The 56,973-nt window shown below is 65.7% G+C and carries 48 protein-coding genes, 2 other RNA genes and 1 pseudogene (2 of these 51 running past the window's edge); 24 read left to right on the top strand and 27 right to left on the bottom strand.

Features of this window, described 5'->3' with window-relative positions; translation table 11 throughout:
• From F7R02_RS01435 to F7R02_RS01410, 6 genes are all read right to left on the bottom strand, one after another.
• Window positions 1-477, bottom strand: the 5' portion of a protein-coding gene (locus F7R02_RS01435) for a hypothetical protein (protein WP_078591147.1). It extends 120 nt beyond the left edge of the window; only the first 477 of its 597 coding nucleotides appear in the window; it begins with the start codon at window positions 475-477; its stop codon lies off the left edge, out of view.
• A gap of 1 nt (window position 478) precedes the next feature.
• Window positions 479-2,299 carry a S8 family serine peptidase gene (locus F7R02_RS01430; protein WP_078591148.1) on the bottom strand — a complete coding sequence of 607 codons (1,821 nt, stop codon included), beginning with the start codon at window positions 2,297-2,299 and terminating at the stop codon, window positions 479-481.
• Between the two features lie 107 nt (window positions 2,300-2,406).
• Complete coding sequence (locus tag F7R02_RS01425; protein ID WP_078591149.1) at window positions 2,407-3,015, bottom strand: hypothetical protein; 609 nt, start codon at window positions 3,013-3,015, stop codon at window positions 2,407-2,409.
• 1 nt (window position 3,016) lies between these two features.
• Complete coding sequence (locus tag F7R02_RS01420) at window positions 3,017-4,795, bottom strand: S8 family peptidase (RefSeq protein WP_078591150.1); 1,779 nt, start codon at window positions 4,793-4,795, stop codon at window positions 3,017-3,019.
• A gap of 853 nt (window positions 4,796-5,648) precedes the next feature.
• Window positions 5,649-8,030, bottom strand: a complete 2,382-nt coding sequence (locus F7R02_RS01415; protein WP_078591151.1) for a TonB-dependent receptor — start codon at window positions 8,028-8,030, stop codon at window positions 5,649-5,651.
• A gap of 389 nt (window positions 8,031-8,419) precedes the next feature.
• Window positions 8,420-10,483, bottom strand: coding sequence for a TonB-dependent receptor (locus F7R02_RS01410; RefSeq protein ID WP_003487532.1), 2,064 nt, complete (start codon window positions 10,481-10,483; stop codon window positions 8,420-8,422).
• Between the two features lie 162 nt (window positions 10,484-10,645).
• On the opposite strand from F7R02_RS01410, the gene F7R02_RS01405 reads away from it, so the two are divergent.
• From F7R02_RS01405 to F7R02_RS01395, 3 genes are all read left to right on the top strand, one after another.
• Window positions 10,646-11,062 carry a MerC domain-containing protein gene (locus tag F7R02_RS01405; protein WP_003487534.1) on the top strand — a complete coding sequence of 139 codons (417 nt, stop codon included), beginning with the start codon at window positions 10,646-10,648 and terminating at the stop codon, window positions 11,060-11,062.
• Window positions 11,063-11,123: 61 nt separating this feature from the next.
• Window positions 11,124-11,198: non-coding RNA, sX9 sRNA (locus F7R02_RS01400), on the top strand.
• Window positions 11,199-11,505: 307 nt separating this feature from the next.
• On the top strand, window positions 11,506-11,688 hold the full coding sequence (locus F7R02_RS01395; RefSeq protein ID WP_003487537.1) for a 30S ribosomal protein THX: 183 nt from the start codon (window positions 11,506-11,508) through the stop codon (window positions 11,686-11,688).
• 88 nt (window positions 11,689-11,776) lie between these two features.
• Here F7R02_RS01395 and F7R02_RS01390 read toward each other — a convergent pair whose 3' ends face one another.
• From F7R02_RS01390 to F7R02_RS01370, 5 genes are all read right to left on the bottom strand, one after another.
• Window positions 11,777-12,862 carry a zinc-dependent alcohol dehydrogenase family protein gene (locus F7R02_RS01390; RefSeq protein WP_078591152.1) on the bottom strand — a complete coding sequence of 362 codons (1,086 nt, stop codon included), beginning with the start codon at window positions 12,860-12,862 and terminating at the stop codon, window positions 11,777-11,779.
• Window positions 12,863-12,934: 72 nt separating this feature from the next.
• Window positions 12,935-14,377, bottom strand: a complete 1,443-nt coding sequence (locus tag F7R02_RS01385) for a chloride channel protein (protein WP_139371094.1) — start codon at window positions 14,375-14,377, stop codon at window positions 12,935-12,937.
• Window positions 14,378-14,503: 126 nt separating this feature from the next.
• Window positions 14,504-15,802: an alkaline phosphatase family protein gene (locus F7R02_RS01380; RefSeq protein WP_078591153.1), complete on the bottom strand. Its 1,299-nt coding sequence runs from the start codon at window positions 15,800-15,802 to the stop codon at window positions 14,504-14,506.
• 36 nt (window positions 15,803-15,838) lie between these two features.
• Entirely contained in the window at window positions 15,839-16,384 is a 546-nt protein-coding gene (locus F7R02_RS01375; RefSeq protein ID WP_078591154.1) for a methylated-DNA--[protein]-cysteine S-methyltransferase, read from the bottom strand.
• A complete protein-coding gene (locus F7R02_RS01370; RefSeq protein WP_005912870.1) occupies window positions 16,381-17,844 on the bottom strand; it encodes an AlkA N-terminal domain-containing protein in 1,464 nt (487 codons plus the stop codon). Before F7R02_RS01370 ends, F7R02_RS01375 begins: the two co-directional genes overlap by 4 nt.
• A 147-nt stretch (window positions 17,845-17,991) precedes the next feature.
• Between F7R02_RS01370 and F7R02_RS01365 the strand changes: the two genes are divergently transcribed.
• The 4 genes from F7R02_RS01365 (at window position 17,992) to F7R02_RS01350 (ending at window position 20,902) form a co-directional block, all read left to right on the top strand.
• Entirely contained in the window at window positions 17,992-19,218 is a 1,227-nt protein-coding gene (locus F7R02_RS01365; RefSeq protein WP_078591155.1) for a COG3904 family protein, read from the top strand.
• Window positions 19,219-19,294: 76 nt separating this feature from the next.
• Window positions 19,295-19,549, top strand: a complete 255-nt coding sequence (locus tag F7R02_RS01360) for a hypothetical protein (protein ID WP_003487551.1) — start codon at window positions 19,295-19,297, stop codon at window positions 19,547-19,549.
• Between the two features lie 389 nt (window positions 19,550-19,938).
• Window positions 19,939-20,475, top strand: coding sequence for a DUF4019 domain-containing protein (locus F7R02_RS01355; protein ID WP_078591156.1), 537 nt, complete (start codon window positions 19,939-19,941; stop codon window positions 20,473-20,475).
• A 25-nt stretch (window positions 20,476-20,500) separates the two neighbouring features.
• Complete coding sequence (locus tag F7R02_RS01350) at window positions 20,501-20,902, top strand: MAPEG family protein (RefSeq protein WP_078591157.1); 402 nt, start codon at window positions 20,501-20,503, stop codon at window positions 20,900-20,902.
• 26 nt (window positions 20,903-20,928) lie between these two features.
• Here F7R02_RS01350 and F7R02_RS01345 read toward each other — a convergent pair whose 3' ends face one another.
• From F7R02_RS01345 to F7R02_RS01330, 4 genes are read right to left on the bottom strand one after another with little or no spacing between them, the layout of a single operon-like run.
• Entirely contained in the window at window positions 20,929-21,249 is a 321-nt protein-coding gene (locus tag F7R02_RS01345; RefSeq protein WP_016850297.1) for a hypothetical protein, read from the bottom strand.
• Complete coding sequence (locus F7R02_RS01340; protein WP_033484566.1) at window positions 21,246-21,488, bottom strand: RNA-binding S4 domain-containing protein; 243 nt, start codon at window positions 21,486-21,488, stop codon at window positions 21,246-21,248. Before F7R02_RS01340 ends, F7R02_RS01345 begins: the two co-directional genes overlap by 4 nt.
• Window positions 21,489-21,524: 36 nt before the next feature.
• Window positions 21,525-22,172, bottom strand: a complete 648-nt coding sequence (locus tag F7R02_RS01335) for a hypothetical protein (protein WP_078591198.1) — start codon at window positions 22,170-22,172, stop codon at window positions 21,525-21,527.
• 29 nt (window positions 22,173-22,201) lie between these two features.
• Entirely contained in the window at window positions 22,202-22,699 is a 498-nt protein-coding gene (locus tag F7R02_RS01330; protein WP_005912883.1) for an RNA polymerase sigma factor, read from the bottom strand.
• Between the two features lie 167 nt (window positions 22,700-22,866).
• Here F7R02_RS01330 and F7R02_RS01325 point away from each other — a divergent pair, with 167 nt between their 5' ends.
• The 4 genes from F7R02_RS01325 (at window position 22,867) to F7R02_RS01310 (ending at window position 29,602) form a co-directional block, all read left to right on the top strand.
• On the top strand, window positions 22,867-24,765 hold the full coding sequence (locus tag F7R02_RS01325; protein WP_078591158.1) for a DEAD/DEAH box helicase: 1,899 nt from the start codon (window positions 22,867-22,869) through the stop codon (window positions 24,763-24,765).
• 261 nt (window positions 24,766-25,026) lie between these two features.
• Window positions 25,027-27,432 (top strand): putative bifunctional diguanylate cyclase/phosphodiesterase, encoded by a 2,406-nt coding sequence (locus F7R02_RS01320; RefSeq protein WP_139371095.1) that lies wholly within the window; start codon window positions 25,027-25,029, stop codon window positions 27,430-27,432.
• Between the two features lie 112 nt (window positions 27,433-27,544).
• Entirely contained in the window at window positions 27,545-28,267 is a 723-nt protein-coding gene (locus F7R02_RS01315; RefSeq protein ID WP_003487569.1) for a pseudouridine synthase, read from the top strand.
• Window positions 28,268-28,474: 207 nt separating this feature from the next.
• Window positions 28,475-29,602 (top strand): GGDEF domain-containing protein, encoded by a 1,128-nt coding sequence (locus tag F7R02_RS01310; protein ID WP_078591159.1) that lies wholly within the window; start codon window positions 28,475-28,477, stop codon window positions 29,600-29,602.
• A 163-nt stretch (window positions 29,603-29,765) separates the two neighbouring features.
• On the opposite strand, the gene F7R02_RS01305 is transcribed toward F7R02_RS01310, so the two are convergent.
• Together F7R02_RS01305 and F7R02_RS01300 are read right to left on the bottom strand one after the other, a co-directional pair.
• Window positions 29,766-30,713: a DMT family transporter gene (locus F7R02_RS01305; RefSeq protein ID WP_078591160.1), complete on the bottom strand. Its 948-nt coding sequence runs from the start codon at window positions 30,711-30,713 to the stop codon at window positions 29,766-29,768.
• Between the two features lie 401 nt (window positions 30,714-31,114).
• A complete protein-coding gene (locus F7R02_RS01300) occupies window positions 31,115-31,948 on the bottom strand; it encodes a DUF72 domain-containing protein (protein ID WP_078591161.1) in 834 nt (277 codons plus the stop codon).
• Window positions 31,949-32,539: 591 nt separating this feature from the next.
• On the opposite strand from F7R02_RS01300, the gene rraA reads away from it, so the two are divergent.
• The 3 genes from rraA (at window position 32,540) to F7R02_RS01280 (ending at window position 36,069) form a co-directional block, all read left to right on the top strand.
• The gene (rraA, locus tag F7R02_RS01290) at window positions 32,540-33,040 is read left to right on the top strand and encodes a ribonuclease E activity regulator RraA (RefSeq protein WP_078591200.1); all 501 of its coding nucleotides are present in this window, start codon (window positions 32,540-32,542) and stop codon (window positions 33,038-33,040) included.
• A 22-nt stretch (window positions 33,041-33,062) separates the two neighbouring features.
• Window positions 33,063-34,658, top strand: a complete 1,596-nt coding sequence (locus tag F7R02_RS01285) for a serine hydrolase (protein WP_170912737.1) — start codon at window positions 33,063-33,065, stop codon at window positions 34,656-34,658.
• Window positions 34,659-34,803: 145 nt separating this feature from the next.
• Window positions 34,804-36,069 carry a cation:proton antiporter gene (locus F7R02_RS01280; protein WP_078591162.1) on the top strand — a complete coding sequence of 422 codons (1,266 nt, stop codon included), beginning with the start codon at window positions 34,804-34,806 and terminating at the stop codon, window positions 36,067-36,069.
• 64 nt (window positions 36,070-36,133) lie between these two features.
• Here the strand turns inward: F7R02_RS01280 and F7R02_RS01275 are convergent, their stop codons facing one another.
• Both F7R02_RS01275 and F7R02_RS01270 read right to left on the bottom strand, forming a co-directional pair.
• Complete coding sequence (locus F7R02_RS01275) at window positions 36,134-37,327, bottom strand: sensor histidine kinase (RefSeq protein ID WP_078591163.1); 1,194 nt, start codon at window positions 37,325-37,327, stop codon at window positions 36,134-36,136.
• Window positions 37,324-38,013: a response regulator gene (locus F7R02_RS01270; protein ID WP_005912893.1), complete on the bottom strand. Its 690-nt coding sequence runs from the start codon at window positions 38,011-38,013 to the stop codon at window positions 37,324-37,326. The genes F7R02_RS01275 and F7R02_RS01270 overlap by 4 nt, the downstream gene beginning before the upstream one ends.
• A gap of 105 nt (window positions 38,014-38,118) precedes the next feature.
• On the opposite strand from F7R02_RS01270, the gene F7R02_RS01265 reads away from it, so the two are divergent.
• From F7R02_RS01265 to F7R02_RS01250, 4 genes are read left to right on the top strand one after another with little or no spacing between them, the layout of a single operon-like run.
• Window positions 38,119-39,588 carry an efflux transporter outer membrane subunit gene (locus F7R02_RS01265; RefSeq protein ID WP_078591164.1) on the top strand — a complete coding sequence of 490 codons (1,470 nt, stop codon included), beginning with the start codon at window positions 38,119-38,121 and terminating at the stop codon, window positions 39,586-39,588.
• A 19-nt stretch (window positions 39,589-39,607) separates the two neighbouring features.
• Window positions 39,608-40,444 (top strand): MipA/OmpV family protein, encoded by an 837-nt coding sequence (locus F7R02_RS01260; RefSeq protein WP_078591165.1) that lies wholly within the window; start codon window positions 39,608-39,610, stop codon window positions 40,442-40,444.
• A gap of 22 nt (window positions 40,445-40,466) precedes the next feature.
• Window positions 40,467-41,573 carry an efflux RND transporter periplasmic adaptor subunit gene (locus tag F7R02_RS01255; RefSeq protein WP_078591166.1) on the top strand — a complete coding sequence of 369 codons (1,107 nt, stop codon included), beginning with the start codon at window positions 40,467-40,469 and terminating at the stop codon, window positions 41,571-41,573.
• Window positions 41,570-44,629 carry an efflux RND transporter permease subunit gene (locus F7R02_RS01250; protein WP_078591167.1) on the top strand — a complete coding sequence of 1,020 codons (3,060 nt, stop codon included), beginning with the start codon at window positions 41,570-41,572 and terminating at the stop codon, window positions 44,627-44,629. Before F7R02_RS01255 ends, F7R02_RS01250 begins: the two co-directional genes overlap by 4 nt.
• A gap of 4 nt (window positions 44,630-44,633) precedes the next feature.
• On the opposite strand, the gene F7R02_RS01245 is transcribed toward F7R02_RS01250, so the two are convergent.
• A non-coding RNA gene (locus tag F7R02_RS01245) (sX9 sRNA) lies at window positions 44,634-44,710 on the bottom strand.
• 126 nt (window positions 44,711-44,836) lie between these two features.
• On the opposite strand from F7R02_RS01245, the gene F7R02_RS01240 reads away from it, so the two are divergent.
• Both F7R02_RS01240 and F7R02_RS01235 read left to right on the top strand, forming a co-directional pair.
• Window positions 44,837-45,433, top strand: a complete 597-nt coding sequence (locus F7R02_RS01240; protein WP_033479122.1) for a plasmid pRiA4b ORF-3 family protein — start codon at window positions 44,837-44,839, stop codon at window positions 45,431-45,433.
• A gap of 170 nt (window positions 45,434-45,603) precedes the next feature.
• Complete coding sequence (locus tag F7R02_RS01235; RefSeq protein ID WP_078591168.1) at window positions 45,604-47,436, top strand: ABC transporter ATP-binding protein; 1,833 nt, start codon at window positions 45,604-45,606, stop codon at window positions 47,434-47,436.
• A gap of 295 nt (window positions 47,437-47,731) precedes the next feature.
• On the opposite strand, the gene F7R02_RS01230 is transcribed toward F7R02_RS01235, so the two are convergent.
• Window positions 47,732-49,537: a DUF885 domain-containing protein gene (locus F7R02_RS01230; RefSeq protein WP_078591169.1), complete on the bottom strand. Its 1,806-nt coding sequence runs from the start codon at window positions 49,535-49,537 to the stop codon at window positions 47,732-47,734.
• Window positions 49,538-49,872: 335 nt separating this feature from the next.
• On the opposite strand from F7R02_RS01230, the gene F7R02_RS01225 reads away from it, so the two are divergent.
• Window positions 49,873-50,271 (top strand): GFA family protein, encoded by a 399-nt coding sequence (locus F7R02_RS01225; RefSeq protein WP_078517863.1) that lies wholly within the window; start codon window positions 49,873-49,875, stop codon window positions 50,269-50,271.
• Window positions 50,268-51,071: a DUF4349 domain-containing protein gene (locus F7R02_RS01220; RefSeq protein WP_078567902.1), complete on the top strand. Its 804-nt coding sequence runs from the start codon at window positions 50,268-50,270 to the stop codon at window positions 51,069-51,071. Before F7R02_RS01225 ends, F7R02_RS01220 begins: the two co-directional genes overlap by 4 nt.
• A 196-nt stretch (window positions 51,072-51,267) precedes the next feature.
• On the opposite strand, the gene F7R02_RS01215 is transcribed toward F7R02_RS01220, so the two are convergent.
• The 3 genes from F7R02_RS01215 to F7R02_RS01205 form a co-directional block, all read right to left on the bottom strand.
• Window positions 51,268-51,561 (bottom strand): hypothetical protein, encoded by a 294-nt coding sequence (locus F7R02_RS01215; protein WP_078591170.1) that lies wholly within the window; start codon window positions 51,559-51,561, stop codon window positions 51,268-51,270.
• 78 nt (window positions 51,562-51,639) lie between these two features.
• Window positions 51,640-51,873, bottom strand: a complete 234-nt coding sequence (locus F7R02_RS01210; RefSeq protein WP_026006913.1) for a hypothetical protein — start codon at window positions 51,871-51,873, stop codon at window positions 51,640-51,642.
• Window positions 51,874-51,963: 90 nt separating this feature from the next.
• Window positions 51,964-52,956, bottom strand: a complete 993-nt coding sequence (locus F7R02_RS01205; protein ID WP_003487609.1) for a LysR substrate-binding domain-containing protein — start codon at window positions 52,954-52,956, stop codon at window positions 51,964-51,966.
• 170 nt (window positions 52,957-53,126) lie between these two features.
• Between F7R02_RS01205 and F7R02_RS01200 the strand changes: the two genes are divergently transcribed.
• The gene (locus F7R02_RS01200; protein WP_005933172.1) at window positions 53,127-54,014 is read left to right on the top strand and encodes a DMT family transporter; all 888 of its coding nucleotides are present in this window, start codon (window positions 53,127-53,129) and stop codon (window positions 54,012-54,014) included.
• A 67-nt stretch (window positions 54,015-54,081) separates the two neighbouring features.
• On the opposite strand, the gene F7R02_RS01195 is transcribed toward F7R02_RS01200, so the two are convergent.
• Both F7R02_RS01195 and F7R02_RS01190 read right to left on the bottom strand, forming a co-directional pair.
• A complete protein-coding gene (locus F7R02_RS01195; protein ID WP_005933175.1) occupies window positions 54,082-55,053 on the bottom strand; it encodes a peptidylprolyl isomerase in 972 nt (323 codons plus the stop codon).
• A 70-nt stretch (window positions 55,054-55,123) separates the two neighbouring features.
• Window positions 55,124-55,366: a DUF378 domain-containing protein gene (locus F7R02_RS01190; protein WP_003487614.1), complete on the bottom strand. Its 243-nt coding sequence runs from the start codon at window positions 55,364-55,366 to the stop codon at window positions 55,124-55,126.
• Window positions 55,367-55,862: 496 nt separating this feature from the next.
• Here F7R02_RS01190 and F7R02_RS01185 point away from each other — a divergent pair.
• Window positions 55,863-56,041: pseudogene (locus F7R02_RS01185) on the top strand (DUF1328 domain-containing protein); the annotation flags it as partial.
• Between the two features lie 91 nt (window positions 56,042-56,132).
• Here the strand turns inward: F7R02_RS01185 and xopN are convergent.
• Window positions 56,133-56,973 carry the final stretch of a type III secretion system effector XopN gene (xopN, locus tag F7R02_RS01180; RefSeq protein WP_078591171.1) on the bottom strand. The gene runs 1,361 nt beyond the window's last position, so 841 of the gene's 2,202 nt are visible here — the last part of the coding sequence; the start codon falls outside the window, past its right edge; it ends in the stop codon at window positions 56,133-56,135.

The following is a 56,973-nucleotide window of genomic DNA, read 5'->3' as shown; positions in this document are numbered from 1 at the left end:
GCTGCCGTCGGTGGCGGAGGCATAGAGCAACCTGCCGCCCGTACGCGTGGCCAGTGCACGCGCGATGGCTGGCGTGGTATCGAACAATTTGATCGAAGCACCGAGCAATGCCGGCTGGCCGCTACGCGTTTCCAGCGCGGCCACGACGGTCGCCGATGGTTCGCTGCGCGTGGTGCGCGCGACTGCGTCCGCCGCGCCGCTGATGTCGAGATAGATCGCGTAGCGATCGACGCGGGCAACCGGTGCGTTGGTGCGTGTCTGCGTGCTTGTTAGCGTTTGCGTGGCGGCAGCGCCGCGCGTGGCGTCGGCCAGCCGTACCACTGCTCCTGGAATCAGCCGGAAGCTGGCCCGGTCCACCACAACGGTCTGCCCGGTTGCGGCAGCCCGCAGGCGGGCGCGATCGAACACCTGTGCCGAGACGGGTGCAGACATGCTGGCGGCAACGACGCACAGCAGTGTGATCAGAGAAGTTTTCATGTCAGTGGCCCACCACGCGCATTTCGAATTCCTGCAGTTGTTCCTTGCCGTTGTCGGCGAGCATGTCGTCCACCTCCAGTGTCCAGCGACCGGCTGCCGCCTCGTCCAGGAAGGCATTGCTGGAGGTCAGGAAGACCACGAAGCCATCACCCGGGTCGAGCGTGGAGAACGGCGTCATCACGGTGCTGCGGGTGCCGCTGGGCGATACCAGCACGGCGCGCAGTTGGCGAGGATGCTTGTGCGTCCCTGCGAAGTACAGCTGTACGCCTTCCACCTTGAAGGACTGCTTGATGTCGATCGCTAATCGCGCGGGCGAGCCGATACCGCCGATGGTGCTGCTCTCGCCGTCATAGACGGTCCACTCGGTGTCTTGCATCGCCGGCAGCGGAGTGAAATGCATCGCACGCTCCACCGCCGCGGCTGCATCCACCAAACCGAAGCCATACCAGTTGCTGAAACGGTGGCCGGCCGCGTTGGTGATCCAGGCGGGCTCGATCACGGCGTCCTTGTAGAACGCCTTGGCCTGATGGGGATCGACCTGCACCGCCGTCGTCGCCAGGATGTATTTGACATCGCGCAGCGTCAGTTGCGGGTTGGCGCCCAGCATCAGCGCTGCGACGCCTGCAACCGTCGGTGTGGCGGCAGAGGTGCCGTTCATGCGTGCGCTGTAGTTGCACGAGGCATCGATCTTTGAGTGGCTGGTATCCAGCGCGTTCTGCGGCGCACGCGTGCGATCGCGGTTATTGCCTGCCGCGCATCCACTCAGGTCGGTCGTGACGATCGCCGGTGAGAAGAATGGCTGCGGTCCCTGCGCAGCGAGCAGTGTATAGAACGGACTGTAAGTCTCAGGATGCGGGTCGAAGCGACGCTGGAACCCAAATTCGCCGGAGAGACCGGACACCCACACTGCGGATCCGGGCGATGAATAACTCGCACGCACACCGTCGGCGTTGACCGCACCGACCACAATCATGGTGGTCAGGCTGTTGAGGTTGTCGATATTGGCGCTACTGCAGGCGACGCCAAGCTGCCGGGTCTGGTCGCTGCAGCGATCAATCAGCTTGCCCTGTGCATCCACATCAAGCAGCGTATTGAAATCATTGCCGGCTGCCTTGACGTAGATGCCGCCCTTGCCGCCACGCTGGGCACGCATCATTTTTTCCAGAGAGCGCTGCTCGTCGAGATCGCTGAATGGATAGACCGCTGTCGAGATGCCGAAGCTGTTGTTGAACACGTCCATCGCACGGGCTTCCGGGCCATCACCCCAGGAGTAACGGATATCGACGTACTGCTTGCTGCCATCGACTATGGAAAGTGCATTGAAGCCAGCCACACTCGCCTCCGGCGCAACACCACGTCCACCCAGACCGTTCCATCCGCGTGCCGCGATGATGCCGGCGACCGCGGTGCCGTGGTCATTGTCGATTTCATCCGCAGGCGGCGTCGGATCGTTGGAACCATTCAAGAAGTTATGCGAGCCGCCGGCAACGATGTTGTCGACGAGATCCTCATGCGCAATCTCAAGCCCGCCATCGATGACCGCCACCTTGACTCCGGCTCCGCGAATGCCAAGCGTGTGCAGGATGTCCACATCCAGATCGACGCCCGGCCGTGGACGTTGGTCGCCGAACACCGGCTGGCCTTGATTGAGCAGATGCCATTGGTAGCGGAACAACGGGTCGCTGGCATTGCGTGTGTTCTGCGTCGTCCTGATCGGTGCATCGACACCGGTTGCCGCAGCATCGGCGGTCAGCGAGAAGGGTCCGAGCGCCAGCAGGCACGCGCACAGCAGAGGCAATCGCCGCAGGGGAGAGGTTGTCATGGGATGGTATCGGTAATGGGGCGCACGCAGATGCAGGTGTCGGCCAAATGGGCCTGCATGCCGCCCGACGTGGAATGGCCGCAGGGATCAGCCTGCGGCCGGTCTATTTACATCGGTTGCATGACTGCCTGCATGACCACCAGCGCCGCCTGCGCGACGTCGCTGCTGCGCTGCAGGCCGAGTAGTGCACGCTGGGCCTGTTCCACCGATGCATAGGTGATCACTGCGCTGCCGTCCACCGTCGAGGTGTAGGCAATGGTTCCGCCGGTGCTGGCAGCCAGCGATTTCGCAGTGGCGGGCGTCGTGCCGGTGAGCTTCACCTGCGGGTTGACCAGCACGACACGACCGTTGCGCTCATTCACCGCAGCGGCGATGGGGCGTTCGGCGTCGGTGGCAAGACTGCGCGCAGCACCCGCAGGCGCATCCAGTACGACCGCATACGGCCCGATGCGCGCGGCGACCTTGTCGCCGGGGGACACTGCACCGGTAATGCCGGCTTTGGCTGCCGATCGCTGCGCTGATGTCGCGTTCCGTGGCGGCGTGTGCTCGCTCACCACTGTGCCCGGCAGCATGCGGAACATGTCCTGCCCGGACTTGAAACGCACGCCGGTCGCTGCCGCACGCAGGGTCTTGGCGTCCATGTATTGCGCTGCCTGGGCAGCACCGGTTGCGGCGAGTGATAGCGTCAGCAGGCAAGCAAGATTCATCGGTTTCATATCAGTGCCCCACGATGCGAAGTTTGAAAGCGTTGAGTGCGACAGTGCTCCTGGGATCGGTCATGTCGGTCACTTCCAGGGTCCAGATGCCGCGTGATTTCTCGTCCAGAAACGCATTGCTGGAGGTCAGGTCGATATAGAACCCCGTCTGCGCATAAGCAGCCGGATCCAGGACGGAAAACGGCGTGGCGACGACGCTGCGCGTTCCGCTCGGGGACACCAGCACCACACGCAGGTTGGACGGCGTCTTGTGCGCCGACTGCAGCGACAGCTGCACCGCTTCCACCTTCATCGCCTGCTGCACACGGATGCGCAGCTTACCCGGGCGCGCCGGGCCACCGATCTGGGTGGCCGCATCGGTGGAGCTGACCCACTGGGTATCACGCATGGGCGGCAGCGGTGTGAAATAGCGCGCCTTGTAGACCGCGGCCGCGGCATCGGCCAGACCGAAGCCGTACCAATTGCTGAAACGGTGCCCGGCTGCGTTGGTGATCCAGCCCGGATCGATCACGCTGCCCTGGTAGACCACCCGCGGCTGCCATGGGTCGATCTGGCGCGCGGTTGTCGCAAGAATATATTTGACGTCGCGTGCTCTCAGGCTCGCATTGGCACTGAGGATCAACGCAGCCACGCCAGACACGGTAGGCGCTGCGGCCGAGGTCCCGTTCATGATCGCGTTGTAGTTGCACGACGCATCGATCTTCGACTTGCTGCCATCCAATGCGTTGTAGACCACGTCGGGATCTTCGACGTTCTCGCCCGCTGTGCAGCCGCTGAGATCGGTGGTGACAATCGCCGGATCGTAGGCATAGGGCGCCGAATCCGGGGAAAAGGTGGACGCTGCGTCGGGATAGAACTTGCGTTGAAAACCGAACTCGCCGCCAAGACCGGAAACCCACAACGCAGAGCCTGTGGACGAATACGAGGCACGGGTGCCCTTGGCATTCAGGCTGGCCACGACGATGGTGCCGGGCAGATTTGCGAAGGGATCGATGTTGGCCAGCGAGCAGCCGACCTGCAATGCGCGCGATTGTTCGCTGCAGACATTGACGGGTTTTCCGTTCTCGTCGGGCTCAAGGAAGCGCAGGAAGCTATTGCCAGCGGATTTGACATAAATGCCGCCAAGGCCGCCACGTGTCGAACCCATCAATGCTTGCCAGGTGCGCTGGTCCTCCACAGAAAAATCAAAGTAGAACGGGGCAACCGACCCCCAGCTGTTGTTGAAGACATCGATATTGCGCGCCTCCGGGCCATCGCCCCATGCATACCTGATGCTGGCATCGGTGACCGAAGAATCGCGCGCAAAAACGTCGAATCCTGCCAGCTGCACTTCTGGCGCCACGCCGCGTCCGCCGCGGCCATTCCAGCCCACCGCACCGATGATGCCGGCGACGGACGTCCCGTGCCAGTTACTCGGATCGATCGGCGTGGTGTCGTGCGACCCATCGCCGAAATTGTGCGACCCGTTTGGCAGGATGTTGTCTGCCAGATCTTCATGGCCCAATTCCAGCCCATCGTCCACCACGCCGACCCGCACGCCGCGGCCGCGAATGTCCAGGGCATGCAGGATGTCCACATCCATGTCCACGCCAGCGACCGGACGGCTGTCGCCGATCACGGCCTGCCCCTGGTTGGAGATATGCCACTGGTACCGCAGTAATGGGTCGTTGCCTGTGGCTTTCGCTTTGGCGCTGGTAGTGGCCGGGGTGGTGGCAGCCGTTGCCTGGGTGGCAGCAAGTACCGACAGCGGCGTGCCGCCGGTCAGGAGGACCGCTATCAACAGCGCGAGAGGTCGCCTGCGAAGAGAGTTCATTCCGTTTGATTCCAGTCGAATGGTGGGCGCCGTCGAGTGACGCAGTCCTCCGTCAGGCCAACCGCGCGATCGGCCTTGCAACTGCTCCACTCCACGAAGCTCGCGCCTGTGAAGCCGGTGTTGGTGGAGCCGAAAGAGGAATGCGAGTGAAGGACCCGGCAGATACCAGCCGGATCCGGAAAGCCCGTCAGGCAACGCGATCTGCAAGCAGAGCCGCACCGCAGGCAGCCAGATGCCGCGTGTCGATGCCCGGGGCGTGCGACATCGATGCAAAAGAGGCAGCAACAAGAGCCATGTGCGTTTATCCCAGTTGAGTTACCAAGCGCATTTCTGCCGACGGACGCTGCGGTCAGGTCCTGCGTCGGCTCCCCTGTGCGTGTCGACGCAGCCGATGTTGTCGATGCGTCTGCACCAAGAACGCCTGGATTACAAATGGGGACAGCATTGTCTGCAAGGCATGCCAGCGACGACATCTTCGTGACACATCGCGCAATTTACGACGGGCGTGTCGGGTGATGCCTTGCATGCGAAGTTCTGCCGACGAAAATTGCAGAAAACTTGGCAGTGGCGGTTATTTCGATCGAAATAAGCGATCACGATGCGTCGTTGTGCTTCGCGTGCGGTTTTGTTCGCCTCCGCCCCCGTCATCACGGTATTGCACCGTCTGTCGCGCGTGGCAGACGCATGGCGCCCGCAGCGTCTGGCAACGCCGGACATGGCCCGGGCATGCCGGTGCCGCCAGGCTGCGCATCGACGCATGCGGTAGCGAAGTTCCGCGCAGCAGTCTGGGCTGCTGCGCGGCTCAGGGTGTGACGGCGAACTACCAGCGGTACGCCACCGACATCTGGTACTGCCGGCCGGCGATGGGGCGGCCCATGAAGACACCACCGGTGGCTGCGCCAGGCACGCGCACGTTGCCTTCGGTCAGGCCCAGCGTGTCGGTGACGTTGCTGCCGCTGGCCGTCACTTCCCAATGTTCGCCCACATGCAGGTTGGCGCCGACATCCAGCATGTCGTACGAGGGCAGGCGCTGGCTGTTGGCCAGGTCCGCAAAGCGCTCGCCGATGTACGAATAGGTGGCAAACACCTTGAGGTCGCCGAACGGCAGCATCCAGTAATAGCTGGGCGTGATACGGAACTGGCGCTTGGGTTGGCGCATCACTTGGTTGCCGGTGAATTCGCGATAATTGCGGTACTTGGCGTCCAGCCACACTCCGGTGCCAGCCAGCTCGAACCCGCCGAACGGCCGGATTGCACCTTCCACTTCCAGGCCGCGTGCGCGCGAATCGCCCACGGCGGTGAAGTTCTCGCCATTGGCCAGGAACGCCTGGAACGGCGAGTTCTTGAAGGTGTTGTAGAACGCGGTGAGATACAGGTCGTAGGCGCTCGTCCCGGACTTCAAACCCAGCTCGTATTGATCCACGTCCTGCACGCGGTCCTGCCCATCGCGCAGGTTGTCGAAGCCGGGAAACTTCACCCCGGAATTGACCCGCGCAAACAGGCTGTTGTTCTGGTCCAGCGTGAAGTTCAGGCCGGCTGTCCACGAGAACGCTTCATCGTCCTGATCGATGCGCCGGGTGGTTGCCAGCGCCAGCGAGGTGGCGTTGTCGTACAACGTGGCCGGGTTGCCATCCAGATCCACGGTCGTGGTGTCGTGCACATCGCCGGTGACGCTCTGGCGCTCGTAGCGTGCGCCCAGGTCCAGGCGCAGGCGTTCGCTCAGCTCCCACTCGTCGGCAACGAAGGCGGCGATGTTTTCGCCGTCGTACTTGGCGCGCAGGTTCAAGAACGCGGTACTGGTGAAACCCTGGCGGGTGGCTTGGCGGCCATCGTCCAACGCCACATCGATGCGGCGCGCGTTGTTTTGCGCAGTGAGCAGCATGGTGTTGCCCAGGTACCAGGTATCGGCAGACGAATACTTGGCGTAATAGGCGCCTACGGTCAGCGTATTGCCGGCAAACAGCTCGCGGCTCAGACGCAGGTCGTTGGTAAAGGAATTCAGGCGCTTGTCCACCGACCACCAACCGGCTTCGAGTACCTGCTGGTTAGGGTCCACCGCGCCCCCGCCATTGGTGTAGCTGGCGCTGCCGCCGCTGCCGTAACCGGCAATGACATCGCCCAGGCGTTGCGGCGTATCGCCGGTAAAGAGCGCGTAGGTCGGCGCGCTGCCGCTGATCACGTTGAAGCGGTCGGCAACGGTCCAGCCGCCGCTCTCCCAATTCCATTCGCCGCCGAACACGTCGATGTTGACGCCGCGCCCGTCGGCCAGATCGCGCCGCAACGTCTGGCCGTTGGGTCCGACCAACAGATCCACATTGCGGAAGTCGCGGCCGACCAGGGTGCCGGTCTGCGCGTTCAGGCCGGGGAAACTGGAAAGATCGTTGCCGTTGTTGCGCGAGAGCAATGGGATCGCGGTGTAGAACGCGTTGTTATCGTCGGTGTGGCGCGCGTAGAGCGACAGCTCGCCGCTGTCCCAACGCTTGCTCAACGTGGCGCTGAACTGGCCGCCCTTGTCGGCGGAGAACTGCGGGTCGCGGACGCCGTCGGTTTCGCGGAAGAAGCCGCCCACGCTGTAGTACCAACCATTGCCCATCGGCCCGCTGTTGAACACATCGATGCGGCGCAATGCGTTGTTGCCGCCGGTCAGGCGCACGCTGCCTTCGGGTTCGTCCTGGCCTTTCTTCTGGATGAAATTGACGGTCAAGCCGGGCTGACCATTGGAGAAGATCGGACTGGAGCCGCCACGCAGCACTTCCATGCGTTCGACAGTGTCATCGACGCGGAATAGCGTGGAATTCTCCAGGAACGACAAGGTCGGCGGCGGAAACAGCGGCGAGCCATCCAGTTGCATGGTCACGAACGGCGCATCGCCTTCCGACGGCATGCCGCGCACGAAGATGTTGGCGCCGGTGCCGCCACCGCTGGGCTCGGCCCATACGCCAGGCACGATCTTGAGCAGGTCGGCAGTGCTCTGCGGCACCGCCTGCTGGATCTGCTCCGGGCTGGCCGTGGTGATCGAGAAACTGGCGTCGCGCTTGGCCAAGCCCTTGAAGCGCGCGGTGCCGCTGACGATAACCGCATCCAGCGTGGTGGCCTCTTGATTGACTGATGCAGGCGGGGCGGTCTGCGTGCGGCCGTCAGGTGCCAGCAGCGCGGCAGCGACGGCGAGCGAGAGGGTGTAGCGGGGCGATGAAAAACGCATGCGCAAGGCTCCTTGTCTTGAAGTGCAAGAACGCTGCCGAGCCACGCCGCGGTGTGCAGGCATCGGCAGCCAGTGCACGCGCGCCCGCGCTATCGCGTCGCTTGCGCCCCCTGTCAGCGCAGTGCTAATGAACTTTTAACCCCAGATGCGCCGCAGCCTGTTGTGCGACGCAGCAGCATTGGGTTGCGCTTCTGCATTTGGAAGAAGGCTGTGCCTGCGTGGAGCGCGACCAAGCTCCCGTCCTGTGTGCCGTGCAGATCCACGCAGTGGCGAACGCGACTGCAGGACAGTGCAGCACTCCGCAGGAGGCGCTGATAGGTCGGCAACGCACACAAAAAGGCCGCCCGAAGGCGGCCTTCCTTCCACTCAGCAGGGGAGAGAGACCGCTGTCAGAAGAACAAGCGCACGCCGAACGAAGCGCTGCGGCCAGGAAGCATCACATCGTCCTTGAGGAAGGAGGTGTGCACGCGTGCGTCCTGATTGGTCAGGTTATTGCCGTCCAGGAACACTTCCCACGCGGCGCTGCCGTGGTCCACGTGATACGCCAGATGCGCATCGACGAAGGTGTAGCCGTCGGTCGGGGTTTCGTTCACTGCCACCTTGTCCTGCTTCAGGGTGCGGGTGGCACCAAGCGATGCGCGCCACTGGTCGGCATCCCAGCGCAGCTGCGCACCGAAACGTCCCGGTGCGATACGCGGCAGGTTGCCGCCATCGTTCAGACGCGCACGCACCGTATCGCCGAACACGCGCAGGTCCCACGCACCGTTATCGTTGTTGGCCAGGTGGAAGGTGGCCTCGCCTTCGAAACCGTGGAAGATCGCATCGGCCTGCGTCCACTGGCGGATCGGCAGGAAGTCGTTGTCTTCTTCGTTGAACCACTGGCCGCCGGTGTCGACGATGTAGACGAAGTCGTTGTAGCGGTTGTAGTACGCCGCCACCTTGGCATCCACCCATGCGTTCTGGAAATTCAAGCCCAGCTCGGCCTGGTTGGCCTTCTCGGTCTTCAGATTGGCATCGCCGATTTCGAAGGCGAGGGTGGCGATATGCGGGCCGTTGGCGAACAGTTCTTCTTCGGCCGGCGCGCGCTCGGCGTGGTCCAGGTTGGCGGTCAGACGCCATTGTTCGTTGAAGCGGAAACCGCCGCTGGCCGAGAAGCTGGTCGGAGTGAAATCACGGTCCACGCCGATATCGGTCTGGTACTTGACCTTGTCCATGCGCGCGCCGACTTCGGCGGTGACGCGCTCCCAACTATTGCGTGCAACGGCGAATGCGCCGAGCGAGCGTGTATCGGTCTTGGGCACGAAGGATTCTTCGCCGATCGCCTGAAAGGTGCTGTCGCTGCCCTGCAGGCCGAATGCAGTCTGCCAGCCGCCACCAAACGTAAACGAGGCTTCCACGCGGCCTTCGTTGGCCCGCTTGGTGAACACGGTGCCGACTTCGGCGCCTTCGAATTCGGTATGCGCGTAATCGGTATGGCCGAAGCTGTAACGCAGCGCGCTGCCTTCGCCCCACGGATCGGTCAGCCCGCCCTTGAGGTCGTAGCGGTCCTGCTGCAACTTCAGCGACACCCCGCGCTCGCCGATGGACGGGTCGCCCGGCTCGCCCGGGTTGCCGTAGTTATCGCGGAAACGCGATGCCGACAAACCCACGAAACCCCAATCGCCGGACAGCGACGCACCGATCGAGCCCACCTTGGAATCGACCCAGCTGTTGAGCTGGCGGCCCTTCGGCGTGTCGTAGTCGTTCTGGTTGCGATACACGCCATCTGCGTGGATCGACAGCCCGCTGCCATTGCCGGCATCGACGCGGAACATGTCGGTGTTGCCGTCCTTGTCGCCGCCGTCGAAGCGTACTTCGGCGCGGCCGCTGAAGCCGTCCACCGGGGTCTCGGCGATGCGCCCGTCGACCACGTTGACCACACCGCCGATGGCGCCGGAGCCGTACAGCAGCGTCGATGGACCCTTCAGCACTTCGATCTGGTTGGCCAGGAACGGCTCGATTGCCGGGGAATGGTCCTGGCTGACGGTGGACACGTCTTGGGTCGACAGGCCGTCGCGCAGCACTGCCACGCGCGGGCCGTCCAGGCCGCGGATGATCGGCCGGCCCACGCCGGGCCCGAAGTTGGAACTCTGTACGCCGGGCAGGCTGGCCACGGTTTCGCCCAGGCTGGAACTGCGCACCTCGTCCAGACGCTCGCCGGCCAGCACTTCCACCGGGCGGCTCAACTCACCGGCCGCATCGCGCAACGGGCTGGCGGTGACCACCACCTTGTCCAGATCCTTGATATGGCGCCCACTGGAGGGGCTGGCATCGTGGCGTGTGTCCGAACTGGGCGGGGTCTGCCCATCGGCAGCGACCGGAGCGTCCTCGGCCATGGCCAGGGCAGGGGTCAGCAGGCTGGCCAGGGCCAGCGAGAGCGCGGAACGACGGAACGGGTGTGCAAAAGGGGGCATGGTGGGCCGGACTCTGTAATTGTTACTGTGTATCAGTGGTAAGGCGCAGCTTGCCTACTGCGCCGGCGGCGAACCCGCATGACTGCGCGATGCATCGATGCGGGGCTGGAACAGTAAGATGTTATATTATTCCACGTCGCCGCGAATACCCTGCTGGACGTCATGCCTCTACCAACCCTTCGCCATCTTCTTGACCGCTTCGGCGCAACCGGCTCGCTGTTGTGCGCCGTGCACTGCGCGGTATTGCCACTGGTGCTGGCGCTGGCGCCTTCGCTGGGCCTGTCGTTCTGGCTGGGCGACGGGGTGGAACTGGCCATCGTGGTGTTCGTGACGCTATTGGGCCTTTTCAGCCTGGTGCTCGGGTATCGCCGGCACAAAGCGCTGCATGCGCTGGCGTTGCTATTGCCCGGTCTGGCATTGCTGTGGCTGGGCCTGCTGTACGACCCGCTCCATCATTCGGTGGTGCCGCATGCGGTGGTGATGACGCTGGGTGGCGCCCTGGTCGGTATCGCCCACCTGGTCAATCTTCGCCTGAATCACGGGCATGGGCATGTGCACGACGCCAGCTGCGCGCACTAAGAGCGGCTAACAAAACTACTGCGCAGCCGCCAGGCGGGCGCGGCCGGTGCTCGGAATCGGCATGCAGCACTCGCACACTCTGGTTCCTGCGCGCCGTCCGCGCCCACCTGACAGCTGCTCGCTACGTTTGTTGGCCGCTCTAAGCCTCTGTCGTAGGGCGGTTGCGTCGCCGCCACGCCGATGCGGACAGCGGAGATCATCGACGTCTGCCACCCGCACCTTCGCGCTGCTCTGCGGCTTTCCACCCGCAGCCGATCACAGTTCACAACCGCAGGCATCGTGCTGGAGTCGGCCAGCTCCGCAAGTGGGGCGGGCGCTGCCCAGCTACGCGCGCCGGGGCCGCCGTGGTAGGCTTGTCGGCCTTGCGCGAGGGCGCCGCCGGTGAAACCTCGCCAGACCTGTGCCAGCACGGGAATTTGTATTCACATTCAGGAGTCGACGAAATGGGTAAGGGTGACCGTAAGACCGCCAAGGGCAAGCGCTACAACGCCAGCTACGGCAATTCGCGTTCGCACGCGGTGAGCAAGGTTGTCGTGGGTGCAGCTGCCCCGGTTGCCAAGAAGGGCGTGGTCAAGGCCCCGGCCAAGAAGGCCGTCGCCAAGAAGACCGTCGCCAAGGCCAGCTGATCCCAGCTCGCTTCGCGACACCGGAACGCGGCGCTTGCGCCGCGTTTTTCGTTGTGCAGGCCGGTCGTTTACGCTCCTGTCCGGCCCATCAAGGTGTGCCACCAGGTGCCCAGGATGCCGGCGGCGATACGGGCTGGAAGCGATCGATGACGCTGATGCCGAGATCGCGCGTAGCGTCCATGCCGGTCAGCACCGCAATGGCCTCGTCCAGGCCCACTCTTTTGCCGATGAGCCGTTGAGGTGCGATCTTCCCGGCCTGGATCATCGTCAACATGGCATCGTACCGCCACGCCTGCATCCCGTGGCTGCCGTAGATCTCCAGTTCGTGGCCGATCACCTGCGCCATCGGGATCCTGGGCGTGGCGTGTTCGCCCAGCATCAGTCCCACCTGGACATGACGGCCGCGCCGCCGCAGGTTGCTGATGGAGTTGAAACAGGTCGCGGGGCTGCCGAGCGCATCGATGGAAACGTGCGCGCCGCCCTTGGTGATCTCGCGAATCGCCTCCACCGTGTCGGCCGCTTTCGACGCGTTGACCGTTGCGACCGCGCCGCATTCGACGGCAAACGCCAGCTTGTCGTCGAAGATGTCCACTGCAACCACCTGCGCCCCCAGCGCCGCTGCGATCATCACTGCCGAAAGCCCGACGCCGCCGCAGCCATGGACCACGACCCATTCCCCTGGGCCGGTTCTGGCCTGATCGACCACGGCCCGGAACGAGGTGGCAAACCGGCATCCCAGGCTTGCCGCCGTCGCATCGTCGATGCTTTCCGGCAGTCTGACCAGATTCGTCTCGGCAAAATCGATCGCGACATATTCGGCGAACGATCCCCATGCGGTGAAGCCGGGCTGGAACTGGTGCGAGCACACGTGCTGATTGCCGCCATGGCACTGCGCGCAGCGCCCGCACCCTGACACGAACGGCACGGTGACCCGGGTGTCGATCGCAAAGCCCGAGATGCGTTTTCCCATGGCGACCACTTCGCCGGCGAACTCATGTCCCGGCACGTGCGGCAATGCGATGTCCGGATCGTGCCCCATCCAGCCGTGCCAATCGCTGCGGCAGATGCCGGTGGCTGCCACCTTGATCACCACGCCGTCATCGCTTGGCGTCGGGTCGGGGAGCTGCAGAATTTCCGGAACCTGTTCAAAACGCTCGAAGTGCATTGCGCGCATACGCAACCTCGGGAAGCAGCACGATGAGGAGGGGGTCTACCGTGCTGCACCGCTGGCGAGCGGTGCGGCAGCTCATGTTCGTTGGGAAGCGTCGTCCTGGCCGCTGTTTCCAGCCGAGGTCTGGCGCTGCGACGTCGACGCGCGCTCTGCAGCGGGAGCGGGCGCCGGCACGGCCAGCAACTGCTCGGCCAGGCCGCGATAGATCGGCGTCTTGCAGACCAGCCCGGAGACTGCGCGCGCAATCAGCACGGTGGCCAGGATCGGCAGCAGCATCTGGCTGGTGTCGGTGAGCTCCAGCGAAATCACCGCCGAGGTCAGCGGCGCCTGGGTCACGCCGGTGAGATAGGCGCACATGCCCAACAGCACGAAGGTGCGTGGATCCACGCTGGGCATCAGCACCGAGAGGTTGTGACCGATGCCGGCACCCACTGCCAGCGCCGGCGAAAACAGGCCACCTGGAATGCCGGCCAGATACGAGACCAGATTGGCGATGAGTTTCATCATGCCGAACTCGTGGCCGACCACCGCATGCCCCTGCACCAGGCTGCGCGCCTGGTCGTAGCCGGTACCGAACGCGCCTTGCCCCAACACCAGCGCCAGCCCGACCAGGGCAACGCCGCACAGCGCGGCCAGCAGCACCGGATGCCGTTGGCGCAGCGCACCCAGCCAGCGCGGTTTGCCGCTGACGCTGGCCAGCACCATCCGCGCGAAGAGGCCACCGAGTAACCCGGCCACGCTGCCGCACAAGGCGATCGCCAACCAGGCCTGGCCCAAGGGCAAGGCCACCGCCACCTTGCCGAAATAGGTGTAGCTGCCCAGCAGGCCTAGCGACACCACCCCGCCAACGATCACCGCGGTGAGCAAGGTGCCGGAAAAGCGGTGCTCGAAACGCCCGCTCAGTTCTTCGATCGCAAATACCACACCCGCTAGCGGCGTATTGAACGCGGCCGCGATACCGGCGGCGCCGCCGGCGAGCAGAAAATGCGAGGGCTCGCGTGGGTCGCGAAAACCGAACCAGCGCCCGAACACATGCATCAGGCTGGCGCCGACATGCACGGTGGGTCCTTCGCGTCCTACCGATGCGCCGCCGAGCAGCGACAAGGTGGTCAGCGCGAGCTTGCCGACCGACACGCGCAACGAGAGGTTGCTGTCGCGAAATGCCGGGTCGGGGTGTTCCAGCGCGGCAATCACCTGCGGGATGCCGCTGCCGCGCGTGGGCCGCAGCGCACCGGAGGTGAGCCAGGCAAGCAGGGCGAAGATGCCCGGCGTCAGCAGCAGCGCCCACCAGATCGAGTGCGCGGTAATGCGTTGAAAAAGATGGAAGGCCGCGTCGCTGGCCTTTGCGAAGACGATCGCCACCAGCGCCACCGCAATCGCGCCGCCCCACAGTGCAGCGCGACGACGCCAGCCTTCGCTGGACAACAGCGGCCGCAAGCGACGCGGGGGGAGTTTGGAACCAGACATTGCGTCATTGTCGCACTGCTGGGCCGCAGCGGTGTCGACAGCGACCCACATTCCTGTGCTGTCGCCAACATGAGGTATGCGGCGGCGACTTGGAGCCGCGTCTTGCCTGCATGCGCGTTTTCGGTGTTGCAGCCGCACGCGTGCGCACGCCGGTATTGTTGCCGATGCCAGTCGCCTCTACCGGGCGTCGGGTGCTGGCGGCATGCGCAAGGCCGGCAGCAAGGTTGCCGGGTTGCCGTCGTTGGGTGCGGCCGGAATACCCAGCAGCCGGCTCATCAGCGCATAGACATCCACGTTGTCGAAGCCTGGCAGTGTCTTGCCCTGCGCCAGATCCGGGCCTTGCGCCAGGAACACGGCGCGCATCGATGGCAATGCCGGATCATAGCCGTGCGAGCCACGCGTGCCGCGCTGCGCGCGTTTGGCAAGCTTGTCCGGGAAGAGCGCATCCCAGCCTTCATGCATCTGGCACACGAGCGACGGAATGCGCGGATGGCTACCGTACTGCCAGCGTGCCGGCAGCTCCGCCTTGCGCCAGCAGTCGTAGTGGTCGTGCGCGCCAAGCACGGTGGCCTCGGCAGCGGCCTGTTGCCCGGGCAGTGGTTCGAAACCGATCACCTGGCCATCGGTGATTGCGGTGGCGATCTGCGGCGGCGCGATGTCTTCCACGCTGATCGCATGCCCTGGCGCCACCTCGGCCATGCCATGGTCGGAGACCACGATGATGTTGGTGCGCGCGCGGGTACCGTCGCGCTGCGTGCCAGCCAGCAGCCGGCCGATGGCCGCATCGACCGCGCGCACGGCGTCGGCATACTGGCGCGATTCCGGGCCGTGGTCGTGGCCGGCTTCGTCCACATGTTCGAAGTACAGCGTGACGAGGCGATTGCGCTGGGCACCGTCTGTTGCGAGCCAGCCCCGCACCGCGTCCACGCGCGTGTCCAGGCGCACGCCTTTTTGGTAATGGCGCCACTGCGACGGGCGTACGCCCTTGATCGCCGCCTCGCTGCCTGGCCACGACCAGATGGCGGCATGCTGGCCGGTGTTCTCCACGCCCACCCACACCGGTTCGCCGCCCCACCAACGCGCATCGCCCACCGCCTCGGACTTGCTCAACCAGAAACCCCCAAGCGTCGGGTCGCGCATGCTGTTGTGCACGATGCCATGGTGGTCCGGGCGCAGCCCGGTGACCAGGGTGTAGTGATTGGGAAACGTCAGCGACGGATACGAGGGCGCCATCCAGCGCGCACGTACGCCTTCGCGTGCCAGGTGCGACAGGTTCGGCGTGATGCCGCGATCGAGCATGTCCGCGCGCAGGCCGTCGATGGAGATCAGCAGCAATGCGTGCGGGGTGCTGGCCGATGCGGTACCGGGCGCTGCAGTCGGCAACTGCGTGGGCGCGCTGCGCGCGGATGGGGGGCTGCTACAGGCCGCAAGCAAGGCAAGCGCCGCTGCGGCAACTCCAAAACGTCGGTCGATCATGGCGTAAGTTTACGGCGCAGCGATGACTCCGCGAAGTCAGCCGGTGCGCGCTGCCGAGGCGGGTGCGAACAGATCGTCGGCGCGCGCGGCGCTACGCGGCGACCAGACTTCCAACTGCAACAACGCCTGCTTGGTCGGCAGGCCGCCGCCGAAGCCGGTCAACGCACCATTGGCGCCGATCACGCGATGGCAGGGCAGCACGATCGGCAGCGGGTTGCGTCCGTTGGCGGCGCCCACCGCGCGACTGGCGGCCGGTTTGCCGACCGCCTGCGCTAGTTGCGCATAACTCCAGGTCTGCCCGAACGGAATCTGCGCCAGCGTGCGCCAGACCGTCAGTTGAAACGGTGTGCCGACTGGCGCCAGAGGCAGATCGAAGCTGCGTCGCCCGCCATGCAGGTAATCGAGCAATTGTTCGCGTGCTTCGCGCACCAGCGGCGCATCGGGGTCGTGCAACCAGCGCGCACGGCCGATGGCGTCGTAGCGGTTCTGCGCAAACAGGATGTGGTGCACGCCTTTGTCGTCGGCGGCCACGCTGAGCGCGCCGATCGGCGAGGGGAAGGTGTCGTAGTGCAGTGTGCTCATGCGCGGGTGTCCTTGCGGTCGTTGGCCAGATGCCACAGGTGCAGCACGGCGTAGGCGCGCCACGGTCGCCACGCTTGCGAACGGGCATCGGTGGCGCGTTCGCTCAGGCGCTCGGGGGCGCCGAGCACTTGCTGCAGGATCAGGTCGCCGGCCGGAAACGCGTCCGGATGCGACAACGCGCGCATGGCCACGTAATGCGCGGTCCACGGTCCGATTCCGGGCAGCGCGGTGCAGGCGGCGATGAAATCAGGCAGGCGCTGTCCGGCGCCGAAGTGCAGCTGGCCTTGCGCGCAGGCCGAGGCCAGCGCACGCAGCGTGGCGGCGCGCGCACGCGGCAGCCCGAGCTGTTCCAGCGGCGCGTCGGCCAGCTGTTCGGGCATGGGGAAACTGCGATCCAGTCCGGGGGGCATGTCGGCATGATGGCCGCCGTGGCGGTCGACCAGCCGCGCTGCCAGCGTTGCCGCGCCGGCCACGCTGATCTGTTGCCCCAGGACCGCACGCACCGCCACTTCGAAGCCGTCCCAGCCACCGGGCACGCGTAGGCCGGGTCGGCGCGCGATTGCCTCGGCCAGCAGCGGTTCCGGCGCGAGCGTGGCGTGCACGGCCTGCAGGTCTGCATCCAGATCGAACAGCCGGCGCACGCGTCGCACGATCTGCGGAATCTGGCGCGGGTCGGTGGCGCCGATGCGCAGCAGCAGCTCCGCGCGCTGCGGTGCCGCGCTGACCTCGATCACGCTGGCGTTGCCCGGCGCGCCGATCACGCGCCGGTAGCCGTTCGCATCGACCTGCTCGATGCCCGGGATCGCGCGGCGCTGCAAGAAGGCCAGCATCGCCGGCAGGTCCAGCGGCGGGCGATAGCCCAGGCGCAATGTCAGTTCGCCGCCCGGCACCTCGGCACGCTGCTTGCGCAGTGCAGAAGGCGGCATGCCGCAGCCCTGCAGGAAGGCCGCATTGAAGCGGCGCAGGCTGTTGAAGCCGGCCGCGAGCGCGACCTCGGTGACCGGCAGGGCGGTTTCGGTCAGCAATTGCTTGGCCAGCAGCAGCCGATGCGTGCCGTGCACCTGGATCGGCGTGGCGCCCAGCTGCTGCACGAATTGCCGCTGCAGTTGGCGCGCGCTCAAGCCCACCGCGTCGGCCAGCGTCTGCACCGGCTGCTCCTGCAGCGCGCCGTCGGCAATCATCGCCAGCGCACGCTGCACGCTTTCTTCGCCCAGATGCTGCTGCGCCTGCGGCGACAGCTCCGGCCGGCAGCGCAGGCATGGCCGGTAGCCGGCGGCGCTGGCCGCCGCGGCAGTGGGGTAGTAACTGATATTGGACGGATTCGGCGGCGGTGCCGGACACACCGGGCGGCAATAGATGCCGGTGCTGCGCACGGCGGTGAAAAACAGCCCGTCGAAGCGTGCATCGCGTGCCAGGCGGGCGCGGTCGCATTGGGTCCGGTCGGGCGTTGCGGTCTGCATGTCGCCAGTCTATGCGCTCGCCCCCGCGCCGGCTGGCCGTTTTCGGACGCGGTTGCGGCGGACCTGCGCGTTCATGGCCGGGTCAACCCATCGATCCATTCAGCCATAGACTGCGGGTGATCTCCGTCGCGCTCCGTGCCCCACATCATGCTGAAATCGGTTTGTCTGTCCCTTGCCTGCTTGCTCCTGCTGGCCGCCTGCGATCGGTCGGCGACCTCGGCCGATGCAGCGGTTGCGCAGCAGAGTGGTGCAGGGCAGGCGGGCGATGGCGATCACATGGTGTCGGTGGATACGCCCGACCCGGTCCCGCCGCCGCGCCCGCGCACGCAGGCGGGCGAGGCAGGCTGGCCGCAGGCGGAACTGGAATCGGGCCAGGCCTGGATCAGCTGCGCGACCGATTACAGCCGCGAAGCCGGCGACGGCACGCTGTTGCCGACACTGGACCGGGCCAGCGTGGAAGCGGCGCTGGCGCCGTGTCGCGAGACCGGGCTGGTGCGGGTGCGCTACGCCGGCAAGATCAACGCAGGTTTTGCGGCCCTGGTGTGGCGTCTGGCCTCGGTCGCGGAGCAGTGGAAGTTGCCGCATCGCATCCTGGACCTGGATTCCAGTGGCGGGCAGGTGGAGGCGGCAATCCGCGCCGGCGACACCATTGGCGAATCCAACTGGACCATCTGGGTGCGCGAAGGCTCGATCTGCCACAGCGCCTGCGTGTTCGTGCTGGCGGCCGGCGACAACCGCCTGGTCGCCGGCAAGGTCGGTATTCACCGCATGATGCGGATCAGCTCCAAGGCGACCTCGCGCGCCGAGCTCAATCGCGAACTGCGCGAGGTCTACGGCAACGTCAAGGATTACCTGGAGCGCAACGGCGTGGCGGTGGCGGTGGCCGACCTGATGATGACCGTGCCCAACCGCAGCCTGCGCCTGCTCAGCATGGAGGAGTTGCGCGAATACGGGCTGGATGGCACCAATGCCGTGCAGGACGATCTGGAACGCATCCGCCAGATGCGCAAGTGCGGCGATGCCTTCGTGCGCCGCAAGGACGCGTTTCTGGTCGCCTTCGACCAAAAGTGCAAGGGCGAAGGCGCGGACCTGGATGCGGTCAATGCCTGCGGCCTGGCCTTGAAGCAGCGCTTCGGCTTTCCGGATGCGGCCTGCCCGGAAGAAAGCCCGCTGGCCGAAACCGATGCCGCGGCGCTACCGGCCAGCCCGACGGCCGAGACGCAGACCGATGAGGCGCAGAACGGCCAGGCGCAGAACGGCCAGGCCCAGCGCGATGCCGCAGGTGCGGCAACGCCTGCAGCCGAGCCGGACTCCGCGCCAGCGCAGGATGCCGCCCAGGCCGGCCCGCCGTCCGCGCCGCACCCCGACGGCTGAGCGCAGTGATGGGCTTCACGCGCATCGCACTGCGCGCTGCCTATCGTCGCTGCATCACAACCGAGCCGGGGGGCGTATGCGAGGCAAGACCAAGGGTGTGTTACTGGCATATCTACCGTCGGCCCTGCTGGTGCTGGTTGGCTTCGGCGTGGCCGAGTTGCTGCGCCTGGCCGCTGCGGCCATGCACGAACAATGGCCGGCGACGCTGGCAGCCTGGCTGAGTCTGGCGGCGCTGATCGCCGCGATCGCGCGTGCCTTCTGGGTCAGTTGGCGTCTGTGGCGGCCGCGTGGCGTGACGGCCGTGCCGCCTGCTTCCGGAGGCGAGGCATAGATCGCGCAGACAACGGCGATGGGACTTCAAGGGCCCTGTTCGCGACTGGCCCCTGATGACGCCAAGACATTGCCGCACGCATCGCACCCAGCCGATGCTGCCATCTGCAGCATGCCTGCCACTTCAACAGAAGGATGAAAACGCCGCTGCCAGACTGATGACGTCGAATGCGCGCGGCCGTGGCCAGAGGTCCCTGCTCGCCGCTTGCGTGCTCGAGAAGTGCGTTGTCCAAGAGGCGCGTCGGCGCTTGCCGTGTTGCCTTCAGCGCCGTCCCCCGGACCTGCATCCGCAGACTTGTGTTGCGCACGACGCGTCCTAGACTGCGCTACCCACCAAAGGGTGGGCGGCGCCTCTTCCTTTCCACCCGATCCGTACAAGGTCCCCGTCCCATGCTTCGTTCTCGTCTGGTTATCGTGTTGGCACTGGCTCCAGCGCTGGCGTTCGCTCAACAACCGCAGGCCGCCAGTCGCTCCGCCAGCCCGGCTGCGGCGCAACCGGCACCTGCAGCGCCCGCCGGGCAGCCGGCCCTCAGCCCGGCGCAGCAGGCGCAGCTGACCAAGCAGAACACCGAGATGACTCAGGCCGCCTTGCGCGTGGCGCAGATGGTGGACGGCAACCAGGTCGCTTCGCTGTGGGATGGCGCGTCCAAGGTGGCCAAGACCGCGGTCAAGCGCGATGTCTTCGTCAGCCAGATCGGTACCGAACGCGCGCGGCTGGGTGCGGTGGTGGGGCGCGGGCAGGGCTCGGTCACGCGGGTCAAGTACGGTCCCGGCGCGCAGGTGCCCGAAGGCCTGTATGTCAACGTCAGCTTTCCGACCCGTTTCGCCAAGGCACAGCAGCCGGTCCGCGAGCTGGTGTCGTTCCGTCTGGACGAAGACAAGACCTGGCGGTTGGCCGGTTACAGCCTGCGCACGGCGGTGAAGTGATGTTTCCATCGGCCGGGAGAAACGTATGCAACTGACGATCGAGCTGCAGATGCTGGGCTGGGCGATGGTGCTCGGGTTGGTGCAATTGCTGGCTGCCTCGGCCAGCATGACCGCCCAACGCGGCACCAAGTGGAACGCCAGCGCACGCGATGGCGAGGCCAAGCCGCTGACCGGCGTGGCCGCCCGGTTGGACCGCGCGTTCCACAACTATCTGGAGACCTTTCCGATCTTCGCGGCCGCCGTGCTGGCGGTGAGCGTGGCCGGGCGCACCAGCGCAGACACAGCACTCGCCGTGCAGCTCTACCTGTGGGCGCGCGTGGCCTATGTGCCGGTGTATGCCGCGGGTATTGCGTACCTGCGCAGCGCCATCTGGGTGGTGTCGTTCTGGGGCATCATCAAACTGGTGCGTGCACTGCTGGGCATTTGATGCAGCGTCGCCGGCAGGTGTGAGCTTCAATCAGTCGCTTGCACCCGCGCCAAGATTGCAGCGATGGCCGCCTGCGCATCGTCGGTACGCAGGGCTTGTTCCAGGATCGGAATCACCCAGGCGCAACCCGCCCTGGTCACATGTGCACACCAGTGGCCGCGCCAGGTGTCCAGTTCGTGCAAGGCCAGCATGCTGCAGCCGCCTCGCTCGGCATGGCCGCCGCCGATGGATTGCTCCAGCCAGAACGGCTGGTCCGAGTCGATGGCGATCGAAAAAACACAGACGTCGTGGATTGGATCGTCGGCCGAAGGTGCGTTGTTGCGCCGGCTGATCTCCACGACCTTCATGCGTCAGGCTCGGCGTCCGGGTCCCATGCCAGCACGCGAATTTCCACATCGTCCAGCTGTACCAGCTGGCCGGGGCGGATCTTGGCGGTCTTGCGCAGCTCCTGCATGCCGTCGACGCTGACCGCGCCGCTGGCGACGATCGCCTTGCCCTGGCCGCCGCTGTCGGCAATGCCGGCCAGCTTGAGCAACTGGTTGAGTTCGATGTAGTCGCCGTCCAGGTCGAATTCCAGGTATTGCATGGTGCGCTCGGTCGCAGGGAGACCGCGATTATCCGCCTACTCGCGCTGGAAACGCGCGATCTGTTCCAGCAGGGTTTCGGTACGAGCGACGCCGCGGCCGGCGTGCACGGTGTCCAGGCGTTCCAGCCAGGGGTGACCGCTGCGCTGCAGCCGTCGATAGCCCAGCCAGGTGCCGATGCCGCCGAGTACGCCGACCAGCAGGTTGCATAGCAGCCAGGCGTACGGCAACGACCGGCCGGTGAGGGCCCGCCACGCAGCGTCTGCCACCGCTACCCACAGCACCCAGAACGCTACGCCCAGCCACGGCGCGACGCGTGTGCGCCAGCGCCGCAGCTGTGCAAGCGCGCGCTGTGTCTGCAGCAGTGGCCTGGCGAAATCCAACTGCGACAATAGCCACAGTTGACGGGCCGCAGAGGCTGCCAGCGCAACGCACCACATCTGCAGCAATACTCCGCCGACGATGGCTGCCGCCTGTTCGGGGAACGCAAACCAGCTGTGGGCAACGAGGCCGCTCAATGCGATGGCGCACAGCAGTTGCGCCGACTGTCTCAGCCACAACGGGCGCAGGTGCGCGCGTGCTGCGTGGCTGCGCAGGTCGCCGAGCACCTGGCCGGCGAGTGCGGCGTGTTGATCCAGCCGTTGTTCCAGCGAACGCCAGGCCAGGGCGATGTCGTCCAGTTCCATGTCTTGCTCCGGTTGCGGATTGGTGGGGTTCACAGCTCGGCGCGGATTCGCGATTTCAGGCGGCTGAGTTTGGTGGCGACATTGGTTTCGCTGATGCCGAGCACGTCGGCGATCTCGCGATAGCTGTGTTGGTCCAGATAGAGCAACAGCAGCGCGCGTTCCAGCGGCAGTTGGTGTGCGATGAAGGCATACAGCGCGGCCACCTGTTGCTCGCGTACAGGGTCGTGTGCGCATGGATCGGCGATGCGCTCCACCACCGCGTCCAGCGCGATCGGCTCGCCGGCCGCGCGGCGGCCGCGCAGATCGCTGATCGCCACGTTCAGGGCGATGCGGTACATCCAGGTGGAAAAGCGCCGACTCGGGTCGTAGCCGGGAAATGCCCGCCACAATTGCGTAGCGATTTCCTGCGCCAGTTCGTCGCGGTCGTCGCGGTCGCGGCAATAGCTGGCCGCCACTTTCAGCACGATGGCGCGATGCTGCTGCAGCAGGGCGCTGAAGCGGGTGTGCAGATCTGTGTCCAGGGGCATGGCTCCGGTCGGGCAGGTGAAGGGACGACACGGGATGATTCGCGCAGGAGCGCGATTCCTCACAACCTGAATGGACTGTCACGAAAATTTCGACAGCAAGGGGGCTGAAGAGGCACACTATGCTGCTTTGCGCCTGCCGGCTCCGTGCGGCGCCTCCGGAGTTACCCATGACCCAAGAATCTTCCGCGCCGCTGCTGTTTGCAGATCTCGGCCTCTCGGACGCTGTGATGAAGGCCGTTGCCAATGTGGGCTACGAGTCGCCGTCGCCGATCCAGGCCGCCACCATCCCCGCGCTGCTGGCCGGCCGCGACGTGCTCGGCCAGGCCCAGACCGGCACCGGCAAGACCGCCGCGTTCGCGCTGCCGGTGCTGTCCAACGCCGATCTCAACCAGGTCAAGCCGCAGGCATTGGTACTGGCCCCGACCCGCGAGCTGGCCATCCAGGTCGCCGAGGCGTTCCAGAAATATGCCGAAGCCATTCCCGGCTTCCGCGTGCTACCGGTCTACGGCGGCCAGCCGTATGCCCAGCAGCTGAGCGCGCTCAAGCGCGGCGTGCATGTGGTGGTCGGTACCCCGGGCCGGGTGATCGATCACCTGGACCGCGGCACCCTGGATCTGTCCCAGCTCAAGACGCTGGTGCTGGACGAAGCCGACGAAATGCTGCGCATGGGCTTCATCGACGATGTCGAAGCGGTGTTGAAGAAACTGCCGGGGCAGCGCCAGGTGGCGTTGTTCTCGGCCACCATGCCGCCGGCCATCCGCCGCATCGCGCAGACCTATCTGAAGGACCCGGCCGAAGTTACCATCGCGGCCAAGACCACCACCTCGGCCAACATCCGCCAGCGCTACTGGTGGGTGAGCGGGCTGCACAAGCTGGATGCGTTGACCCGCATTCTCGAGGTCGAGCCGTTCGACGGCATGATCATCTTCGCGCGCACCAAGGCGGCCACCGAAGAGCTGGCGCAGAAGCTGCAGGCGCGCGGCATGGCGGCAGCGGCCATCAACGGCGACATGCAGCAGGCCGCACGCGAGAAGACCATCGCCCAGCTCAAGGACGGCAAGCTGGACATCCTGGTCGCCACCGACGTGGCCGCACGCGGTCTCGACGTGGAGCGCATCAGCCACGTGCTGAACTACGACATTCCCTACGACACCGAAAGCTACGTGCACCGCATCGGTCGCACCGGCCGTGCCGGGCGTAACGGCGACGCGATCCTGTTCGTGACGCCGCGCGAGAAGGGCATGCTGCGCTCCATCGAACGCGCCACCCGTCAGCCGATCGAAGAGATGCAGCTGCCGAGCGTGGACGCGGTCAACGACACCCGCGTCGCGCGCTTTATGACCCGCATCACCGAGACCCTGGCCGGTGGTCAGATCGACATGTATCGCGATCTGCTGCAGCGCTACGAGGCCGAAAACAACGTGCCGGCGATCGATATCGCTGCCGCGCTGGCCAAGCTGCTGCAGGGCGATGCCCCGTTCCTGCTGACCCCGCCGGTGCGCGGTGTGCGCGAAGAGTCCGCTCCGCGCCAGCGCAACGAGCGAGCCGACCGGGGCGAGCGCCCGCGTTTCGAACCCACGTTCGAACGTGGCCCGCGTGCCGACGGCGAACGCGCTGCGCGTCCGTCGCGCGGCGACGATACCGGCGAGCGTCCGCGCCGCGAGCCGGCCCCACGCGGAGAGCCCGAGTTCGGCATGGAGAGCTACCGCATCGAAGTGGGCCACAGCCACGGCGTGAAGCCGGCCAACATCGTTGGCGCGATCGCCAACGAAGCCGGGCTGGAAAGCCGTTATATCGGTCGTATCGACATCCAGGACGATTATTCGATCCTGGATCTGCCGGCCGACATGCCGCGCGAACTGCTCGCCCACCTGAAGAAGGTCTGGGTGTCCGGTCAGCAGCTCAACATGCGCAAGCTGGAAGACGGCGAAGCGGCCACTGCGGCGTCCAAGCCGCGCTTCCCGCGTGGCGGCAAGCCGTCCGGTCGTCCGAACGGCCCGGGACGTCCGATGGACCGCGCCGGCGCACCGCACCGCAAGGGTCCGCCAAAGCCGCGCGGCGAGTAGGCCTGTTCGGCACCGCCCGCAGGGATCCTGCAGACAGTAGGGTTGCCCAGTATCGCTATGCATTAAAGAGCATAGCGAGCAAGTGGGGCGCTACGGCGCCTGAAGGCGGCGGCGATCAGGCTGATCTAGTCAGCGTCGCTAACCCCGAGTGCACTACGCCAAGCGGGCATAGCCATACAGACTCGGCCGTTGCGGCCGTTACTGCCTTCAGGCGCCCAGTGGGTGCCTGAATCGCACTAGGGCGGCGAAGGACGGACGGCGATGGCGCAGGCGATACGCGGCAAGGGCGGTGGGCAGACCATGCATCTGGTGCGTGGCTGGCTGACGCTTCCTCTGGCGCTGTTGATCGGTATCGCCGTCTGCATGACGGTGGTGTCGGCGCTGGTGATCGAAGTCCAGTCCGGCGCTACTGCCTGGATCGTCGGCCAAAACCATTGGTCCAACGCCCAGCAAGAATCGGTGTACTGGATGGAGCGCTACCTGGGCAGCGGCGATACGGCCGATCTGCAGGCCGCTTGCCGCGCGCTGGAAGTGCCGCTGGGCGACCGTGCCGCACGCGTGGCGATCGAACAACCGGTGATCGATTGGGACGCGGTCTACGCCGGTCTGGGCGCTGGGCGTAATGCTCATCAAGACATGCCGCAAATGGTGCGGTTGTATCGCTACGGGCACCAATTTCCGTATCTCGGCGACGCCATCGCGCTGTGGAAGCGCACCGACGTCGGCATCCTGCAACTGAGCGACCTGGCCGACCGCGCCGCTTCGGTGCAGGCCGCCAACCGGCCCGACCCGCGCGCGCTGCAGGCACTGCGCGATGAACTGCATCTGCTGGACGGTCGCATGCGCCGCGACGCCTCCGAATTCCTGGCCTACCTGACCCGCTGCGCGCGGCTGCTGCACGATGTGATGGTGGTCTGCAGCCTGGCCACCTTGCTGCTGGTATTGATCACCTGCGTACTGGCGATGCGGCGCATTCGCGATTATCTGCTGTCGCACGAAGGCCGCTTCCGCACCGCGTTTCAGCAGGCGGCGCTGGGCATGGTCAAGTTCGATCTGCGCGGCAACGTGCTGGATGCGAACGCGTCGATGGCCAATGTGCTGCTCTACCGACCCGAAGAGCTGCAGGCCTGCACGCTGGCCGAGGTGATGCATCCGGAAGACATCAAGCTGGACAGCCGCGGCATGCTCGATTGGCCCAAGCTGCTGCAGTCCGGCGAGTTGCGCTTCGTGCGTGCCGATGGCGGGGTGATGTGGGGCCGCTGGAGCGCCTCATTGGTCGAGCCGGGGCCGGAAGAGCCGACCCTGGTGCTGGCGGTGATCGAAGATGTCTCGCACGCCCATGAGCTGGCCGACGAAGTGGCCTTCCATGCGCGCCACGATGCGATGACCGGCCTGATCAATCGGCATGAAATCGAACGCCGGCTGCTGCGCCTGATCGAGCTGCCGCAATCGCCGCAGATGTGCCACGCGCTGTGTTTTGTCGACCTGGATCATTTCAAGCTGGTCAACGACACCTTCGGGCATGCGGTCGGCGACAGATTCCTGTGCCACTTCGCCGATGTGATCACCATGCAGCTGCGTTCCGGCGATTGGTTGGGGCGCCTGGGCGGCGATGAGTTCGCCATCCTGTTGGCCAATACCGATCTGGCGCAGGCTCAAATCGTGCTGGAACGCATGCACGGCGCGCTCGGGCAACCGTGGAGCCATCAAGGCGGGCGGCCGCTGACGCCCAGTTGCAGTTTTGGCGTGGTGGAGATTCGCCAGGGCGTCAGCGACCTCAATGCCTTGATGACCGCCGCCGATCTGGCCTGTCATGCGGCCAAGGAAGAAGGGCGCAACCGCATTCGCTGCTTCAACGAAAACGATCTGGCACTGGCGCAGCGCCGCCACGATGGCGGCTGGATCAGTGCGGTGCAACAGGCGATCGCCGAAGAGCGTTTGCTGTTGTACGCGCAGAAAATCCAGGTGCTGAACGACCCGGGACGCCTGCAGTACGAGGTGCTGGTACGCATGCGTGCCAGCGACGGACGGGTGCTGAGTCCGGGTGAATTCTTGCCGGCAGTGGAGCGTTACGGCTTGGGGCGCATGGTCGATACCTATGTGCTGGAAGCGCTGTGCGCGCAGTTGTCGGCCAACCCGATGCATGTGGCGACGCTGGACCTGTGCCACGTCAATCTGTCTGCGCAATCGATCGCGCAACCGGATTTTCTCGACGTTGTCTGCGCCCTGTTCGAGCGCTACCCGGCACTGGTGCCGAAGCTGTGCATGGAGATCACCGAGACCGCGGTCATCGGCGATTTGGAACACGCGCAGCGTTTCGTGCAGAGCGTGCGCGCGCGCGGCTGCCACGTGGCGCTGGACGATTTCGGCAGCGGCCTGGCCTCGTTCGGCTATCTCAAGCAATTCACCGTGGACGTGTTGAAGATCGATTGCGGCTTCGTCCGCAACTATGCGCACGATGCGGTGGATCGCGCGGCGGTGCATTCGATCGCCCAGGTCGGGCTGGCGCTGGGCATCGAGGTGGTCGCCGAAGGCGTGGAATCGGAGGCCGACATCCCCGGGCTGCGCGAAGCCGGTGTGGGCCAGGTGCAGGGTTTCAGCCTGCATCGTCCATGCCCGCTGGAAGAGCTGTTGCACACGCCGCAGCTGGTGGCCGTCTCCGGGTAAGCGCACTTGACCCAGGCGACTTCCCGCAGCGTCATGCCGGTGCTGCGTGTACACGCCTCTGGCGGCTGCACGGTAGTTTTGTCGGCTGCTCTAAATCGCCGATAATTGGCAGATGACGATCCGACTCAACAAATACATCGCCGAAACCGGCTTTTGCTCACGCCGCGAGGCCGATCGTCTGATCGGCGAACGCAGGGTCACCGTCAATGGCGTGCCCGCCGGCACCGGCGCGGTGGTCGGCGAGGAAGATACCGTGCTGGTGGATGGCCAGCCGCTACGCATACGCGAGGCCAAGAAGCTCGGTGGTCGCAAGCACGTCTACATCGCGCTCAACAAACCGGTGGGCATCACCTGCACCACCGAGAGTTCGGTCAAGGGAAATATCGTCGAATTCGTCGGTCACGAGCAGCGCATCTTCCCGATCGGCCGGCTCGACAAGGACTCCGAAGGGCTGATCCTGATGACCAGCAACGGCAACATCGTCAACGAGATCCTGCGCGCGGAAAATCGCCACCAGAAGGAATACCTGGTCGCGGTCAACAAGCCGGTCACCGACGAATTCTTGCGCGGCATGGCGCGCGGCGTGCGCATCCACAACGAAACCACGCTGCCGTGCCGCACCGCGCGCATTGCCAAATTCGGCTTCCGCATCGTGCTGGAGCAGGGCCTGAATCGACAGATTCGCCTGATGGCTGCCGAGTTCGGCTACCGGGTGACGCAACTGCGCCGGGTGCGCATCGACAACATCAAGTTGGCTGCGCTCAAGCCGGGGCAGTGGCGCAACCTCAGCGATGCGGAATTGCGCGGGCTGCTGCCGCAACGCACCGATTGGTAAGCGCCTGTGCCGGGCCGACTGCATCGCTGTTAGGCCAGCACAGCCGGCCTTTCGGACACGGCACATGCCCCCGCTGCAGTGCCGTGCTGCCGCGCCCAACGGGCAACGCCGTGCCGGGCGTTTGCGCCCGCTCTATGGATCACGCTTCGAAACATCCGATGCCGGCCAGGGCGGCGCTTGCGGTGCTGCAGAGTGGGGGGCCGCCCGATGGTGGCACTGGCTGGGCTCCGGCATACTTTCACAGATAACAGCCAGGGGGCGGCAGTGATCAAACCGGAATTGCCGAGCAACGAGGCCGAGCGGCTGGCCGCGCTGCGCCAGTACGACGTGCTGGATTCGCCGGCCGAACGGGCATTCGACGACCTGACCATGATTGCCTCCACGCTGTGCGAGACGCAGATGGCGGCGGTGGTGCTGGTGGACGAAGACCGGCAGTGGTTCAAGTCTGCGCACGGTGCGCCGCGCAGCGAAGCACCGCGCGATATCTCGTTCTGCGCGCACGCGATCCTGCGCCCGGACGAAGTGCTGATGGTGGACGACACCTTGCTGGACCCACGCTTTCACGATAATCCGATGGTGGTGGGCAGCGGCGGGGTGCGCTTCTACGCCGGCGCGCCGCTGGTGACCAGCCAGGGCATGGCGCTGGGTTCGCTGTGCGTGTTCGACCAGGCCCCGGCGCATCTGCGCGAAGACCAGCGCGAGGCCTTGCAGGCATTGTCGCGGCAGGCCTCGCAGCTGCTTGAGTTGCGGCTGGCCGGCCGGCAGTTGCGCCAGCAGCTGCACGAGCGCGAATGGTACGAACAGCAGATGGCCGGCTATTACGCGCAGATGGATGCGTTGCACGCCGACCTGGTCGAACAGACCCGCACCGATCCCTTGACCGGCCTGCCCAACCGGCGTGCGTTCGCGGTGGCATTGGCGGCGGCCACCGAACAGACGCGCGCGGTGGGCCAACCGCTGTCGGTCGCGCTGCTGGACGTGGACCATTTCAAGACCGTCAACGATGTGCATGGGCACGATCAGGGCGATGCCGTGCTGCGCGAACTGTCTACCCTGCTGCGTGCGCATATGGCCGGTGCCGGCACCATCGCCCGTTATGGCGGCGAGGAATTCGTGTTGCTGCTGCCCAATGCGAATCTGCTGCAGGCACGCGTGCAATGCGAATACCTGCGCCAGAGCGTGGCGGCGATGACGATCGCGCTGCCGGTGACGGTGAGTATCGGTGTGGCGACCTTGTACCCGCAGGAAAGCGTGGAGGCGTTGATCAAGCGCGCCGACCAGGCCCTGTATGCGGCCAAGCGCGGCGGGCGCGATCAGGTGGTTGCGCTGGAGTAGGGTGGGCGTGGTTGCGCGCCTGCCGATGCAGGTGGCCTGGCAAGCGCATGGAACGTCGATTGCTGCGCGCCGGGATGCTGACGCCGCGCGATGCCGCTTGAACATCGGCGTGCTTCAACGCAACGGTCGCTGTGGAGAAGCGTGGTCTTGCAGCGCCGTGCAATCAGTCGACGATATTCTTCGCCTCGGCTGTGCCGAGCAATTCCGGGTGCGCAGCGGTGCGCCGACGCTCCAGGACCGGATGCAGGAACACCGCGCCGAGAATGATCGCCACGCCGAGATAGAACTGCAGGGTCAGTTCGCGTTGTTCGCCCAGCAGCGCGATCGCCAGCACGATGGCGTAGACCGGTTCGAGATTGGTCACCAGTTGCACCGAATAGGCGCTCAGATGCCGCAACGCCACCAGCGCCAGCGCGAAGGGCAGCAAGGTGCAGGCCAGCGATAACGCCAGCAGCAACACGCCATCGTGCAGGCTGGGCACCACCAGCAGATCGCCATGCAACGCCGGCAGCAGCAGCGGCATCGCCGGTGCAAGCAGGGTCAGGGTCAACGTGCCGGCGCCCAGTTCCAGCGCGGTGACGGTGAGCGGGTCGGCATGCGCCACCATGCGCTTGTTGAGCGAGCCGAATAGCCCGACGAACACCGCCGAAATCGCGCCCACCACCACGCCGGCCCGCATGCCGTCCGGCACCCCGCCGACGACCAGCGCCACGCCGGGCAATACGGCCAGCCCGAACAACAACTCGCGCGGACGGAACGGGCGATGCGTGACCAATGGCTCGATCACTGCCGTGAAAACCGGCGCCAGTGCGATACAGGTCGCCGCCACCGACGCATTGGCCAGCTTGATCGCGCCGTAGAAGGTGAGCCAGTGCAAGGCCACCAGCGCGCCGATGCCGCAATAGCCCAGCACCACACGCCCGGACAAGCCGCGCAGCCCGCGCCACACGCGTGGCCACAAGGCCAGTGCCACCACCACGATCAACATGCGCCACCACACCAGCGGCAAAGCCTGCAGCGTGATCAGCTTGCCCAGGATCGCGGTGATGCCCCAAAGCAGGACGCAGAAGTGGATTTGCAGTTGCGCCTTGCGCAGGTCGGTCGTGGGCATGCGCCATTGTCGCCGAAAAGTGCGTGATGTTGCGCTGCGAGGGAAGCGGCGCCAGTGTGCAGCGGCGGGGCGAGGGGATGGCTGACCCGGCTGTCGAGCCGTCATCGCGCGACCCGCCAGCCATCGACCGGCTTACATCACGGCAAGATGGCCGACGAGCGATGCACCGCCTCACGCCGCGATCGATCGCTGCACCTCTTCGATCAACGCTGCGCTCCAGAGACGGCCGCATCGATCGTCGCCGATTGCATGCGCGGACCAAGAGCGGCTCATACAACAGCAACCCGTCGTCAGATGGCTGTGGATGCCGCATGCAGACGCCGAGCGCACGCGTGGAACCTGCCGGGTCCGAGTGCCGGCGGCGCCCGCATCGCGGCTGCGCAGTCGCGTTGCGAACTGCTCTAACGCGCCGACAATTCTTTCAACAGCGCCATCGCCGCCGCCGGGTTGCGTTCTTTCGCCGCACTGATGAAAAACACGAAGACCTCGCGCGGCTGCCGTGCCGGCGCTGTGGAAGCATCCACGTGCGGCAGGTCGGCCGGGTCTTCGCCACGACGCCAGGCCTGGATGCGCTCTGCCCAGCGCGCCAGTGCCGGCGCCGGATACCCCGCAGTCAGGCGCGCCTGGCTGCGCATCAGACGCGCATAAACGAAATCCGTGGAGAGATCGGCGAATGAGGGGTGCTCATCCGAATCGGTAAACACCGTGGCCACGCCATGGCCGCGCACCAATGCGAGCAGCGAGGCATCCACCGCATCGTGGTCGCGGATCTCCAGCACATGGCGCAGCGCACGCGTGCCTGCACGCTTGGGCAGCAACGACAAGAACGCGTCCAGATCGTCGGCCTGCAGCCGGTGCCCTTGTTCGAATTGCCACACCAGTGGGCCAAGGGTATCGCCGAGCTCGACAATGCCGCCGATGAAATCTTCCACCTGCGCCTGGGTGCCAGCCAGCTTGCGCGACTGGGTAATGCGGCGCGGCGCCTTGGCCGAGAACACGAAGCCGGGCGGCACTTCATCGCGCCACTTTGCGTAGGTGGCCGGCTTCTGCGTGCCGTAATAGGTTCCGTTGATCTCGATGGCGGTGACGTGGCGACTTGCGTATTCCAGCTCGCGGCGCTGCACCAGCCCTTCCGGGTAGAACATGCCCGCGCGCCACGGCGCATAGACCCAGCCACCAATGCCGATGTGGATGCCTTCGAGGGCGGGCGGTGCGGAAGCGAACAGATCGGTCATTGCATGGATACTCGCTGGCGAGGTCGTGCACCATTGCGGATGCTTCAGTGGATGCAACGCGCGCCGCCCGATCATAGCCGTGGCGCGCGTTGCGCGATGAGAAGATGCGGTTGCCAATGGGGCGCCGTTGCGCAGTGCAATGGTTGAGCCTGCACGGCGCAACGTTGCATGGCAGTCTGGCGGTCGTCGTGCCAGGGCGTTGCCCCTGCGCGGGTCTGCCGTGTTGGCGTTGCAAACGGCTCGAGGTGGGCTGCGCAAGACGCCAACGGCGCAGCTGCCTCCACCCGCGTCGGCTGCATCACGCGTCTCGATGCCGCAGTTCGGCGCATTCGCAGTGCTTACTTTAAGCCGATGCCCTGGACGCTAGCGCAGCAGCGCATTGGCGGAGACCATGCGCGGCAAGCGCCGCATGGCGTCTGCCTTGCAGCGACCATCACGACACGGCGAACGCAGCGTTGTCCGCGTGCGCGCACCTTCGCTGCGCGTGCGCGCCTGCATGTCGCTTTATCGGGTATCGGTCATCGGTCACCCATCGCCCGCGCGCCGCCACAGCCGGCTACCATGCCAGCTCTGCCGCGCGAGATCGCCCCGATGACCTGGACCACGCCTGATCTGTGTGACCGCTACCCCGACGCGATGATCGCCGAGCCGCTGTTCCGCCACTTCGGCGGGCGCACGGCATTCGCCGGACCGTTGGCCACGGTGCGCTGTTTCGAAGACAACTCGCGGGTGCGCGAGCTGGCCGCAACGCCGGGCGACGGCCGCGTGCTGGTGGTGGACGGGCAGGGCTCGCTGAAGCATGCGCTGCTGGGCGAACAGATCGCGGCCAACGCGGTCGCGAACGGCTGGGCCGGCGTGCTGATTCACGGCTGCGTGCGCGATGTCGAGATTCTTGCCACGTTGCCGCTGGGGGTGCTGGCGCTGGCGGCTTGTCCGCGCCGCACCGAGCGACGCGATCTGGGCGATGTGGATGTGCCGGTGAATTTTGCCGGCGTGCCCTTCGTTCCGGGCCATTGGCTGTACGCCGATGCCAATGGCGTGCTGGTGGCGCCGCAACCGTTGGCGCTGGATGGCGCCGGCGGATCGATCTGACCAATAACCTGAAGGTGATGCAGTGACCTTGAACCGATGGCTGAGTGGGGGCGTGCTGATGGTGGCAAGCTTGGTGACGACAACGCACGCGGCCGAACTCCCCGCCGGCATGCAGCAGTTCGATGCGCAGATGGAACGCGTGCGCAAGCAGTTCGACGTGCCCGGTATTGCGGTGGCCATCGTCAAGGACGGCCAGGTGGTGCTGGAGCGCGGCTATGGCGTGCGCGAGACCGGCAAGCCCGCGCCGGTGCAGGCCGACACGTTGTTTGCGATTGCCTCCAATACCAAGGCGTTCACTGCCGCATCGCTGTCGATTCTGGCCGATGAAGGCAAGCTCTCGCTCGATGACAAGGTCATCGACCATCTGCCGTGGTTCCGCATGTCAGACCCGTATGTGAGCGGGCAGATGCGCATCCGCGATCTGCTGGCGCACCGCAGCGGCCTGAGTCTGGGGGCAGGCGATTTATTGTTCTGGCCCAGCACCAGCTACACCACCGAAGAGGTCGTGCAGCGCCTGGCCAAGGTGCCGCTGAAGGGCGGTTTTCGCGACCGCTATGCGTACGACAACATCCTGTACGCAGTCGCCCAGAAGGTGATCGAGCAGGTCTCCGGGCAGAGTTACGCGGCATTTCTGCAGCAACGCATCTTCGACCCGGTGGGCATGCGCGGCACGCGCTTCAACGCCGACCATCTGCAGCCCGGCGATCACGCCGCAGTCGGGCATGCCAAGTACGACTTTACCGAGCTGCGCACGGTGGCGCCGCTGACCTGGTCCAACAACTCCGGCGCCGGCGGCATCTATTCCAGCGTGCACGACATGGCGCTGTGGATGAATGTGCAACTGGCCGGCGGCATCCTGCCCGATGGCAAACCCCTGTTCAGCGCCAAGCGTCAGCAGGAAATGTGGTCGATGATCACGCCGATCCCGATCGGCGAGGTGCAGGTGCCCGAGCTTGCCGCGGCGCGGCCGAACTTCGCCGGCTACGGTGAGGGCTGGAGCCTGAGCGATTACCGCGGCCATCGCATGGTCTGGCACACCGGCGGCTGGCCCGGCATGGTGTCGCGCCTGACGCTGCTGCCGGATCAGAAGCTGGGTGTGGTGGTGTTGACCAATCAGGAGGTGGGCGCAGCGTTCAATGCGGTGACCTTCCAGGTGCTGGATGCGTTCTTGCAGGTGCCGTCCACCGATTGGACCGCCGCTTACGCCAAGCTGGTGGAGAAGGCCGATAGCGATGCGGACGCGAGTTGGAACAAGCACCAGGACGCGCGTGCGTCGCGGTCCACGCCGTCGTTGCCGCTGCGCAGTTACGCGGCCACCTATCGCGACCCCTGGTATGGCGATGTGGCGATTGTGCAGGACGGCAAGCGGCTGCGCCTGCAGTTCGCCAAGACCGCCCAGTTGGTGGGCACGCTGGAGCATTGGCAGCACGACAGCTTCATCGTGCGCTGGGACGACCGCTCCTTGAATGCCGATGCCTTCGTCAATTTCGCGCTGACCCCGGATGGCGCGGTGCGCGAGATGCGCATGGAGCCGATTTCGCCGTTGACCGATTTCAGCTTCGATTTCCAGGACCTGGTGCTGACGCCGGTGCCGATGCCGACCGCTGCGGGCAAATGATGCAGGCAAGCGCGGATGACCTTCGCGCTGCGCCTGGCGGGCCCAAGCGCGCAGATGGGCTTGGATCGCCACGGCAGCCGCACGCTATCGAAGTGCGGCAGCTCCGGTTACGATCTGCGCACTTTTCAGGGATGTTGCCGCACGCATGACCACTCCGCAGATGTCGGTGTACTTCTTTTTGCAGGCGGCCGCGATTTTGTTGGTATGCCGGCTGGTCGGCATGCTGGCCAAGCGCCTCGGGCAACCGCAGGTGGTGGGGGAAATGATTGCCGGCGTGATGCTGGGGCCCTCGTTGTTCGGCTTGCTGGCGCGGGGCGCGCAGGCGGCCCTGTTCCCCAAGCAGACCTTGGACGTGCTGTATGTGTTCGCGCAGTTCGGCGTGGGCCTGTACATGTTCCTGGTCGGAACCGATTTCCGCGGCGACCACTTTCGCGCGCGCTATCGCAGCGCCATGAGCGTGTCGATGGCGGGCATCGCGGTGCCGTTCCTGCTGGCGTTTGCCATGTGCCCGTGGTTGATCAACGTGGATGGCCTGTTTTCGGAAAAGGCCAAGCTGACCGAAGCGTCGTTGTTCCTGGGCGCGGCGATCGCGATCACCGCCTTTCCGATGCTGGCGCGCATCATCCACGAACGCGGTCTGACCAATAGCCCGTTGGGCACCTTGGCGCTGACCGCTGGCGCGTTCGACGATGCTGCAGCGTGGTGCATTCTGGCCGTGGTGCTGGCCAGTTTCGGCGGTAGTTGGGGCAGTGCCTACCTGGCCATCGGCGGCGGCATCGGCTATGCGGTCTTCATGATTTTCGTCGGCCGGCATCTGCTCAAGCGGCTGGCCGATCATGTGGTGCCAGGCCAGCCGCTGAGCAACAGTGTCCTGGCGGTGGTGCTGATCCTGTTCTGCACCAGCGCCTGGGCGATGGATGCGATCGGCATCCATGCAGTGTTCGGCGGTTTCCTGCTCGGTGTCTGCCTGCCCAGGGGCGCATTGACCGAGAAGCTGCGCGAGATGCTGCAGCCATTCGTCGTGGTGCTGTTGCTGCCGATGTTCTTCACCTACTCGGGCTTGAAAACCCAGCTCAGCGTGTTGCTGCAGCCGCAGATCATGCTGGCCGGCGTGGCGATCCTGGCCGCATCGTTCATCGGCAAGGGCGTGGCCTGCTGGGCCGCGGCGCGTGCCACCGGCGAGAACAACCGCGACGCCATGGCGATCGGTTCGCTGATGAATGCACGCGGGTTGATGGAGCTGATCATCATCAACATCGGCTTGCAGGCGGGTGTAATCGAGCAGGGCCTGTTCTCGGTGCTGGTGCTGATGGCGATCCTGTCCACGCTGATGGCCACGCCGTTGTTCAACTGGATCATGCGCCGCCACGCCCATGTGAGCGACGCGGTGCCGAGCCTGCAGTCGCGGTGATCGGTTGCGCAACTGCCCGCAGGTGCGGGCAGTCGCGCTGGCGTGCGCGTGGCCGGGCGTTGCGTCAATGCCCCAGCGGTAACTGCACGCTGGCCAGCAGGCCACCGCCGGGGCGATTGCTGACGACCAGTTGGCCATCGTGCGCCTGACAGATGGCCGAGGCGATCGCCAGGCCCAGGCCACTGCCGCCGGAATGCCGCGCGCGCGAGCTGTCGGCGCGCCAGAAGCGGTCCAGCAGGTGCGGCAATTGCGCGGGCGCCACGCCGGGGCCGCGGTCGCCGACGGTGAGCTGCACGCCGGTGCCATCGCGGCGCACCTCGATCTCCAGCAGCTTGCCGGCGGCGGCGTAGCGCAACGCGTTATCGATCAGGATCGACAGCACCTGGCCCAGCCGGTGCCGGTCGGCATGCAGGCGCAGCGCCGGATGCGTGGGGTAGTGGATGGTCATCTGCGCCTCGCGCAGCGCCGGCCCCGCCCATTCGATGCGCTCGGCGACGAGTTCCCGCAGCTCGACGCTTTCCGGCTCCAGCACCAGCTGGCCGGCACGCGCCAGCGACACCAGGTGCAGGTCGCCGATCAGGCGATTGATCTGCTCCAGCTGGCGATGCACCAGCCGCAGTTGCTCGGGTTCGCGCGGGAAGACGTCATCCAGCATGCCTTGCACGCGTCCCATCGCGGCATTGAGCGGGGTGCGCAATTCATGCGCCAGCATCGCGCTGGAGTCGCGTAATTCGCGCTCGTACTGCTGCAGCCTGCCGCTCATCGTATTGAAGTCCTCGGCCAGGGCAGTGAGCTCGTCCGGCGCGCCGCGCACCACTTGTGCGCGTGCGCCGAAATCGCCATCGCTGACCCGGTGCGCCGCGAAAGCCACCTGCGAAAATTGCCGCGACAGCGGCCGCGACGCGAGCAGGCCGCAGAACAGGATGACCGGCACCGAGATGGTCATCATGGCGCCCAGCATCCACCAGTCCGGATTGGCCAGCCCGGGCAGGAAATTTTCGATGTCGTAATAGCGCTGGAACAGCTCCCACAGGCGGGCCTGGTTGGCCCTGGGTTGCTCGATCAGCTGGGAAATCTCGGCACGCGGTTCGGCCGGCACATTGCTCAGGATCAGGCTGTAGCGCAGATTGAAATAGCACCACATGCCGAACGCGATGACCATCATGGTCACCACCGCCAGCGCGCTCATGCGCAGTCCGACCCACCACCACAGGGGCGCCTGGTTGCGCCAGGCATGAAACCGCCGCAGCACGTTCATTGAAAGCGATATCCCACTGCACGCACGGTGACCAGTACACCGGTGATGCCATGCACTTCGAGTTTGCGACGCAGGTTGTGGATGTGCGAATCCACCACCCGTTCCAATGCATCGCTGTCGGGCAGGCAGGCGTCGAGCAGTTCGCTGCGCGTAAAGGCCTTGAATGGGGTCTTGAGCAGCAGCGCGAGCAGGTTGAATTCGGTCGGCGTCAGATCCAGCGCCACGCTGTCGCCGTTTTCGTGTTGCACGCTGGCGACCACGGCGGCCGGATCCACGCTCAGCCGACCGTGCTGCAATGGTTCGCCCGGCGCGCGCACCGCCACGCTGCGGCGTAGCACGGCATGCACGCGCGCCACCACCTCCTTGGGGCTGTACGGCTTGACCACGTAATCGTCGGCGCCGTAGCGCAGGGCGCCGAGCTTTTCCGGCTCATCGCCAATGGCGGTGACCATGATCACCGGCGTGTCGCCGGCGCGGCGGATCGTCGACAGCACCTCGATGCCGCTGAGCTTGGGCAGCATCACGTCCAGCAGCACCAGATCCGGTGCCCATTGCCGGTGCAGCTGGATGGCGCGTTCGCCATCGCCGGCCACCGCCACATCGAAGCCGTCGCGGCGGAGATAGGCCTCCAGAATGCTGGCGCTATCGCTGTCGTCTTCCACCAGCAGAACCTTTTTGCCTGTCATGGCGTGTTGCCCTGTCGTCTCGATCAAATCTGGATAATTCCCGAAAACAACCTGGACGCTGCGGGTCGAGGATGTCGGTCGAGATTGGCTCTGTGCTCCGACATCATGATTCCACAAATTATTCCGCATCGTTGGTCTTGCCTGTGCCTGGTCGCCGCCAGTGCGGTGCTGGCGGCTGGCTGCTCGCTGACACCGGCCTACCAGCGCCCGGTGGTCAGCGTACCGGCCACCTTCGGCAGCCCGCAGGCGGCATCCGCACCGGCATCCGGTCAGCCCGACGCCAATGCGACCGCCGCCGTCGCTCTGAACGCGCAAGAGCGCGCGTTTCTGCAGGCCTTCGCGCCAGACCGCGACCTGCGGCCCCTGATCGAACGTGCCTTGGCACACAACGGCGATTTCCGCCGTGCGGCGTTGCAGGTAGAACAGGCGCGTGCGCAGTACGGCATCGCGCAGGCGTCGCGCCTGCCGACGCTCGCCGTTGGCGCACAGCAGCTGCGGCAACATTTCGACAACCCGACGCTGGATGCGCGGTACCAGCAGGATCTGGTGATTGCCAATGCGGGGATCGGCAATGTCGAAGTGGACTTTTTCGGCAAGCTGCAGGCGATGTCCGAGGCCGCACGCCAGCGCTACCTGGCCAGTACCTATGGCCGCGACGCGGCGCGTGGCGCCCTGATTGCAGAGGTACTGCGCGCCTACACCGCCGAGCGTGCCACGGCGCAGGCGCTGCAACAGCTGCAATCGCTGGATGCCGACAGCGCTGCGTTGCTTGCCGTTGCCGAGCGGCAATATCAGGTAGGGCTGATTGCGCGCGACGAGCGCGATGCGCAGCGGCGCCAGGCCGACCAGGCCCATGTGACGGCCCTGCAGGGCAACGACAACCACGCTGCGGCGGTGCGTGCGCTGCAGTTGCTGGCCGGCTACGACAGCACTCCGGTACCCGGCGATCTGCAGGGTCTGATCGCCGCTGATACGCCTGCCAGTGCGTGGCGCGCCCTGGATTCGTCGCTGTTGCTGCAACGCCCGGACATCCAGCAGGCCGAGCTGGAGTTGCGCGCGGCCAATGCCGACATCGGTGCGGCGCGCGCGGCGTTTTTTTCGTCGATCACCTTGAGCAGCAGCGTGGGTACTGCCAGCGACGGATTGAACGGCTTGTTTTCTGCAGGCCATGGTGTGTGGAGCTTCATGCCGCAGCTGAACTTGCCGTTGTTCGATGGCGGCCGCAATCGCGCCAATCTGGATCTGGCGCAGGTGCGCGAACGCGCCGATGTCGTTGCCTACGAACAGGCAATCGAAGCTGCATTCCGCGAGGTCGCCAACGCGCTCGACGCCCACGCCACCTTGTCGCAGGCCGAACCGCGCTCGCGCGAGCAGGTCGAACGCGAGCAACTGCGTCTTGCGCGAATGCATGAACGCGTGGATGCCGGTCTGGAAGACCGCAGCGCGCTGCTGGCCGAGCGGACCCGCATCGCTCAGACCGAACTCGATTACCTGGATACCGCACGCCAACGCGTGCTGAGCCGTATTGCGCTGTTTCAGGCGTTCTATGGCGTGCGCCTGCCCACCGCTTCCTGACTTCCGACGGAGACCTTCGATGAACGTATCGTCCTTCAATCGCCTGCGTGGCAACCATGCCGTTCGCGCCGGCGTCCTTGCCTGCATGAGCGCCATTCCGTGCGTCGCGCACGCACAAACCGATCTGACCGGGAGTTCGCGCCTGCTGGGAGACCGCACTGAAATCACGGCAGGCGCCGCAGCGGTTGCCACGCCGGAGTATGCCGGCGCCGAGCGCGCGCGCGTGCAATTCAACCCGGTGCTGGTGGTGCAGCGCGGCGTGCTGTTCTTCGACACCTCCCGCGGCGGCGGCCTGCAATTCCAGAGCAAGTTCGGTTTCTACATATCGCAATCGCTGTATTACGACCTGGGACGGCTGCAAAGCGACAGCAACTGGCGGCCGGGCTCGCGCCTGCTGGCCGGCATGGGCGATGTGCCTGGCTCGGTGACGTCGCGCACGCTGGTGATGCAGCAAGTGACGCCCTACATGAACGTCAATGCGGAGGCGGAATTCACGCTCAAGGATGCTGCGCGCCGCAACCGCTATCGCGCCGGGATGGAGTTCACCCTGCTGCATAGCGCCAACGACACGGTCACCCTGGACCTGGACGTGCATGGCGGCGACCGCCGCTTCAATCAGGCTTACTTCGGCGTCAGCGATGCGCAAGCCGCGCGCACCCGCTTTGCCGCCTTCAATGCCGGGTCCGGTGCGTATGCCGCCGCGGTAGGTGGCAGCTGGACGCACTCGCTGGGCGAGCACTGGGCCACCACGGTGGGGGTCACCGGAACGCGCTACCTGGACAACGCCGAAGACAGCCCGCTGGTGGCACGCCGCAGCGTGGTGAGCGGCAATCTCGCATTGACCTACAGCCGCTGAGCGGCATACACCGGGGGATCGAATGATGACGATGTTTTATCGCGGCCTGGTGTGCGGCACATTGCTGCTGGGACTGGCCGCATGCAGTGGGCCGGATGCGCCGGCCACCGAGACACCGCGCGCGGTGAAGCTGGAGCGCTTCGGCAAAGGGAGCGATAACCCGCTGCAGGTGCCGTCGCTGGTGCGCCAGGAACAACGCGCCGAGCTGGGGTTCGAAGGGGCAGGCCGTCTGTCGGCAGTGCTGGTGGAGGTCGGCGACCGGGTGACCCGCGGGCAACTGCTGGCACGGCTGGACGATGAACCGCTGCGCCTGCACGAACAGCAGGCCGATGCCAACGTGCGCGCGGCACTGGCGCAGTCCGGCGAACGGCAGCTGCAATTGCGCCAGCAACAGGCAATGTTCGATGACGGTGCCAGTTCCAACGCCACCTTGACTGCCGCGCGCGCGGCTGCAGATGCGGCCGCCGCGCAGCTGCAGGTGGCCAGGGCCGACCTGGCCATGGCGCGCCGCGGCATGCGTCTGGGCGAGCTCCGCGCGCCCTTCGATGGCAGCGTGGTGGCGCGCCTGCAACAACCGCAGGCCGATGTGGCGGCAGGGCAGACGGTGCTGCAGGTGGAAGGGCAGGGCCATGTGCAACTGGTCGCCACGCTGCCGGCAACTGCCGGTGCCGGTCTGGTGCCAGGGCAAACCGTGCATGCCCGCGTGGTGGATGCGGGCGACGCGCCGGTCGAACTGCGTCTGCGCAGTCTTTCCAGCCGCCTGGACAATGCCACGACGGTACAGGCCTTGCTGGAACCGTTCGGCGCCGCGCCTTCGCTGCGCAGCGGCGACAGCGTGATGCTGACGCTGCCGACGCCTGCCGCTTCCACGCCGAGTGTGCCGTTGTCGGCGGTATTGCCCCGGCTCAACCGGCAACAGGCCAGCGTGTTCGTTTACCAGCCGGCAACGCGGGCCGTGATCGAACGCGCGGTCGACCTGGGAACGATCGTCGGCGAGCGCGTGCAGATTCTGCGCGGGCTGCGTGCAGGCGAGCAGGTGGTGAGCGCCGGCGTGGGCTTCTTGGTGAACGGCCAGCCGGTGACGCCACTGCAGGCGCAGACGCAGTTGAGCGGAGGTCGCACGCCATGAAGCTGACCCAGATGGCGATGCGCTCGAGCCGCCTGACATTGTTTGCCGCAGCGATGATCCTGATCGGCGGCATCGTGGCGTTTCTCGGTTTCCCATCGCAGGAAGAACCGTCGGTGACCGTGCGCGACACGCTGGTGTCGGTGGCCTATCCGGGCATGCCCAGCGAACAGGTGGAGAACCTGCTGGCGCGACCGGTGGAGGAGCGTTTGCGCGAGCTGGCCGGCATCAAGCGCATCGTCACCACGGTGCATCCGGGCAGCGCGATCGTGCAGCTGACCGCCTATGACGATGTGCAGGATCTGCCGGCGCTCTGGCAGCGCGTGCGCGCCAAGGCCGCAGAGGCCGGCGCGCAATTGCCTGCGGGCACCCTTGGTCCCTTTGTCGACGACGACTTCGGGCGCGTGTCGGTGGCGTCGATCGCGGTGACCGCACCGGGCTTTTCGATGAGCGAAATGCGCGGCCCGTTGCGGCGCATGCGCGAACAGCTGTACGCCCTGCCCGGCGTGGAGCAGGTGAAGTTGTATGGCCTGCAGGACGAATCGGTGTACGTGTCGTTTGACCGTGCGCGGTTGCTGGCGAGCGGCTTGACGCCGTCCAGCGTCATGGCGCAGTTGCGCGCGCAGAATGTGGTGGGTTCCGGTGGGCAGGTCGCGGTGTCCGGGCTGGCGCTGACCGTGGCTACGTCCGGCGAAATCCGCACGCCCGAGCAGTTGCGTGGCGTGTTGCTGAGCGTGCCTGGCGCGCCTGCCGGCGGTGCCCGCGAAGTGACCCTGGGCGAACTGGCACAGGTGCAGGTGATGCCGGCCGACCCGCCGCAAAGCGCGGCCGTGTACCAGGGCCAGCCGGCAGTGGTGGTCTCGGTCTCGATGCAGCCGGGCAGCAATATCGCCGACTTCGGCAAGGCGCTGCGCGCCAAGCTCGACGACACCGCACACGAGCTGCCTGTCGGCTTCACCCAGCACGTGGTGAGCTTCCAGGCCGATGTGGTCGAGCGCGAGATGGGCAAGATGCATCACGTCATGGGCGAGACCATCGTCATCGTCATGGCGGTGGTGATGCTGTTTCTGGGCTGGCGCACCGGGTTGATCGTCGGCGCGATCGTGCCGTTGACCATCTTCGCCTCGTTGATCGTCATGCGTGTGCTGAACGTGGAGCTGCAAACGGTCTCGATTGCCGCCATTATTCTTGCGCTGGGCTTGTTGGTGGACAACGGCATCGTGATTGCCGAAGACATCGAGCGCCGTCTGGTGGCCGGCGAGGAACGCCGCCAGGCCTGTATCGATGCGGGCCGGACGTTGGCGACACCCTTGCTGACCTCGTCGTTGGTCATCGTGCTGGCGTTCTCGCCGTTCTTCTTCGGCCAGACCAGCACCAACGAATATCTGCGCTCGCTGGCCACCGTGCTCGGCGTGACGCTGCTGGGGTCGTGGTTGCTGAGCATCACGGTGACGCCGCTGCTGTGCATGTACTTCGCCAAGGTGCATGTCACCAAGAACAGCGACGCAGCCGAATCGCGGTTCTATCGCGGCTACCGCCGCGTGATCGAACGCGTGCTGCAGCACAAGCTGCTGTTCATCGGTGCGATGACGGCGATGCTGGCGGTAGCGGTCACGGTGCTGGTGTCCATTCCATACGATTTCCTGCCCAAGTCCGACCGCCTGCAGTTCCAGATGCCGGTGACATTGCAAGCCGGCAGCGATGCACGCCAGACCCTGCGCACGGTGAGTGAACTCAGCCGCTGGTTGGGCGACCGCCACGCCAACCCCGAGGTGGTGGACAGCATCGGGTATGTTGCCGATGGCGGGCCGCGCATCGTGCTGGGCCTGAACCCGCCGCTGCCGGCGGCCAACCAGGCGTACTTCACGGTCAGCGTGCGGCCGGATACCGACATCGATGCGGTGATCGCACGGGTGCGCTCGCATGTGCGTAGCCACTTCCCCGCGCTGCGCGCCGAGCCCAAACGCTTTTCGCTGGGCGCCACCGAAGCCGGGATGGCGGTGTATCGCGTGGTGGGTCCGGACGAGGCGGTCCTGCGCAGCAGCGCTGCTGCGATTGCCAGGGCCTTGCGGGCCGTGCCGGGCACCGTGGACGTGCAGGACGATTGGCAGGCGCGCATTCCGCGCTATGTGGTGCAGGTGGACCAGCTCAAGGCCCGCCGCGCCGGTGTCAGCAGCGAAGACATTGCGCAGGCATTGCAGGGGCGATACAGCGGTGTGGATGCCACGTTGATCCGCGACGATGGCACCGGTGTGCCGGTTGTCGTGCGCGGCAGCACCGACGAGCGTGCCGCCAACGGCAATCCCGCCGATACGTTGGTGTACCCGCAGGCAGGCGGCGCACCGGTACCGTTGGCGGCGGTCGCCACGGTGCTGCGCGACAGCGAGCCGTCGGCGATCCAGCGGCGCAATCTCAGCCGTGCCATCACCGTGACCGCACGCAACCCGCAACTGACCGCGACCGAGATCGTCGAACGGTTGTCGGCGCCAATCGCCGCGCTCAAATTGCCGCCCGGCTACCGCGTGGAGATTGGTGGCGAGCTGGAAGATTCGGCCGAAGCCAATCAGGCCTTGCTGCACTACATGCCGCATGCGCTGGGCGCGATCCTGTTGCTGTTCGTCTGGCAGTTCAACTCGTTCCGCAAGTTGTTCATCGTGCTGTCGGCGGTGCCGTTCGTGTTGATCGGTGCGGCCCTGGCGCTGGTGATGACCGGTTACCCATTCGGCTTCATGGCGACCTTCGGCTTGCTGGCGCTGGCCGGCATCATCGTCAACAACGCGGTGTTGCTGCTGGAGCGCATCGAAGCCGAACTTGCCGATGGCCTGCCGCGCCGCGAAGCGGTGGTGGCTGCCGCGGTCAAACGGTTGCGCCCGATCGTCATGACCAAGCTCACCTGCATCGTTGGCCTGGTGCCGCTGATGCTGTTTGCGGGCCCGCTATGGACGGGCATGGCCATCACCATGATCGGTGGGTTGGCGTTGGGCACGCTGGTGACGCTGGGCCTGATTCCGATCCTGTATGACCTGCTGTTCGGTTTGCGCCTGCGCCGCAGTGCCTGAGCGTGGCGAACAAACCGTGGCGAGCGATGGTCACGCGGGCGTGGCCGGGGCACTCGGAACCGGGATGTACAAGCGGTACATCCCGACCCGGGCACCAGCCGCGCCCGCCTGGCGGTTGCGCTGTTGTTTTATCGCTGATCTAAACAGCGTCTGCATTCGCCTGCCTCGCACGCCATACTGATAACAGGCAGACGAATGCACGACACGATGACCAAGGCAAAAAAGAAATCCGCTCAGCAAGCGCTGCAGTCACCTGCGCCGGTGTATCAACTGCATGTGGCATTGACCGGCAGTGCGCCGCCGATCTGGCGGCGCCTGCTGGTGTCGGGCGCAGTACGCCTGGCCACGCTGCATCGCGTGTTGCAGCCGGTAATGGGCTGGAATGGCGCCCATCCGTACGAGTTCGACTTCGGCGGCGGGCGTTATGGCGAATCCGGGCTGGATGTGCCCGAGCGCCCCCGGCTCAAGCACGCCGGGCGTGTCACGCTGGAAAGCGCGGTGGGCGAACTTAAGGGCTTCGATTACTTCTACGGCGCCGGCCCTGGCTGGCAGCATCGCCTGCAAGTGGAAGCGCTGTTGCCGCCAGATGCGAGTCTGCGCGTAGCGCGCTGCGTGGACGGGGCCCATGCCTGCCCGCCAGATAGCAGTGGCGGTATTGCGGATTATCAGGCGCTGGTGCAGATCATCGCCGACCCGGACCATCCGCAGCATGTGCAGGAATTGGCGACCTTGGGCGGGCGCTTCGAGCCCGGGCATTTCGATCTGGCAGAGGTCAATCGCTTGCTTGCGCGCGTGCGCGAGTGATAGCGGTGGGCGCCTCATGGGCGAAGGCGCTGCAAACCTCGCCTCTTGTTCTCCTCGCCAGGGCTTGACGCCTTGCGTGGCCTGATCAGGCCGCGCGTGCCGACCAGCGCCACTGCGGCTTGACGCCCGATCGGCTAGCCTGAGATCCCGGTGTTTCCGAAGTCTGCGCAATGTTCCGCTGGTTCGAGTCCCTGATCGATATTTTCCCGCCCATCGAGCGGGAGATGCCGCCACGCAGCGTGTGGCGCTTTTATCTGCATTATCTGCGGCCGTTGTGGCCGATCCTGCTGGCCACGTTGATCGCCGGGCTGCTGCTGGCGCTGGTGGAAGTGGCGATGTTCGACTTCCTCGGCCGCATCGTCGACATGCTTGCCGGCAAGCCAGGGCCGGACTTTTTCCGGCAGCATGCGGGCGAACTGACCTGGATGGCGGTGATCACCTTGGTGGCAAGGCCGCTTTTCACCGGCCTGCACAATCTGCTGGTCAACCAGGCGATCGTGCCGGGCCTGAGCAACCGTTCGCGCTGGCTGATGCACAACTACGTGGTGCGCCAGAGCCTGGGTTTCTTCAACAACGATTTTGCCGGGCGCATCGCCAACCGGGTGATGCAGACCGGCACCTCGCTGCGCGAATCGGCCGTGCAGATGGTGGATGCGCTGTGGTACATCGTGGTCTACACCGGCAGTGCACTGTGGTTGTTCGCGCAGGCAGACCCCTGGCTGATGGCGCCGCTGCTGCTCTGGCTGGTGGTGTACGTGGCGCTGATGGCGTTCTTCGTGCCGCGCATGAAGGCGCGCGCATGGGTTGCATCGGACGCGCGCTCCAAGGCGACCGGCCGCATCGTCGATGGCTATACCAATATTTCCACGCTCAAGTTGTTCGCCCATGCCGGCCGCGAACAGGCGTATGTGCGCGATGCCATCGACGAGCTGGCAGTGAAGCACCGCGGGCAGACCCGGGTGACCACCGCCATGGACACCGCCATCGCAGTGGCGAACGGCTTCTTGATCGTGGGGACCTGCGCGCTGGCGCTGTGGCTGTGGAGCCGCGGCCAGATCAGCGTGGGCGCGATCACCCTGGCGACCGGTCTGGTGATCCGTATCCACAACATGTCCGGCTGGATCATGTGGACGGTCAACGGCATTTTCGAGGACATCGGCACCGTGCAGGACGGCATGCAGACCATCTCGCAGCCGGTGCAGGTGCAGGATGCAGCCGATGCGGTGCCGCTGCAGGTAACGCAGGGGCAGGTACGGTTCGAGCACATCCATTTCCATTACGGCAAGCGCGGTGGGGTGATTGCCGGGCTGGACCTGCAAGTGCGTGCCGGCGAGAAGATCGGCCTGGTCGGGCCGTCCGGTGCCGGCAAATCCACCCTGGTCAATGTGTTGCTGCGACTGTACGACCTGGAGCAGGGCCGGATCCTGATCGACGGACAGGACATCACAACCGTGACGCAGGAGAGCCTGCGTGGACAGATCGGCCTGGTGACGCAGGACATCTTGCTATTGCATCGTTCGATCCGCGATAACCTGCTGTACGGGCGGCCGCAGGCCAGCGAGGCGCAACTTCTCGACGCCGTGCGCAAGGCCCGCGCCGACAGCTTCATCGACACGCTGATCGATGGCGAAGGCCGCCGCGGTTTCGATGCGCATGTGGGCGAGCGCGGGGTCAAGCTCTCCGGCGGTCAGCGCCAGCGCATCGCCATTGCGCGGGTGTTGCTGAAGGACGCGCCGATCCTGATTCTGGACGAAGCCACCTCGGCGCTGGATTCGGAAGTGGAGGCCGCCATCCAGGACAGCCTGGACGCGTTGATGGGCAACAAGACCGTGATTGCGATTGCGCATCGTCTTTCGACCATCGCACGGATGGACCGGCTGGTGGTGATGGACGGCGGGCGCATCGTCGAGACAGGCACGCATGCGGAACTGATCGCGCATGGCGGCCTGTATGCGCGGTTGTGGGCGCGGCAGACCGGCGGATTCGTTGCGGCGGATGCGTGACAAAAAAAGCGACGCGTGAGGACACGCGACTGCATTGGTACGGCTTGAAACTTGCCAAGGGAAATCAGCAAGGATCCAAGCCCCTCTCCTGCGGGAGAGGGGTTGGGGTGAGGGTACGGGGCGAAGCCACTCGCAAGGTTGGATGACGCAGCGCTTTTTTGTCGGTTGAATTTGCACAAAGACGGTGCGTCCTCCGTTAGCCACACGAGGCTGCGCCCGCACCCTCATCCGCCCCTGCGGGGTACTTTCTCCCCCATGAAGGGGGGCAATGTCCCAGAAGGAGAAGCGAGCCTGCTCACTCGATCGGCTGATCCAGCATCAGCTCGCGGGCGAAGCGTACCGGCGGGGCGCCGTACGACAGCATCTTGTCGTGATAGGCCTTCAGGTTGAACGTCTCGCCGAGCTTGTCCTGTACCGCCTTGCGCGTGTCCAGATGTTCCTGCACGCCGACGAAGTAGGTCGGGAGCTGCGCGGAGGAGAGCTGCGCACGCACCCACTTGCCTGAGGCTTCGCTTTCCTGCTGGAAGGTGTCGTGGGTCATCAGGTGCATCGCCCTGTCGCGATCCCAGCCGTCCACATGCACGCCCTGGTCGAGAATGGCATTGGCAATGGTGCGCAGGTAGAACTTGAGCTGCACCAGATGGAACAGCGGGTCGTTATCCAGGTAGCCCTGCTCCTGCATCATGCGCTCGGTGTATACCGCCCAGCCTTCGGCGAACATGCCCGAACGCAGCACCGCGCGCAGCGTGGAGGGGAACTTGGCCGAATGCCAGCCTTCCAGGTAGTGCCCCGGCGTGCCCTCATGGATGCTGAGCAGCTGGATCATGCGGGTGTTGTATTCGCGCAGGAACGAATCGACCTGTTTGTCGTTCCAGTCGTCGGGAATCGGCGACACCGCGTAGAACGTCTTCAGGTTCTTGTCGAGCGGGCCGGGCGAATCGCAATACGCAACCGCCACGCCACGCTGGAATTCCGGCATCAGAATGATGTCCACCGGCGAATCGGGCAGCGTCATCAAATCCTTCTGTCGCACGAATTCGGTCGATTGGGCCAGCGCCGCCTTGGCCGCGTCTACGACCTTGTCGCGCGCCGGCTTGTCGGCATACGCCAGTTCCAGGGCCGCTTCGATTGCCGCCTGCTGCTGGTCGTCGTTGGGCGATTCGGGCAACTTGGGCGCGCCGGGCGTGTCCTTGAGCACGGTGCGCGCGATCCGGTACATGTCGCTGCGCACGCGCTTGAGCTCGGATTCGGCACGCTGTTTGATATCGGCACGCGACAGTGACGACAGCAGCGCGAATTTCAGCTTCTGGTCGTATTTTTCCGCACCGATGCGGAAGTCGCCCTTGGCATTGGGCACCAGCACGGTGTCCAGCCAGGTCTGCTGCTCGGCCACTGCCTTGCGCAGGTTGTCGATGGCCGCCTGCGCACGCGCCGCCTCGATCGGGCCAAGCTGGCTGATGTTGGGGGCGATGAAGCTGTCGACGATGCTCAGGATGCCCTTGTTCTGCTTGGCCACCGTTTCGGCATGGATCTTCGGCACGCGCGCCGGATCCAGGTTCTCGCGTGCCTGCGCAAAGATGCTCGGGATCTTTTCCATGCGCTGGGTGGCCGCGGTCAGGCGCTCGGGCAGCGGCGCGAATTCGCGCGCCATCAGGCTGTACAGCGCGCTGCCGGCCAGGCCGTTGTAGACCTGCGGGTCCCAGGCCCAGCTTTGCAGCACCTCGGTGTTCCAGATCTCCGATTGCAGTTGATTGCGCAGAATGGCCGCATCCACCTGGTTCTCGCGCGAGAGCTTGGCTACCTCGATCGCATCCAGGGTGGCCAGCAGCTTCTTGCCCGCGTCCACGCTGCGCTGACGGCCGCCGGCGCTCAGGTCGTCGATCTGCGCATCGAAGCGGTGGTCGCCGGTCTGGGTGGCGGTCACCGGCGACAGCTGCATCCAGGTGTCCAGGGCCTGCTTGGATAATGCGGCAAAGCGCGCATTCGGGGTCTGTGCTTGGTTGGCGGCAGGCGCGGTTGCATCGGCGCGCGGCGATTGGGGCTGTTGCTGGCAGGCGGTGAGGCCGGTGAGCAGGGCGAGGACAAGCAGGCGTTGACGCATCGTGGGTCCTGGTGGAATCAAACCGCCAGCATAGGCATCTGCGCGCGCGGGCGCATCCGCCATTGGTGTAGGGCAGCCAATAAGTCGACGGCGCTCACCGCCAGGCGGGCGTGGCCGAGGCCTGGACCAGCTTGTGCCGCTTGCACCGGGCTTCTGCGCGCCCTCCATGTTCCCTGACAGAGCCTCACGTGTGGGTGGCCGCTCCGATCCTGCCAGCCGTGCAGTGGCGCGATCGCCCGGGGCACACGACGGGTGCACGTTGCGGGCGCGATCCTTCGTACACTCCTGTTCCCGGGCGTCGCCTCGCTACCCAGGCGGCGCGTACACGCAACATCATGCTTGCCACCCGCACGGTGGCCTGTCCCAAGGAGGATCACATGCACTATGCCGGTAGCTGTCATTGCGGACGCATCGCGTTCGATCTGCAGACCGAAGCGCCCATCACCGAGGTCTACGACTGCAACTGTTCGCTGTGTCGCCGCCGCGGCGGTTTGCTCTGGTTCGGCGCGCGTACGCAGCTGCAGCTTCAGGCCGTGCCGCAAGCTCTCGGCAGCTACCGCTTCAATCAGCACCACCTCGGTCACCACGATCGCCCGCAGTGCGGGATCGCGCCCTTCAGCGAGGGCCTCAACCCCAAGACCGGCGCAATGGGCGTCGCGGTCAACGTGCGTTGCCTGCCGGCCCTGGATCTTGCCGGGCTGCAGGTGCATGCAGTCGACGGGGCCAGCCGATGAGCCGCGCCATGCAGCGGTATGCCACGGCCATGCTGCTGGGATGGGCGCTGTGCGGGTGTGCAAAGCATCGCGCAGAGATGGCGGCCGACGGCGGCGCTGCGGCGCCGGCACCGCCCGCCGCGCAGGGCAATGCCTTGGCCTACGAGCACGATGTGCGCATCGAGCTGCCTGCAGACCAGATCGGCCAGCGCATCGCCGCGATACGCACTGCCTGCCAGGGCGCGCAGTTCGGCGATTGCGCCTTGCTGGCGGTCGAGCAGGAAGGCGGGCGCGATCCCAGTGGGCGCGTCAGCGTACGGCTGGCACCGGACGGGATCGAACCCGTGGTGCAGTTGGCCGGCCAGCACGGCGATGTCGCCGCGCGTAGCACCCGGGCCGAAGATCTGGCGCAGCAGATCGCCGACACCAGCCTGGCGCAGGCGCGATTGCAGAAAGAGCATGCGCGCCTGCTGGAATTGCAGCAGCGCCGCGATCTGGCGGTGACCGATCTGCTGGCCTTGTCCAAGCGGCTGGCCGAGATCGAAGCCGAAGCGCAGCAGACCCAGCAGCAGGCCGCGCAGCAGCAACGCCGGGTGCGCACGCAGTTGCTGACGCTCAATTTCCGCAGTACCGGTGGCGCGCAGGGCAGGGGCGAGATCGCAGAAGCCGCCGCCGAGTTCGGCGAGGTATTTTCCAGCAGCGTGGCATTCGTCATCCGCGCGGTGGCGGCGCTGTTGCCGGTGGCTGCGCTCGCACTGATCGCCGGCTGGTTGCTGCTGCAGGCATGGCGCTGGCGCGTACGTCGGCGCCGGATGTCCTGAGGCACCGCAGCTGCGCGGCCCTGCCGTGCAGCTGCGTGGTCATCCAACTTGCCATTGCATGCGGCGTGCGTCGTTGGTGCTGGGTCGCACGTCGCTTGAGAGGCTTGGCGGCATGCCCAGACGCAGCAGGACGCATCACGGCATCACGTGCGATCCAGCGATGCAGCACTGTGGCCGCACGTAGGCTGAGCCCGGCTCAACCTTCGTCGACTTCGTATTCCACAAACACGTCCAGCTGCAGTGCCAGTTCTTGCACCGCGTCGCGGACCTTCTGCGCGGTGGCCTCATTGCCGGCTTCCACTTCGAACTCGTGGCTGCCCGGACCTTCGTCGTCCGACAGGCCTGCCGAGCTGGAATCTTCGTCGTCCAGGTGCGGCATCAGATCGTCCACTTCTTCCACGTGCTCGATGCCGTCGATGCTTTGCAGCAGGTTGGCAATGGCACGCGCGTCGTCGTCGATGCCGGTGATGCGCATGCGGAGGGTAGGCATGGGAATGTCCTGTGGATTGGGGACATCAAGCCTAGGCATCGCGAGGACAAAACGAGGTGATGGTGTGCGTTGCTTGCGTCACGCGGGCTGTGCCGGCCATGCCTGGCTTGTGAGGGGCTCGGCATGCAACGCGCGGCCTACTGCGGCGCGCAGCATCGTCGGCATGACGTCATGGTGATGCGCATGATGGATGTTGCGGCAGCTCACCCGTGTGGCCATGGTCAGCGCGATCTCGTGCGTGCCGACCCGCCGCAATGCAGCCGACGAGCGGAAGCGCAGATGGTTGTCGTCGGCGCCCAGTGCGATCTGCACTTGCTGTCCATCGGCGTCGCTGCGTCGTGCCAGCACCGGGAAGCGGCCGGGATCGCCCCGTTCTTAGCGAAGGCCAGATTGCCGCTTCCTTCATTCCGTTGCCGGTGCTTGCCGCAAACGCCGCCGCGTACGCGGCTCCTGCACGCCTTCGCCCGGCGGCAACGCCACCAATTCGGCAGGCAGTGCCGGCATCGGGGTGCGTTCGTCCTGTGCTTCGCGCTTGAGCCAGTCGATGAACAATGCCGCCGCCGGGCTGAGTTCGCGGTGGCTGGGGTGCACGATGTAGTACGCGTAACGCGCCTTGAGCGTGGGGCCGGGCAGGCGTACCAGTTCGTAACGTTGCAGGTAGGGCTGGGCGATGTGCTTGCGCGCCAGCACCGCGCCCAGGCCATACACGGCGGCGCGCATCGCGTCGGTGCTGTCGTTGAAGGTATGCATCGGCGGCACGGTGGTGCCGCGGACCTGGGCTGCGCGGAACCAGTCGCGCCAACCCTGCGGCGACATATCGGTCAGTAACGGCAATTGCGCGATCTGCGCCGGCGTGCGCAGTGCAGCCACTTCCGGCAACGACGGCGAGGCCACGGGGAACAGCTCGTCGTCCATCAGATGGTGCGAGGTTAGCCCGGGCCAAGCGCCTTGGCCATAACGAATACCCAGGTCCGGGCCGCCTTCTTCGAAACGCGAAAAGGCCGTATCCGATTGCAGGTCCATGCGGATATGCGGATAGGCGCGGCAAAAGCGCGGCAACCGCGGCAATAACCAGCAGTACGACAACGACCGCAACGTGGTGACCCGAAGTGGAATGGCGTCTTCGCGTGGATGCAGGTTGCCTGCCACCGCAGCGATCTCTGCCAGCGCGGCGGTGGCCGCATCGGCCAGCTGGCGGCCTTCGGCGGTGAGTTTGACGCCGCGCGGTAGCCGCTGGAACAAGGTCGCACCCAGCAGCGCTTCGAGCTTGCGCACATGGTGGCTGACTGCGCTGGCGGTAAGGTGCAGTTCTTCGGCGGCGTGGGCGAAATTCTGGTGGCGGGCGGCAGCGGCGAACACGCCCAACGCGGGCAACAGGGTAGGGCGCAGATTCATCGAGGCATGAGTGAGATTTGTGGCTCGCCCCGATACTACGCGCTTGTCGCGCCCACGGTGGCAACCGATGCTGCGTCATCCCCTCGCGACGATCGTGCCATGTCTCTCAGTCTGCCCGCTGCTGTCTTCCGCCGTTTCATCCCCGCATGGCGGGGTTCGGGAGCACGGTCATGAGCGCCCAATCGTCGGTGCAGCCCGAGCTTGCGGTACGCCAATGGCGTACGCCGCTTGAGCTTGGTTTTCTGGGAGTCGTGTGGGGCTGCTCGTTTTTGTTCATGCGCGTGGCCGCGCCCAAGTTCGGCACCGTGGTGCTGGTGGAAATTCGCCTGGCGCTGGGTGCATTGGTGCTGCTGCCGTTCCTGTGGCTGGCGCGCGAACGTTTTCCGCTGCATCGCTGGCCGATGCTGGCGGCCATCGGTGTGCTCAACTCGGCATTGCCGTTCCTGCTGTTCGCCTGGGGCGCGCAACACGCACCGGCCGCAGTCGGGGCGATCTGCAATGCGATGACGGTGTTGTTTACCGCGCTGATCGCCTTCCTGTTTTTCGGCGAACGGATCGGCACGCGTCGCGCGCTGGCCTTGCTGGTGGGGTTCATCGGCGTACTGGTGCTGGCCACCGGCAAATCCGCCGGTTTGAGCGTCGGGCCGGCAGCGCTGGCTGGCGCGACTGCTTCGCTGCTGTATGGCATCGGCTACAACCTGGTGAAGCGCCATATGGGCGATTTGCCGCCTGCTGCGTCGGCGGCGTCGACCTTGGGCTGCAGTGCGCTATTGCTGGCGCCATTGGCCTGGTGGCAATGGCCGACCACGCCGGTGCCGGCGGCGGCGTGGGCCTGCGCCATCGCATTGGGCGTGGTGTGCACCGGGCTGGCGTTCTTGATGTATTACCGGCTGATCCAGCGCATCGGCCCGGCGCGTGCGTCCACGGTGACCTATCTGGTGCCGGTGTTCGGCGCGCTGCTGGCATGGTCGCTGCTGGGCGAACCGCTCACCTGGACCATGCTGGTCGCTGCGGTGCTGATCCTCGGCAGCGTCGCCTTCAGCCAGCGCGCCCGCTGACTGAGCGCGCTCGTCGTTCCGCAGATGTCCGAAACCGGTTCTGCTTTGCCGATTCCCGATTCCCGATTCAACCAGTAGGCGGCACCCGCACCGGCAACGGCACATTGCACAGGTCGATGTGCCCGGCCGGGCGCTTGTAGAAATCGTCCTTGCGGTTGCGGCGCGCTTCGACCACATCGCGGAAGGTCTGGCTGTCGGTACGCAGCAATTGCAGCGGTGTGCGCTCGGGCGCAGGCACTTCGCTGGCCAGCCGAATTGCGCGGATCGGTGCGCGTTGCGCGGGGTCTTCGTAAAAGCCCATCGGGTCGGGACCGCGTGGCGTGACGCTGAGCAATTCCATGCCTTTGACCACACGCCCGACCACGGTGATGTTGCGATCCAACTGGCGCGGCGATTGCCCCGTGACCACATACAGTTCGGCGCCGATGCTGCTGTCTTCGTCGTTGTTGCGGCCCGCGCCCAGGGTGCCGTAGCAATGCGCCAGCCAGGTCTTGCCGGTGGTCGTGTCGCGGCCGACCGGGAAGCCGTCGACAAAGCCCACCTGCGGCGCCCAGCCATCGCTATCGGGCAAGCGCTGGAAATCCAGGCCCTGCGATGCGCGTTCGAATTCGGCCGGCAGATGCGTCTTGGCCGAGCCGAGCGATTTGGCTTTGGCTGGCGTCTCGCCATCCGGGTCGCCGAACTGCACCACGAAATTGTCCTGCGAGCGATAGATGCTCAGCCCGTCCCAGAAGCGCTCATGCGCCAGCGTACCGATGTTGGCGACGTGCTCTGGCGCGAATTGCGGCGCCAGCTCGATGATGACCCGCCCGGCATCCAGTTCCAGGTACAGGGTGCGGTCCGGATCGAGCACGCGCCACGCACTGGCCGGCGAGCTGTCGAGAATCTGTTGCGGGCTACGGTAAGCCGCGTTGGCGGCTGCGGGTAACAGCAGGGCGAGCAGGCAGGCAGAAGCAACGGTGCGCAGGGGCATGAAGGCAGCCAGCAGGGAGGTGCCTGCGATTCTTGCCGACCACGCGCCCGGACGCAAAGCATGCATCGCATGGCATGACGCCGACGCAGTGCGCCGGCGTCATCCCGAGATGCGAAGACCTGCCGCAGGCAGGAGGTTACGGATTGTTGCGCACGTGCGGGCTGGTGTGATGCTCGGCAGTGTCATGGTTGTTGCGAAACAACGGTACCAGCTGCCACAGCGCAGAGATGCCGACCAGTGTGTAGACCACGCGCGACAGCAGCGCGTCCTGCCCGCCGAATAGTGCGGCGACAAGATCGAACTGGAACAGGCCGACCAGCCCCCAGTTCAGGCCACCGACGATAAGAAGCACCAGAGTGATGACGTTGATCGTTTTCATGAAAGCATTCCATGTGGGTTGGGAGACCCCAGACTCCGCATGCCCCAGCGAGCGGCCCGTGAGCGTCGCCCACTTGCGGTGCGCTTTGCACACATGTCGCTCACAACCGCCTGACCTGCACGCGGTGTCGGCGCGCCCAGGCAACGGTCGCCAGCCGCACGAGCGCCGAATGATCGATGCCTTGGCAGACCGGAGGCGATCCGACCCCAGATCGGGGCGATATCGCATCGTTCACCGTCGAGGCGAACGATGCAGCGGCATCCATCGTCCGCCTGACGCTGCCTCTGATCCGGCACTGAGTCCGCTTCGGCGTCCGCCCTCCAGCGCGGCTGCCAAGAGAGCAGCACACTCATCGACATCGACATCGACATCGACATCGACAACGACAACGGATAAGGCCGAGTCCGGTGCGGCGGCTGGCTTCGCACGTTTCCGGAATCGTTCCGGCGAGCGAAACAGCGTGAGCGACACTCCGACCGCTGTGAACTGGCGTTTGCATCCGTCGACTGCGAGGCGTGATGAAGCCGGCAGTCGAACGGCCTTCGCACACTGCAGTAAGGTGTGCACCTGCGCTGCGATGAATAGTCGGGCGGCTCCACAATCGCGGCATCTATCGAACAGAGTCCGCATCGGGACCACGCTGTCTGCGTGTCGGCAGTGCGTGTGGCTTGCGCTTTGCCGATCGATGGCTTCGTCCAGCGCTCGGGGCACGTCATCCGGCATGTTGCAGAGAGGCAAAGCCTTCGCAACATGCCGGATGATCACCTCACATCAAGTCCTTGGCGTGTTTGCCGGCCATGCGGGCGAACTGGTGGAGTTCCATCCCCAAGTCCCGAGCACTCTTGGACCGCGTTATCTCGTTGCTCGTCTGCCCCAGCCTCGATCGGTTCGGGCTACTCGGGGCCGAAACATGCTCCCGGCGCGGCGGTGCCGCCCTGGATGTCGATGGTAAATCCTGTGGCTGGCTGGAAGAGGTGCTTGCCTCCTGCGCAGGCAACGCTCTTGCCGCTGCTAGCAGCGCTTCAACATCATTGCCATCCAACAAGGCGTTGATTGCCTTGCTGGCCTTGGTCGCACGGCGCTGGGAGAGCGTTTCATGCATGGCGCCCATGATTCCGCGGCTGACCTGCTCCCGCAGCCCGATGTCGGTGCTTCCCTCGCGACGGTAGTTCTTGATGGTGATGGCGGTGTGCTGGTTCAGGGCGCCAACGGCGGCCATGCCCCCGGATATCGCCGAGACCGCCAGGCTTTCCCCGACCGGAACATTGCGGGTCCCGCCCTGGGCGGCCGAAACGAGTTTGCTGATCACCGAGGATGCGGCGCTGCCCAAAAAGACCAGATGGAACATCTGGCCGATGCGCTGTGCGGTTTGCGCGGTGAACTCAAGATAGTTGTATTTCTTGGCGATATCGTTGAACAGCTGCTGCGACAGCACGGATTTTTCGGCACCGACAAGCAGCTTGGATGCGGTGCCGTTCGGGTCGATTTCGTCGAGCCTGCCCTCACGCAAAGCCTCAAGGTCGTTGCGCAGCAAGCGCAGGTCCTGCATTGCCTTGCTGGCGTCGCCGGCTTCGATGTCGCGGTCGTCTGCCGTGATTGCGCCGTGC

Origin of the sequence: Xanthomonas cissicola (assembly GCF_008801575.1) — a bacterium.
GTDB classification, from domain to species: domain Bacteria; phylum Pseudomonadota; class Gammaproteobacteria; order Xanthomonadales; family Xanthomonadaceae; genus Xanthomonas; species Xanthomonas cissicola.
Note: the sequence above shows the minus strand (reverse complement) of the source record. Positions and strands in the feature narration are given on the sequence as shown.

Bases quoted from the DNA above. Each gene is read 5' to 3' on its own strand.
- rraA (WP_078591200.1), top strand. From the start codon at position 32,540: ATGACCTGGACCACGCCTGATCTGTGTGACCGCTACCCCGACGCGATG.
- F7R02_RS01255 (WP_078591166.1), top strand. From the start codon at position 40,467: ATGATGACGATGTTTTATCGCGGCCTGGTGTGCGGCACATTGCTGCTG.
- F7R02_RS01235 (WP_078591168.1), top strand. From the start codon at position 45,604: ATGTTCCGCTGGTTCGAGTCCCTGATCGATATTTTCCCGCCCATCGAG.
- F7R02_RS01430 (WP_078591148.1), bottom strand. From the start codon at position 2,299: ATGACAACCTCTCCCCTGCGGCGATTGCCTCTGCTGTGCGCGTGCCTG.
- F7R02_RS01200 (WP_005933172.1), top strand. From the start codon at position 53,127: ATGAGCGCCCAATCGTCGGTGCAGCCCGAGCTTGCGGTACGCCAATGG.
- F7R02_RS01315 (WP_003487569.1), top strand. From the start codon at position 27,545: ATGACGATCCGACTCAACAAATACATCGCCGAAACCGGCTTTTGCTCA.
- F7R02_RS01270 (WP_005912893.1), bottom strand. From the start codon at position 38,013: ATGACAGGCAAAAAGGTTCTGCTGGTGGAAGACGACAGCGATAGCGCC.
- F7R02_RS01415 (WP_078591151.1), bottom strand. From the start codon at position 8,030: ATGCGTTTTTCATCGCCCCGCTACACCCTCTCGCTCGCCGTCGCTGCC.
- F7R02_RS01365 (WP_078591155.1), top strand. From the start codon at position 17,992: ATGCTGAAATCGGTTTGTCTGTCCCTTGCCTGCTTGCTCCTGCTGGCC.
- F7R02_RS01260 (WP_078591165.1), top strand. From the start codon at position 39,608: ATGAACGTATCGTCCTTCAATCGCCTGCGTGGCAACCATGCCGTTCGC.
- F7R02_RS01225 (WP_078517863.1), top strand. From the start codon at position 49,873: ATGCTTGCCACCCGCACGGTGGCCTGTCCCAAGGAGGATCACATGCAC.
- F7R02_RS01305 (WP_078591160.1), bottom strand. From the start codon at position 30,713: ATGCCCACGACCGACCTGCGCAAGGCGCAACTGCAAATCCACTTCTGC.
- F7R02_RS01300 (WP_078591161.1), bottom strand. From the start codon at position 31,948: ATGACCGATCTGTTCGCTTCCGCACCGCCCGCCCTCGAAGGCATCCAC.
- F7R02_RS01195 (WP_005933175.1), bottom strand. From the start codon at position 55,053: ATGCATGCTTTGCGTCCGGGCGCGTGGTCGGCAAGAATCGCAGGCACC.
- F7R02_RS01385 (WP_139371094.1), bottom strand. From the start codon at position 14,377: ATGTGGGTCGCTGTCGACACCGCTGCGGCCCAGCAGTGCGACAATGAC.
- F7R02_RS01405 (WP_003487534.1), top strand. From the start codon at position 10,646: ATGCCTCTACCAACCCTTCGCCATCTTCTTGACCGCTTCGGCGCAACC.
- F7R02_RS01275 (WP_078591163.1), bottom strand. From the start codon at position 37,327: ATGAACGTGCTGCGGCGGTTTCATGCCTGGCGCAACCAGGCGCCCCTG.
- F7R02_RS01310 (WP_078591159.1), top strand. From the start codon at position 28,475: ATGGTGGCACTGGCTGGGCTCCGGCATACTTTCACAGATAACAGCCAG.
- F7R02_RS01425 (WP_078591149.1), bottom strand. From the start codon at position 3,015: ATGAAACCGATGAATCTTGCTTGCCTGCTGACGCTATCACTCGCCGCA.
- F7R02_RS01220 (WP_078567902.1), top strand. From the start codon at position 50,268: ATGAGCCGCGCCATGCAGCGGTATGCCACGGCCATGCTGCTGGGATGG.
- F7R02_RS01335 (WP_078591198.1), bottom strand. From the start codon at position 22,172: ATGGAACTGGACGACATCGCCCTGGCCTGGCGTTCGCTGGAACAACGG.
- F7R02_RS01410 (WP_003487532.1), bottom strand. From the start codon at position 10,483: ATGCCCCCTTTTGCACACCCGTTCCGTCGTTCCGCGCTCTCGCTGGCC.
- F7R02_RS01370 (WP_005912870.1), bottom strand. From the start codon at position 17,844: ATGCAGACCGCAACGCCCGACCGGACCCAATGCGACCGCGCCCGCCTG.
- F7R02_RS01345 (WP_016850297.1), bottom strand. From the start codon at position 21,249: ATGAAGGTCGTGGAGATCAGCCGGCGCAACAACGCACCTTCGGCCGAC.
- F7R02_RS01265 (WP_078591164.1), top strand. From the start codon at position 38,119: ATGATTCCACAAATTATTCCGCATCGTTGGTCTTGCCTGTGCCTGGTC.
- F7R02_RS01360 (WP_003487551.1), top strand. From the start codon at position 19,295: ATGCGAGGCAAGACCAAGGGTGTGTTACTGGCATATCTACCGTCGGCC.
- F7R02_RS01355 (WP_078591156.1), top strand. From the start codon at position 19,939: ATGCTTCGTTCTCGTCTGGTTATCGTGTTGGCACTGGCTCCAGCGCTG.
- F7R02_RS01230 (WP_078591169.1), bottom strand. From the start codon at position 49,537: ATGCGTCAACGCCTGCTTGTCCTCGCCCTGCTCACCGGCCTCACCGCC.
- F7R02_RS01395 (WP_003487537.1), top strand. From the start codon at position 11,506: ATGGGTAAGGGTGACCGTAAGACCGCCAAGGGCAAGCGCTACAACGCC.
- F7R02_RS01390 (WP_078591152.1), bottom strand. From the start codon at position 12,862: ATGCGCGCAATGCACTTCGAGCGTTTTGAACAGGTTCCGGAAATTCTG.
- F7R02_RS01240 (WP_033479122.1), top strand. From the start codon at position 44,837: ATGACCAAGGCAAAAAAGAAATCCGCTCAGCAAGCGCTGCAGTCACCT.
- F7R02_RS01320 (WP_139371095.1), top strand. From the start codon at position 25,027: ATGGCGCAGGCGATACGCGGCAAGGGCGGTGGGCAGACCATGCATCTG.
- F7R02_RS01325 (WP_078591158.1), top strand. From the start codon at position 22,867: ATGACCCAAGAATCTTCCGCGCCGCTGCTGTTTGCAGATCTCGGCCTC.
- F7R02_RS01250 (WP_078591167.1), top strand. From the start codon at position 41,570: ATGAAGCTGACCCAGATGGCGATGCGCTCGAGCCGCCTGACATTGTTT.
- F7R02_RS01215 (WP_078591170.1), bottom strand. From the start codon at position 51,561: ATGCCTACCCTCCGCATGCGCATCACCGGCATCGACGACGACGCGCGT.
- F7R02_RS01350 (WP_078591157.1), top strand. From the start codon at position 20,501: ATGCAACTGACGATCGAGCTGCAGATGCTGGGCTGGGCGATGGTGCTC.
- F7R02_RS01205 (WP_003487609.1), bottom strand. From the start codon at position 52,956: ATGAATCTGCGCCCTACCCTGTTGCCCGCGTTGGGCGTGTTCGCCGCT.
- F7R02_RS01280 (WP_078591162.1), top strand. From the start codon at position 34,804: ATGACCACTCCGCAGATGTCGGTGTACTTCTTTTTGCAGGCGGCCGCG.
- F7R02_RS01190 (WP_003487614.1), bottom strand. From the start codon at position 55,366: ATGAAAACGATCAACGTCATCACTCTGGTGCTTCTTATCGTCGGTGGC.
- F7R02_RS01380 (WP_078591153.1), bottom strand. From the start codon at position 15,802: ATGATCGACCGACGTTTTGGAGTTGCCGCAGCGGCGCTTGCCTTGCTT.
- F7R02_RS01375 (WP_078591154.1), bottom strand. From the start codon at position 16,384: ATGAGCACACTGCACTACGACACCTTCCCCTCGCCGATCGGCGCGCTC.
- F7R02_RS01340 (WP_033484566.1), bottom strand. From the start codon at position 21,488: ATGCAATACCTGGAATTCGACCTGGACGGCGACTACATCGAACTCAAC.
- F7R02_RS01330 (WP_005912883.1), bottom strand. From the start codon at position 22,699: ATGCCCCTGGACACAGATCTGCACACCCGCTTCAGCGCCCTGCTGCAG.